The following is a 56,978-nucleotide window of genomic DNA, read 5'->3' on the forward strand; positions in this document are numbered from 1 at the left end:
AGCCTGCGTACGATCGTGTCGATGAGCGACGTCGCGCCGCCCGGCATGGTCCGCTTCGCGGACGTGATCGCGCGCGGCCGCCGCGCGGTCGATTCCGCGCTGCTCGACGCGATCGGTGCGACGCTCGCGTCGACCGATCCGATCAACATCCAGTTCACGAGCGGCACGACCGGCAGCCCGAAGGGCGCGACGCTCACGCACCGCAACGTCGTCAACAACGCGCGCTCGATCGCGCGCGCGATGCGCTTCACCGAGCACGATTCGCTCTGCATTCCGGTGCCGCTCTATCACTGCTTCGGGATGGTGCTGGCCGTGCTCGCATGCGTGTCCACGGGCGCTGCGATGGTGTTTCCCGGCGAGGCGTTCGATCCCGTCGCGACGCTCGCGGCCGTGGCCGAAGAGCGCTGCACCGCGCTGCACGGCGTGCCGACGATGTTCATCGCCGAGCTCGATCATCCGGAGTTCGCGAAATTCGACCTGTCGACGCTGCGCACCGGAATCATGGCCGGTTCGCCGTGCCCGATCGAGACGATGAAGCGCGTCGTCTCGCAGATGCATCTGTCGGAGATCACGATCGCGTACGGGATGACGGAGACGAGCCCCGTGTCGTTCCAGAGCTCGACCGACGATCCGCTCGAAAAGCGCACGACGACGGTCGGCCGCATCCAGCCGCACCTGGAAGTGAAGATCATCGATCCGAGCGGCGACATCGTGCCCGTCGGCGCGACGGGAGAGCTGTGCACGAAAGGTTATTCGGTGATGCTCGGCTACTGGGACGACGACGCGAAGACGCGCGAGGTGCTGATCGACGGCTGGATGCATACGGGCGACCTCGCGACGCTCGATGCGGACGGCTACTGCAACATCGTCGGCCGGCTGAAGGACATGGTGATTCGTGGCGGCGAGAACGTGTACCCGCGCGAGATCGAGGAATTCCTGTTCAGGCATCCGAAGATCCAGAGCGCGCAGGTATTCGGCGTGCCGGACCCGAAATACGGCGAGGAGCTGTGCGCGTGGATCGTGCTGCGCGCGAACGAGCAGATGACCGAGGATGACGTGCGTGCGTTCTGCCAAGGACAAATCGCGCACTACAAGATCCCGCGCTACATCCGCTTCGTCGACGAACTGCCGATGACGGTGACGGGCAAGGTGCAGAAGTTCGTGATGCGCGAGCGGATGATCGACGAGCTGAAGCTCGACGTGCAGAAGACCGCGTGAAGCGGCTCGATGCGGTGAAGAACGCGGCGGCCTGCGGGCCGTTGCGTTTTCGATGGACGAAAAAAAGCGGGCTTATGAGCCCGCTAAAAACCACACGCTACGGGGTTAGCGCGAGGAGACCAAAGTTGAAACCGAATCCGGCGGGGAGCCGGAAACGACTCCAACAGGGATGCCCCTCGGAAGGGCTTCGGTACGTGACCGACTGGCTCGCAGCGCTTCGCGTCCGCTCACACTTGGCACACGAGACCGCATCCGTGTTGAAACCGTTGAAGGCATTGTGGGCGAATTAACGCGCCGACGCGGTAACAAAGTGTTTCAGGTTGTAACGCCCGCCAGATAAGGTTTTCCGGGATTTTTTGCTGTTTTCGATATCCTGAAAAAGGTCGTTTTTACCCGATTTTTCCGCAGAGTTTTCATCGCATGCATATCCCACGTTTTTCATGCGTATACGGCTCAATGAATGGTCGATATGCACGCACGAAAATCGGTCGAACGCCGCGTGTCGCATGTGACGAGCGATTCGTCGGAAAGATTTTGAAACGTGATCGGCGGGCGCGATAGTCGGCCGTCCGGCCAATTTTCGTCGAATCGTCGCGGCGCGCTTGCGGTCGAAGCCGCACCGATCGCATCGGCGTCGATACCGTTGATCGGCCGCCGATGCATGTACTGTCGCTTACTTCAGCCATTTGTCCGAGATCGCCTGATATTCGTCGGTCGACAGCGCAAGGTGCAGCCACTGATCGACGTACTGCTGAAACACGACGTCGCCGCGCGGCACCATGTACGCCTTCTCGCCGAACTGGAACGGCTTGTCCGGATGCACCGAGCACAGCCCGGGATTCAGCTTTTGCTGCAGCAGCGTCTCGGACGCATCGGTCACCATCACGTCCGCCTTGCCCGCGAGAATCTGCTTGAAGATCGTCACGTTGTCCGGATAGACGGTCACGTTCGCATGCGTGAAATGCTGCTTCGCGAAACGCTCGTTCGTGCCGCCCGGGTTCACGATCACGCGCGTGTCCGGCCGGTCGATCTGGGCGACCGTCTGGTACTTGTCGACGTCCGCGCAGCGGACGATCGGCGCCTTGCCGTCGACCACGTACGGCTGCGTGAAGAACGCGCGCTTCTGGCGCTCGAGCGTCGTCGACACACCGCCGACCGCGATGTCGCACTTCGCGACGAAGTCGGCAGTGAGATTCGACCAGCTCGTCTTCACGTAGTCGGTCTTGACGCCGAGCGACTTCGCGAGCGATTCGGCCATGTCGATGTCGATGCCTTCGAAGCGGCCGTCCGGACGGTAGTACGAGTACGGCTTGTAGTCGCCGGTCGTGCACACGCGCAGCGTGCCGCGCGCGAGCACGTCGTCGAGCCGCGAGCCGCTGCCGGCCGACGCGGCGGTGGCGGGCGCAGCAGTCTGCGCGGTCGCGGCCGCGCAGCAGAGCATCGCAGCGGCGATCGTGGCGAATGTCTTCATCGGTCTCCTCCTTCATTCCGTTCGATATGAGCGTCCGATCATAACGGAGCCATCGCGCGCGTCATATGGCCGCCATCGCGCGGGCATGCGCAGTCGCGCGGCGTCGCTCCGGTAAAATGCCGCTTTGCCTTCGCATCGTCGCTCCTACCGTGGCCCATACCCTGCTCAACGACACCTTCCTGCGCGCGCTGCTGCGCGAGCCGACCGACTACACGCCGATCTGGCTGATGCGTCAGGCGGGCCGCTATCTTCCCGAATACAACGCGACGCGTGCGCGTGCCGGCAGCTTCCTCGGCCTCGCGAAGAATCCCGACTACGCGACCGAGGTCACGCTGCAGCCGCTCGAGCGCTTTCCGCTCGACGCCGCGATCCTGTTTTCGGACATCCTGACGATTCCGGACGCGATGGGCCTTGGCCTCGACTTCCAGGCCGGCGAAGGGCCGAAGTTCGCGCACCCGGTGCGCACCGAGGCCGATGTCGCGAAACTCGCGGTGCCCGACATCGACGCGACGCTCGGCTACGTGACCGACGCGGTGCGCGAGATCCGCCGCGCGCTTACCGACGGGCAGGGCCGGCAGCGCGTGCCGCTGATCGGCTTCTCGGGCAGCCCGTGGACGCTCGCGTGCTACATGGTCGAAGGCGGCGGGTCGGACGATTTCCGCACGGTGAAGTCGATGGCGTATGCGCGCCCGGACCTGATGCACCGGATTCTCGACGTGAACGCGCTGGCCGTCGCGGCGTACCTGAACGCGCAGATCGAAGCGGGCGCGCAGGCGGTGATGATCTTCGACACATGGGGCGGCGCGCTCGCCGACGGCGCGTATCAGCGCTTTTCGCTCGACTATATTCAGCGCGTCGTCGCGCAGGTGAAGCGCGAGCACGACGGCGCGCGCGTGCCGGTGATCACGTTCACGAAGGGCGGCGGGCAGTGGCTCGAGCAGATCGCGGCAATCGGCGTCGACGCGGTCGGGCTCGACTGGACCGTCAATCTCGGTGCCGCGCGCGAGCGCGTCGCGGGACGCGTCGCGCTGCAGGGCAACCTCGACCCGACGATCCTGTTCGCGCCGCCGGCCGCCGTACGCGAACAGGCGCGCGCGGTGCTCGACAGCTACGGCAACCATCCGGGCCACGTATTCAACCTCGGACACGGGATTTCGCAGTTCACGCCGCCGGAGCACGTCGCGGAGCTCGTCGACGAAGTGCATCGTCACAGCCGCGCGATCCGTAGCGGGGCGGCGAGCTGAACGCAAGCGCTGTCATGCTGCGTTGCGGGGTGACGATGTTTCGTCGCGCGCGCTAAACAGGGCGCAACCCCGCACCGGTTGCCGATTCGATGCTTGTCAAGACTTGACTTATACACATTTTCCACGTTGCAGCGCGGTAGAGCCCCTTATCGGTGGATTTATCTCGCTATGGTGGCGGAATTTGAATAGCAGCCTTATGGAATAAGGCTTCGCGGGGCGCCGCGCGAAACGGGCGAAAGCAGCGGAAAGCGCGGCCCCGCGCGCATTGCGGCCGTTGAGGGGCAAGTTCTCAACAAAGTTATCCACAGGCTGGGCAGGGTAAACGGCGATTCCTAATGAGAATCCAAAACTTAGCGCCGAATCTGAAGTTTTACTTTAAGTTCGCCGTCGCGGCGCGGATCCGCATGCAACGCGCTCGCGCGCAGCGCTCGATCGCCGGAGCGCCGTGATGGACGGCCCCTACCTGCGGGTCGCGCTCGACCATCCGCTCGCGACGCTGTTCGACTATCGCTGCGACGTCCAGCCTGTCCCGGTGCCCGGCACGCTCGTGCAGGTGCCGTTCGGCAAGCGCCGCGTCGTCGGGCTCGTCTGCGAAGTGACGACTCACACTGACGTGCCGCCGTCCCGGCTGCGCGCGATCGACGCGATCTGCACCGACCTGCCGCCGCTGTCGGCGGACTGGCTCGCGCTCGTGTCGTTCGCTGCCGACTACTATCAGCGCGGGCGCGGCGAGGTCGCGCTGCCGGCGCTGCCGCAGGCACTGCGCGACGCCGGTCGGTGGGGGCGGCTGCTCGCGCCGGAAGTCCGCTATCGCGCGACCGAAGCGGGCCGCGCGGCGCTGCCCGACGCACTGCCGGCGCGCGGCGCGGCACTGAGACGGCTCGCGCAGGCGCTCGTCGACACCGATTCGCTGTCGCTGCCCGACGCGCGCGCGCTGCATCCGAAGGCGGCCGCGACGCTCGACGACTGGGCGGCGCGCGGCTGGGTCCTGATCGACGAAATCGGCTGGGCCGACGCGCCTGTGGCCAAGTCTGTGGATAACCTGTCGACATCCGGTGGACGAGCTGTGCCGCCGGCGCTCACCGACCAGCAGACCGACGCGCTCGATGCGATCCGCGCCGCGCGCGGTTTCGCGCCGTTTCTGCTGCACGGCGTGACGGGCAGCGGGAAGACCGAGGTCTATCTGCATGCGCTCGCGTCGCTGCTCGCCGCGCGACCCGACGCGCAGGCGCTCGTGCTCGTCCCCGAGATCAACCTGACGCCGCAGTTCGAAGCGGCGTTCCGCGCGCGCTTCGCGGGCGCGCTCGCCCACGACGCGATCGTCACGCTGCACAGCGGGCTCGCCGAAGGCGAACGCGCGCGCAACTGGCTTGCCGCGCACACCGGTCGTGCGCGAATCGTGCTCGGCACGCGGCTCGCGGTGCTCGCGTCGCTGCCGACGCTCGCGCTGATCGTCGTCGACGAGGAACACGAGCCTGCGTACAAGCAGCAGGAAGGGCTGCGCTATTCGGCGCGCGATCTGGCGGTGTGGCGCGCGAAGCATCTCGGCATTCCGGTCGTGCTCGGCTCCGCGACGCCGTCGCTCGAAAGCTGGTGGCAGGCCGAGCAGGGCCGCTACACGCGGCTCACGCTGTCGCGCCGCGCGGTGGCCGACGCGACGCTGCCCGCCGTGCGGTTGATCGATCTCGAAGAGGAAAGGCGGCGCGGTCGCGCATCGATCGGCGGGCTGTCGGGGCCGCTCGTCGCGGCGTTGAAGGCGCGGCTCGAACGCGGCGAGCAAAGCCTCGTGTTCCTGAACCGGCGCGGCTACGCGCCGCAGCTCGCCTGCGACGCGTGCGGCTGGGTCGCGGGCTGTCCGCGCTGCAGCGCGTACGTCGTGCTGCACAAGCCCGAGCATGCGCTGCGTTGCCACCACTGCGGCTGGGAAGCGCGCATTCCGAAGTCGTGTCCGGAATGCGGGAACGTCGACATCGCGCCGCTCGGGCGCGGCACGCAGCGTATCGAGGAAACGCTCGCCGAGGCCGTGCCCGGCGCGCGCGTGCTGCGCATCGACGCGGACAGCACGCGCCGCAAGGGCAGCGCGCAGGCGCTGTTTTCCGACGTGCACGCGGGCGAGGTCGACATCCTCGTCGGCACGCAGATGATCGCGAAGGGGCACGACTTTCAGCGCGTATCGCTCGTCGGCGTGCTCAATGCCGACACCGCGCTGTTCTCGCACGACTTCCGCGCGAGCGAGCGACTGTTCGCGCAGCTGATGCAGGTGAGCGGCCGCGCGGGGCGCGCGGGGCTGCCGGGCGAGGTGCTCGTGCAGACGCGCTATCCGCGCCATGCGCTGTACCACGCGCTCGCGCGGCACGATTACGTGGGCTTCGCGAATTCGACGCTCGGCGAGCGCCGCGACGCGCACCTGCCGCCGTTCGTCTACCAGGCGCTGCTGCGCGCCGAAGGGCGCACGCTCGACGCGGCGCTCGCGTTTCTGCAGCAGGCGGCGGCCGCGTTGCCGGGGCTGCCGGGCGCGGATCGCGTGACCGTCTACGACGCGGTACCGATGACGATCGTCAAGGTCGCTAACGTCCATCGCGCGCAATTGCTGCTCGAAAGCGCGTCGCGCGCGGCGCTGCAGCACGCGCTGCGCGCGTGGCAGCCGGCGCTGCGTGCGCTGAGGGGCGTGCTGCGATGGAGCGTCGAGGTCGATCCGCTCGATATCTGACGAACCGAGCGGGTCCGCGTCAACGCCACGCGTCTTTTTGCCGATCGGTTCGGCGGGCCGTTCGACTTCACCGCGCGTGTTCAGCGGCCGAATATCGACGCGCACGCGGAGTGCAACCCGTTTTTCGCCGCGCGCGGTCGCGCTGAAAGGCGCACGCACAGCCGAAACCGGTCCGATCAGGGAAAACACCGATCGCGCGACCACGGGCAACCCCTAAGTTGCGACCGCCTAAGTGACTGATTATATTGACCAATCAATGGGTGCAACCAATGCTGAAATTTGGTTGCACCTTTTTATTGCGTACCGTAGGATTTCGCGCATCCTCTCACACGCTACCGCCGGGCTCGCCCGGCATACGAATCCACCATGGCAAGCACCACCCTCGGCGTCAAAGTCGACGACCTTCTCCGCTCGCGCCTGAAAGACGCGGCCGCGCGTCTCGAGCGCACCCCGCACTGGCTGATCAAGCAGGCGATCTTCGCGTATCTCGAGCGAATCGAGCACGGCCAGCTGCCGCCCGAGCTGTCGGGCCACAGCGGGGTCACGGAGCTCGCCGACGGCCAGGCCGCGGACGGCGACGACGACAACTCGCCGCACCCGTTTCTCGAATTCGCGCAGAACGTGCAGCCGCAGTCGGTGCTGCGCGCGGCGATCACGGCCGCGTATCGTCGTCCGGAGCCGGAATGCGTGCCGTTCCTGATCGGCCAGGCGCGGCTGCCGGCGAACCTGCAGGCGGACGTGCAGGCGCTCGCGACGGAGCTCGTCGAAGCGCTGCGCGAGAAGAGCTCGGGCGGCGGCGTCGAAGGGCTGATCCACGAGTTCTCGCTGTCGAGCCAGGAAGGCGTCGCGCTGATGTGCCTCGCCGAAGCGCTGCTGCGCATTCCCGACCGCGCGACGCGCGACGCGCTGATCCGCGACAAGATCAGCAAGGGCGACTGGCGCTCGCACGTCGGCCACGCGCCGTCGCTGTTCGTGAACGCGGCGACGTGGGGGCTGATGATCACCGGCAAGCTCGTCACGACCAACAGCGAGGCCGGCCTGTCGTCGGCGCTCACGCGGCTGATCGGCCGCGGCGGCGAGCCGTTGATCCGCAAGGGCGTCGACATGGCGATGCGCCTGATGGGCGAACAGTTCGTCACCGGCGAGACGATTTCGGAAGCGCTCGCGAACAGCCGCAAGTACGAAGCGCGCGGCTTCCGCTATTCGTACGACATGCTGGGCGAAGCGGCGACGACCGAAGAAGACGCGCAGCGCTACTACGCGTCGTACGAGCAGGCGATCCATGCGATCGGCAAGGCGGCGGGCGGCCGCGGCATCTATGAAGGGCCGGGCATCTCGATCAAGCTGTCGGCGCTGCATCCGCGCTACTCGCGCTCGCAGCAGGACCGCACGATGAGCGAGCTGCTGCCGCGCGTGCGCGCGCTCGCGCTGCTCGCGCGCCGCTACGACATCGGCCTTAACATCGACGCGGAAGAAGCGGATCGCCTCGAACTGTCGCTCGACCTGCTCGAGGCGCTGTGCTTCGATCCCGACCTGGCCGGCTGGAACGGGATCGGTTTCGTCGTGCAGGGGTATCAGAAGCGCTGCCCGTTCGTGATCGACTATCTGATCGATCTCGCACGCCGCAGCCGTCATCGTCTGATGATCCGCCTCGTGAAGGGCGCGTACTGGGACACCGAAATCAAGCGCGCGCAGGTCGACGGGCTCGAGGGCTACCCGGTCTATACGCGCAAGATCTACACCGACGTGTCGTACCTCGCGTGCGCGAAGAAGCTGCTCGCGGCACCGGACGCCGTCTATCCGCAGTTCGCGACGCACAACGCGTACACGCTCGCCGCGATCTATCACCTCGCCGGCCAGAACTACTACCCGGGCCAGTACGAATTCCAGTGCCTGCACGGGATGGGCGAGCCGCTGTACGAGGAAGTCACCGGCCGCGACAAGCTGAACCGTCCGTGCCGCGTGTACGCGCCGGTCGGCACGCACGAGACGTTGCTCGCATACCTCGTGCGCCGTCTGCTCGAAAACGGCGCGAACACGTCGTTCGTGAACCGCATCGCCGACAAATCGGTGTCCGTGAAGGAGCTGGTTGCCGATCCGGTCGACGAGGCGTCGAAGGTCGTGCCGCTCGGCGCGCCGCATCCGAAGATCCCGCTGCCGCGCAACCTGTACGGCGACGAGCGTCCCAATTCGATGGGCCTCGATCTGTCGAACGAGCATCGGCTTGCGTCGCTGTCGTCCGCGCTGCTCGCGAGCGCGCATCATCCGTGGCGCGCGGCACCGATGCTCGCCGACGACGCGCTCGCCGACGCGCCGGCCCGCGACGTACGCAATCCGGCCGATCAGCGCGACGTGGTCGGCACGGTCAGCGAGGCGACGGCCGAGCACGTGAGCGTGGCGCTCGCGCACGCGGTGACGGCCGCGCCGATCTGGCAGGCGACGCCCGTCGATGCGCGCGCCGACTGCCTCGTGCGCGCAGCCGATCTGCTCGAAGCGCAGATGCACACGCTGATGGGCCTGATCGTGCGCGAAGCCGGCAAGTCGTTGCCGAACGCGATCGCGGAGATCCGCGAGGCGGTCGACTTCCTGCGCTATTACGCGGCGCAGATCCGCGGCGAATTCTCGAACGACACGCATCGGCCGCTCGGTCCGGTGGTCTGCATCAGCCCGTGGAACTTCCCGCTCGCGATCTTCATGGGCCAGGTGGCCGCCGCGCTCGCGGCCGGCAACACGGTGCTCGCGAAGCCGGCCGAGCAGACGCCGCTGATCGCCGCGCAAGCGGTGCGGCTGCTGCGCGAGGCCGGCGTGCCGGCCGGCGCGGTGCAACTGCTGCCGGGCGACGGCGAGACCGTCGGCGCTGCGCTCGTCGCCGATCCGCGCACGCGTGCGGTGATGTTCACCGGGTCGACCGAAGTCGCGCGGCTGATCAACAAGACGTTGTCCGCGCGCCTGGATCCGGACGGCAAGCCGATTCCGCTGATCGCGGAAACGGGCGGCCAGAACGCGATGATCGTCGACTCGTCGGCGCTCGCCGAGCAGGTCGTCGCGGACGTGCTGCAGTCGTCGTTCGATTCGGCCGGCCAACGCTGCTCGGCGCTGCGCGTGCTGTGTCTGCAGGACGACGTCGCGGATCGCACGCTGACGATGCTCAAGGGCGCGATGCACGAGCTGACGCTCGGCAATCCGGACCGCCTGTCGACCGACGTCGGGCCGGTGATCGACGCGGAAGCGAAGCGCACGATCGACGCGCACGTCGCCGCGATGAAGGAAAAGGGCCACGCGGTCACGCAGCTGCCGATGCCCGACGCATGCGCGCACGGCACGTTCGTCCCGCCGACGCTGATCGAGATCGGCAGCATCGACGAACTGAAGCGCGAGGTGTTCGGTCCGGTGCTGCACGTCGTGCGCTACCGCCGCAGCCAGCTCGACAAGCTGCTCGAGCAGATCCGCGCGACCGGCTACGGCCTCACGCTCGGCATCCACACGCGGATCGACGAGACGATCGCGCACGTGATCTCGAACGCACACGTCGGCAACATCTACGTGAACCGCAACGTGATCGGCGCGGTGGTCGGCGTGCAGCCGTTCGGCGGCGAAGGGCTGTCGGGCACGGGCCCGAAGGCCGGCGGCGCGCTGTATCTGCAGCGCCTGCTCGCGACGCGTCCGTCGGGCCTGCCGCGCTCGCTCGCGCAGATGCTGACGGCGGACGGCAGCGTCGAAGGCGGCGAGCGCAGCACCCCGACGACGGCGCTCACCGCGCTGCGCGACTGGCTGATCGAACAGCGCGAGCCGGCGCTCGCCGCGCGCTGCGACGGTTACCTCGCGCAGGTGCCGGCCGGCGCGACCGCCGTGCTGACCGGGCCGACGGGCGAGCGAAACACGTATACACTCGGCCCGCGCGGCACGGTGCTGTGTGTCGCGGCGACGCCGTCCGGCGCGCGTGCGCAGTTCGCGGCGGTGCTCGCGACCGGCAACCGCGCGCTGTTTGCCGGCGCGGCCGGCGAGGCGCTGGTCGCCGCGCTGCCGGCGTCGCTGAAGGCGCACGCGGCCGTACGCAAGCAGGCCGATGCGGCGTTCGACGCGGTGCTGTTCGAAGGCGACAGCGACGAACTGCAGACGCTCGTGAAGGACGTCGCGCAGCGGCCGGGTCCGATCGTGTCGGTGCAGGGTGTGTCGGCCGGCGCGTTCGAGAACGGCGATGCGGAGGACTACGCGCTCGAACGGCTGCTGACCGAGCGCTCGGTGAGCGTGAATACGGCCGCGGCGGGCGGCAATGCGAATTTGATGACGATCGGCTGACCATCCTTGCCGTTCGGATCAAACAAAGGAAGCGGCAAGGCGATCCCGAAGCCGCTCCATTTACCCTGGTACCAAGGAGATGCTATGCAACACACGATGAAAAAGCTGGCAGGCGCGACGTTTGTCGCAGTCATGTCGCTGGCGGGGACGGCTCATGCGGAAGACGTGAAGATCGGTTACGCAGGGCCGATGACGGGCGCGCAGGCGCACTACGGCAAGGATATGCAGAACGGGATCGTGCTCGCGATCGAGGATTTCAACGCGACGAACCCGAAGATCGGCGGCAAGCCGGTGAAGTTCGTACTCGACACGCAGGACGACCAGGCCGACCCGCGCACGGGCACGACGGTCGCCCAGAAGCTCGTCGATGACGGCATCAAGGGCATGCTCGGCCACTTCAACTCGGGCACGACGATTCCGGCATCGCGCATCTATGCGAACGCCGGCATTCCGCAGATCGCGATGGCGACCGCGCCGGAATACACGCAGCAGGGTTACAAGACGACCTTCCGCATGATGACGTCCGACACGCAGCAGGGTTCGGTCGCGGGCACGTACGCGTCGAAGGATCTCGGCATGAAGAAGATCGCGATCGTCGACGACCGCACGGCCTACGGCCAGGGTCTCGCCGACCAGTTCGAGAAGGCCGCGAAGGCCGGCGGCGCGACGATCGTCGACCGCGAGTTCACGAACGACAAGGCCGTCGACTTCAAGGCGATCCTGACCAAGCTGAAGGCCGCGAAGCCGGACCTCGTCTACTACGGCGGCGCGGATTCGCAGGCAGCGCCGATGGTCAAGCAGATGAAGGCGCTCGGCATCACCGCACCGCTGATGAGCGGCGAAATGGTGAAGACGCCGACGTTCCTGAAGATTGCCGGCAGCGCGGCCGAAGGCACGATCGCGTCGCTCGCCGGCCTCCCGCTCGACGAGATGCCGGGCGGCAAGGCGTACGCCGAGAAGTACAAGAAGCGCTTCGGCGAAGACGTGCAGACGTACTCGCCGTACTCGTACGACGGCGCGATGGCGATGTTCAACGCGATGAAGAAGGCCGATTCGACCGATCCGGCGAAGTACCTGCCGGTGCTCGCGAAGACGGACATGGCGGGCGTCACGTCGACGCACGTCGCGTACGACGCGAAGGGCGACCTGAAGAACGGCGGCATCACGATGTACAAGGTCGAGAAGGGCGAGTGGAAGCCGCTGAAGAGCATCGGCGGCAAGTAAGCCGAATGATGTAGCAGGGCGATTGCCGGGCCGCGATTATGCGGTGCCGGCGGGCATGCCGGACCCGCCGCGAGCGCCGAGCGCTTGCGGCGGGTTTTGTTTTTTGCTGGCGGCTTCTCAAATTGTTGCGTGTATGCAGGGTACGCGATATGCCAGCGCGGCTATGTCTTCAGTAATTGACGAAGCGCCTCAAAAAAAGAAGCTGTCGTAAATCCGCGTAATGACGGATCGAAATCATGACCATACCGGTCAATAAATTCATCATCCAGATTGGTCGCGTATTTTTTTTCGAACAAGTCAATTTCTTTCAGCAGTTCGGCTCGCTCTTCCTGCGTCGTTTCGCTTTTGTACAACGCAACGACGCCTTCAAAGCTGTCCCCCCATGAACGCCAGTCCTGGCCCAGATATCCGCTTGCGATAGCCAAGAGATGTGGAAAATCGTGATAGTCCATTATCTTGTCAAGTACGAAGTGAGAATGTAAAAAGGCATGCCGTTGTAGCTGCGTCGCACTAGAACGACCTGAACGTACGAGAGCTTGTCAATATACCCTTTTGTCGAGCTTATCCCCGTATCCGACGCTGCGCCCGACATTTTCATTTAGTACGGCGCGCATTGCAGTATCGGAATTGGCCCACGCCTCGATTCTGAACGCATTTATTTGCATCACTTTGGAAATCGCCCACTCGGCTTCGGCTATGTTCGTAAATGACGAGACCAGCCGGAGATCCGGTTCTGCCCGAAGCCTGGCCATCAGGTCGGTGCCGCTCTTTCCCACATGTTTCGCAATCGTATGTCCGCCCAATCTAGGGTTTGCCGCCGTCGGCGGCGCTTTCGTCGCATCGACCAGTTTGCTCACGCCGAGCTGCAGCAGTGCGCTCGTCTGTCGCCCGGTCCAGATCTAATACAGCCCGGCAGCCGCGGTGTCGGCGCCGTGTGCGCCGAACGCGATACAACCGAGTTTCGTGAGACCGGTCGGCTCCGGCGCGATGCACAACGTCGCGGGCCCCGCCATCCAGGGCGCGCCGCCCGCGACTGCGGGGCGCCCCATAACGCGTTGCTCAACCTCTCGCTTCTACAATGCGACGATTTCTTCGAAGCTATCTTCCGCAAAAACATCAGCCGTAGCCGAGATGCCCACTTGCGATAATCACAAGGCATAGGCGATCGGCCGCAGGCGTCTCGACCGTGCCGGCCGACGCGGCAAGCATTGCGAGCACGGGTTCCCACCGCGCGCTGGATTTGAGCACCGCTATTGCAGATTTTTCCTCAGCGCATCGAAGAAGGATGCAGTGGTGAACCCCCAGAGTGTCGGATTGAAATCGTGTCCATATGATTTCAAAAACTCGTCGTCCAGAGCGGGGCCAAGGCGCTCCTGAAGTAAATTCAGTTCGTGCAGCAACTCGAGCACCTCTTCTTCTGTGCTTTCGTTTTTATAGAGCGTAATGATTTCATCGAAATTATTTCCCCATAGATCCGAGTCCTGTCCGAGGTAAGACCCCAGAAGGTTGAAAAGTCGAGGATATTCCTGTGTGTTGATTTTCATTTGGTCAAGTACGATGTGGCGATATAGAACGGCATTCCATTGTATGGCTGTAGCTTCACGACAACCTGAACACGGCTTAACTCTCTGACGATCTGGTTGTTCCTGCTGAGTCCATAACCGACGTTTCGTCCGACGCCTTCATTGAGAACGAGAGGGGTCTTTGACGCAGATTGCGTCCATGCGACGATCCTGGCGCTATTTTTCTGCATGACGCTTGAAATGGCCGACTCGGCGTTAACCAAGATTGAGCACGCCGCCCACGACCTGCAGGCCGCCCCATAAGCGGTTGCTCAACATCTCGCCCGGACTGATCGTCTGGCGCTTCAGTACCGCAGCCAACTGGGCCGCACTCAGTACGATCGGAACTTCACCGTCGTGGTCCTCGCGCATCGTTTCTCTCAGCTTGAAATAAAAATGAAAGAAACGATGCTAATGCGCTGATTGAACGGATATTTTTTGGGATTTGCGAGGACGGAGCGAATCCACGAGCCGATATGGCTTTCGGGTGGATCGAAACATCACAAACGGTAAATAACGGCGACATGGACGCCGGCGCTGCCGGCGTGCGCGCCACGTCGTTCGATCACTCGCGCTTGCCGCTCGAACGCCGGCGACGCGCCGAATCGGCGCTCCGCTCATCTTCCGGCATCAGTTCGATTTGCCCGTCCGTAATACGCGACACGCGCATCGCGCGGAATGCGCGGGCCACTTTGCGCGGCACGCGAAGCAGCCGATCGACGAGCATCTGTCGTCGGCTGATCGTCCTGCCTTCCAGAATCGCGCGCAGTTGCGCTTCGCTCAGCACGATGCGGACCGCTTCCACGCCTTCCGGCACGTCGGCCTTGTCGTCGTATCGCACCATTCCTGTCCCGCGGCTATGAAATCGAAGCATGATGCTGACCCGCTGGACAAACAGCAATTTTCGAGATTCGGGCCGCGACGGCGTGCTCGGCAACAGCACACGTCGATATGCGTGGATCACGGCCGATGGAATTCACCGCTCGGGCCGACCGTCAACGCGGATAGGCCCGTTCGAGCAACGCGCCGACGTCGATCGTCTGCGGATCGAAGCCGCCCGCAATTCGCCCCCACGACGATTCGGCGAGCCGCGTCGCGATGAACGCATCCGACACCGCCGCCGGCGCATCGCGCCGCAGCAGACACGCCTGCGCAACCAGCGCGAGCCGCTGAGCGAACAGCCGCGCGGCCGCCTCCAGCGTGTCGGCCGGCACGGCAAGCATCGCGCGCAACGCGTCGAGCGCCGCGCGAATCCGTGGCTCGCCGGCGCCGAGCTCGGTCAATTCGTCGAACAGCGCGGCGGCCGAATCGGGCTCGCGCGACACCGCGCGCAGCACGTCGAGACACATCACGTTGCCCGAGCCCTCCCAGATCGAGTTGACCGGCGCTTCGCGGAACAGCCGCGCGATCGGGCCGTCGTCGACGTAGCCGTTGCCGCCGAACACTTCCATCACCTCGCCGGTCAGCTCGACCGCGCGCTTGCACACCCAGAACTTTGCGGCCGGCGTGACGATCCGCTTCCAGGCGCGCTCGCGCGGCGAGTCGTCGCGCTCGAACGCGTCGGCCACGCGCATCGCGAGCGCAAGCGCGGCTTCGCTTTCGAGCGCGAGATCGGCGAGCACCGTGCGCATCAGCGGCTGCTCGGCGAGCGCGCGGCCGAACGCGTGGCGCTGCCGCGTGTACGCGATCGCCTGCACGACGCCCTGACGCAGCATCGCCGCGCTGCCGAGCACGCAGTTGAGCCGCGTGTAGGTCGCCATCTCGATGATGGTCGGGATCCCGCGACCTTCGTCGCCGAGCATGATGCCCCACGCATCGTTCAGCTCGATCTCGCTGCTCGAGTTGCTGCGGTTGCCGACCTTGTTCTTCAGGCGCTGGATCTCGACCGCGTTCTTCGTGCCGTCCGGCCGCCAGCGCGGCACGTAGAAGCATGACGGGCCGCCTGCTTCGGTGCGCGCGACGACGAGGTGCGCGTCGCACATCGGCGCGGAGAAGAACCACTTGTGGCCGCGCAGCCGGTATTCGCCGCCGCGGCCGCCCGCGCCGACCGGCGTCGCGAGCGTCGTGTTCGCGCGCACGTCGGAGCCGCCCTGTTTCTCGGTCATTCCCATCCCGAACCAGGTCGACCGCTTGTCGGCGATCGGCACGTCGCGCGCATCGTAGTCGTCGCTGTACAGCTTGTCGCGCAGCGCTTCCCACAGCGCCGGTTCCTTCTGCAGCACGGGGATCGCGGCCTGCGTCATCGTCGCCGGACACAGCGTGCCGGCCTCGATCTGCCCGTGCAGATAGAAACCGGCCGCGGTCGCGGCCCAGCGGCCGCGACGCGTATCGCGGAACGCGAGCGACACGAGACCTTCGTTGCGGTACAGGCCGAGCAGCGTGTGCCACGCGGGATGGAAGTCGACGCGGTCGATGCGGCGTCCGCGCCGGTCGAATGCGTTCAGTTCGGGTGGATGGCGGTTCGCTTCATCGGCAAGCCGCGCGGTGTCGGCGCTGCCGAGCCGGGCGCCGTACGCGTCGAGCTGCGGCGCTGCCCAGTCGGCGCCCGCGCGCGCGAGCGCTTCGCGCAGCGCGACGTCGGTCGCGAAGAGGTTATAGTCGACCAGTTCGTCGAACTGGTTCGTGACGACGTGGGTCGGTTCGGTCATCGAGCGTCTCCGGTCTCGTGCTTCGGCAGTCGGTCGGCTCGTGCAGCGCGGCGCGCACGTCGCACGTAATCGGGGCTTCTGTCGAATGCGTTTCTGCCGGATTTCAGAGTAGCAAATATGCCGCCGCGACATGTTCAGGTTCCGGCGCCGCCCGGCCAGCCGGCGGCGCAGCCCGCTCCCGCATTGCGCCGCCGGCCGCGCCAGTCGCGCGCGCACGCGAGTTCGGACGCGCTGCAGCAGGCGTTCGTTCAGCTTTTGCTCGAACGCGGCTATGCGAAAGCGACGATTCGCGAGATCGCCGGGCTTGCCGGCGTGAGCATCGGCACGTTCTACGAATACTTCGGCGACAAGCAGAGTCTCGCGGCGCTGTGCATTCATCGGCGCGTGCAGGCGCTGGCCGACCGTCTGCGCGATGCCGCGCACGCGCTGCGCGGCGCGCCGCGCGCCGAACTCGCCGCTGCGCTCGTCGACCTGCAGGTCGATACGGTCGGCGCCGATGCCGCGCTGTGGAGCGCGCTCTTCGCGCTCGAGCGGCAGGTGTCGCCGCTTGCCGCGTACCGCCGGCATTACGACGCGTATGTCGCGCTGTGGCGCGACGCGCTCGCACACGCGGCCGATCCGCCGCCGGCCGCCCGGCTCGATGCGCTCGCGCGGATGGCGCATGCGGTCTGCTACGGCGGCGTGTCGCAGGCGTTGCTGACGCTCGGGCCCGCGCTCGACGTCGGCGCGTTGCGCACCGAGCTGCATGCGGTGCTGCGCGCCTATCTGGCCGCGGGCGACCGGTGACGGGCAGCCGCCGGTGCGTCGGCGATCGATACGTCGTTCGGTGTGGCGCGTCATTTCATACGGAAATGCCTGATTCGCATGGTGGGCCGGCTATCCGGCCTTCCCGCTGAACGCCGTGCGCGGCATGCCATGAGAAAAATGCATGGCCGCCATGACGAACTTTCGGTTGTCCGCGGATATTGGCTCGGGCTAAATCGACCGGCATGCCAAGGGCCGCCGCGCGCGTTGCGCGGCCCGGCCGGCAGGACATCAGGAGGAAGACCCATGCGAAGCGCGACCGCGCCCCGTTCGAAACTGCCCGACGTCGGGACGACGATCTTCACGGTAATCGGCCAGCTCGCCGCGCAGCACGATGCGTTGAACCTGTCGCAGGGCGCGCCGAATTTCGCGCCGGATCCGGCGCTCGTCGAAGGCGTCGCGCGTGCGATGCGCGACGGGCACAACCAGTACGCGCCGATGGCCGGCGTCGCGGCGCTGCGCGAGCGGCTCGCGGAGAAGACCGAAGCGCTGTACGGCGCGCGCTACGACCCGGCGACCGAGATCACGGTGATCGCGAGCGCGAGCGAAGGGCTGTACGCGGCGATCAGCGCGCTCGTGCATCCGGGCGACGACGTGATCTATTTCGAGCCGTCGTTCGACAGCTACGCACCGATCGTGCGGATGCAGGGCGCAACGCCGGTGGCGATCAAGCTGTCGCCCGAACATTTCCGCGTCGACTGGGACGCAGTTGCCGCCGCGATCACGCCGCGCACGCGGATGATCATCGTCAATACGCCGCACAACCCGACCGCGACGGTGTTCTCGCCGGACGATCTCGCGCGGCTCGCGCAGCTCACGCGCGGCACGGACATCGTGGTGCTGTCCGACGAGGTGTACGAGCACGTGGTGTTCGACGGGGCGCAGCATCAGAGCATGGCGCGGCATCGCGAACTCGCCGAGCGCAGCGTGATCGTGTCGTCGTTCGGCAAGTCGTTCCACGTGACCGGCTGGCGGGTCGGCTATTGCATGGCGCCGGCCGACCTGATGGACGAGATCCGCAAGGTGCACCAGTTCATGGTGTTCTCGGCCGACACGCCGATGCAGATCGCGTTCGCGCAGATGCTCGCGCAGCCGGACAGCTATCTCGGGCTGTCGGCGTTCTATCAGGCCAAGCGCGACCTGCTCGTACGCGAGCTGGCCGGTTCGCGGTTCGAGCTGCTGCCGAGCGAAGGGTCGTTCTTCATGCTCGCGCGCTTTCGGCACTTCTCGGACGAGCGCGACAGCGATTTCGTGCTGCGCCTGATCCGCGACGCGCGCGTCGCGACGATTCCGCTGTCGGCGTTCTATACCGACGGCACCGACGCGGGCGTGATCCGGCTCAGCTTCTCGAAAGACGACGACACGCTGATCGAAGGCGCGCGTCGATTGCGTTCGCTGTAATCGCGGGCGCGGCCCGTACCGTACCGAATCGGGCGACGCGGACGTCGCTTCGACCCCACCCAGGAGATCACGATGAACTACACGCCGTCCTTGAAACTTGCGTTCTTACTCGCATGCGTGCTCGGCTCGGGCGCCGCGCTCGCCGACGCGCAGACGCTGCGCTTCGGCCTCGAGGCGCAATATCCGCCGTTCGAATCGAAGGCGCCGAACGGCGAACTGCAGGGCTTCGACATCGACGTCGGCAACGCGGTGTGCCAGACCGCGAAGCTCACGTGCAAATGGCTCGAGACGTCGTTCGACGGGCTGATCCCGGCGCTGCAGGGCCGCAAGTTCGACGCGATCAATTCGGCGATGAACGCGACCGAGCAGCGCCGCCAGGCGATCGACTTCACGACGATCATCTACCGCGTGCCGACGCAGCTGATCGCGCGCACCGGCAGTGGCCTGCTGCCGACGCCGGAGTCGCTGAAGGGCAAGCGCGTCGGCGTGCTGCAGGCGTCGATCCAGGAAACCTACGCGAAGGCGCACTGGGAGCCGGCCGGCGTGTCGGTCGTCGCGTATCAGGACCAGAACCAGGCGTACGCCGATCTGGTGGCCGGCCGCCTCGACGCGACGCTCGTGCTCGCACCGGCCGGCCAGCGCGGCTTCCTGTCGCGTCCGGACGGCAAGGGCTTCTCGTTCGTCGGCCAGCCGGTGCGCGACGACCGGATCCTCGGCAGCGGCATCGCGTTCGGGCTGCGCAAGGGCGACGATGCGCTGAAGGCGAAGCTCGATGCGGCGATCGACAAGCTGAAGGCGGACGGCACCGTGAAGTCGCTCGGCCGGAAGTACTTCGGCGACATCGACATTTCGGCGAAGTAAGCGGCGCGTGCGCACGATGCAGAACGGCGACGGGAACGCCGCACCCGGCGCGCCGCGCGCGGCGGCGCCCGCAGACGATGCGCTCGAAGACGCGCTCGTCGCGGCGCTCGGCGATGCGCTCGTCACACGCTCAGCCGCGATCGAGCCGCGCTACTTCACCGCGTACAACGAGCCGGCCGGCGTGCGGCCGCGCGCGCTCGTGCGGCCGGCGAGCGTCGACGACGTATCGCGCACGCTCGCGCTGTGCACGCGGCTCGGCCAGCCGGTCGTCCCGCAGGGCGGGCTGACCGGGCTCGCGCGCGGGGCGGTCGCGCTGGGCGGCGAGGTCGTGCTGTCGATGGAGCGTTTGGCGGGCATCGAAGCGCTCGATCGCGCCGCGGGGACGATCACCGTGCGCGCGGGCACGCCGCTGCAGGCCGTGCAGGACGCGGCCGATGCAGCGGGTTTCACGTTCGGCGTCGATCTCGGCGCGCGCGGTTCGTGCCAGATCGGCGGGATGCTCGCGACCAACGCGGGCGGCACGCGCGCGATCCGCTACGGGATGATGCGCGAGCAGGTGCTGGGGCTCGAGGCGGTGCTCGCCGACGGTACGATCGTGTCGTCGATGAACCGGATGCTGAAGAACAACGCCGGCTACGACCTGAAGCAGCTGTTCATCGGCAGCGAAGGGACGCTCGGCGTGATCACGCGCGCGGTGCTGCGGCTGCATCCGAAGCTCGCCGCGCCGGCCACCGCGCTGTGCCGTGTGCGCGACTACGACGCGGTCGCCGCGTTGTGGAACCGCATGCGTGCGCTGCCGGAGATCGTCAGCTTCGAAGCGATGTGGCCGTCGTTCTACGAATACGTGGCGCGCCATACGCCGGACGTCGTCGCGCCGTTCGCGGGCGACGGCGGTTTCGCGGTGCTGATCGAGTGCGCGACGAGCGCGCCGGGCGGCGATGCGCGCCACGCGCTCGAAACCGCGCTCGCGGCGGCGTTCGACGCGGGCGTCGTCGACGATGCGGCGCTCGCGACGTCCGAACGCCAGGCGCGCGAGCTGTGGACGTTGCGCGAAGGGCTCGCGATCGACGCGCTGCCGCATCTGATCAACTACGACGTGAGCCTGCCGACCGGCGAACTGGGCGCGTTTGCCGAGCGCTGCGAAGCGGCGCTGCGCGCGAGCTGGCCCGACATCGTGTGCGTGTTCTTCGGGCACGTCGGCGACGGCAACGTGCATATCGGCGTGTCGCTCGCCGGCATGCGCGACGCGGATGCAGACGCGATCGACCGCTGCGTGTACGCAACGGTGCGCGACATGGGCGGGTCGGTGTCGGCCGAGCATGGAATCGGCGCGCTGAAGCGCGCGTATCTCGCGCATACGCGCAGCGAAGCGGAAATCGATTTGATGCGGCGCGTGAAGGCGGCGCTCGACCCGGCCGGCATTCTCAATCCGGGCAAGGTGCTGTGACGTACGCGCGCTTCGGTCCTATGACGCGGGACCGCTAGCACGCGTCGCGCGTCACGCGTCGACCCAGCACAGCGCGCCGATTTTCAGATGTTCGACGACGCTGCGCGTCCAGTCGAGCTCCGCGTCGAGCAGCACGAGCGCATGCTCGTTCTGCAGCAGGAACAGGCGCGGCACCTGGTCGGCCTGCGCGGCTTGCCGCAGCGCTTCGACGCGTTCGCGCTCGGCTTCGAGCGCCGCGATCCGGCGTTCGAGCTGCTGCCGCGCATCTTCCGCGTCGAGCAGCGGCAGAAACGCGAGGCCGGCGCCGAACGCCGGGAACTCGCGCACCGGCTCGGCGAGCAGCGTATGCAGCCACGCCTGTCCGGCCTTGTGTCCGGCGTCGGTCAGCGCGTAGACGGTGCGCTCCGGAAACGCGCCGTCGCGCTCGGTGTCGTGTACCGCGATCAGGCCGTCGCGCAACAGCCGCTCGATCGTCTGGTAGACGCTCGTGCGTTGGCGCACGTTGACGACCTCGTCGTAGCCGCGCGCCTTCAACTGCTGCAGCATCCCGTACGGGTGCAACGGAGCTTCGGTAAGCGTCGCGAGGATCGCGAGCGCGAGCGGAGAAGGGCGGCTCGTCGTTGCCATGAATAGTTCGGAAAAATCTAGTCAGTATATGACTAGTATCGATAAAACCATCATATTCGACAAGGGTTTCAGCCGAGGTGCGAGCGCTTTGCGGCGGGCGCGACGGTTTCCATCGTCGCGAGTCCGTGGACGATACCGCAGTCTTCGACCGAATGTTCGCCGACGCATCGGCGGCGCAATTCCGTGAGCTGGTCGCGCAACTGCGCGAGTTCGGCGAGGCGCGCGTCGACGTGGCCGATGTGCTCGTCGAGCAGCGCATTGATCGAATCGCAACGGTCGCCCGGTGCGTCGGTCAGCTTCAGCAGCGCGCGGATTTCGTCGTGCGCCATGTCGAGCGCACGGCAGTTGCGGATGAAGCGCAGCCGTTCGACGTGCACATCCGTGTAGTTCCGGTAGTTCGAATCGGTGCGCTCCGCGTCCGGCATCAGACCCTCCTTCTCGTAGAAGCGGATCGTTTCCGGCGTGCAGCGGGCGGCCTTGGCCAGTTCGCCGATCTTCATCGCGTGCTCCTGTGTCAGGGTTGACCTTGTAGTGGCTTCAGGGTGTTAACTGTACACCGTCAAGCCATCGAGGAGGTTGTCATGACCGACGCCCAGCGTCCCCACGACCCGCGACACCGCCACGCCGGCGGCGCCGATGCCTGCTGCGCGGATGCGCGCGGCGGGCAAGCGGCAGCCGTGGCCGACACGGCGCCGCAGGCCGGGGAGCACACGCATGGCGGCGCGGCGGCGTGCGGCATCCAGCCGCACGCAGGCGGCCGCGGCGACGATCGCGCACCTGGCTGCTGTGCGTCCTCACATCGCGCCGATGGCCGGCACGACGACGATCGCGATCGCGATCGCACGCACACGCACGACGATCGGCACGCGCACGGTGCCGCATGCGCGCCCGAACGCGTCGCACGCGACGATGCTGGCCACGACCACGACCACGACCACGACCACGACCACGACCACGACCACGACCACGACCACAACCACGCGGCCGGCGCCTGCTGCGCGCCGGCCGCGCCGACGCTCGCGCCGCTGCCCGTCGCGCAGACCACGGCATCGGGCGGCGTACGCTCCGCATTCCGGATCATGCAGATGGACTGTCCGACCGAAGAAACGCTGATCCGCAAGAAGCTCGGCGCGATGCGCGAGGTGTCGGCGCTCGAATTCAACCTGATGCAGCGGATGCTGACCGTCGAGCACGCGCGCGGCGCGCAGCCCGCGATCGAACGCGCGATCCGCTCGCTCGGGATGACGCCCGAGGCCGCATCGGCGGACGCACCGGCGCCGCAGGCCGTCGACACGCCGAAGAAGCCGTGGTGGCCGCTCGCGCTCGCCGGCGTCGCGGCGATCGCGTCCGAAGCCGTCAGCTGGGCGGCGCTGCCGGTCTGGCTGTCTGCGCTGCTCGCGCTCGGTGCGGTGCTCGCGTGCGGGCTCACGACGTACCGGAAGGGCTGGATCGCACTGCGCAACGGCAACCTGAACATCAACGCGCTGATGAGCATCGCGGTCACGGGCGCGATGGCGATCGGCCAGTGGCCGGAAGCCGCAATGGTGATGGTGCTGTTCACGATCGCCGAACTGATCGAGGCGAAGTCGCTCGATCGCGCGCGCAATGCGATCCAGGGGCTGATGCGGCTCGCGCCCGATACGGCGACCGTGAAGCAGGCGGACGGATCGTGGCGCACGGTCGAGGCCGCACAGGTCGCGCTCGGCGCGCTCGTGCGCGTGAAGCCCGGCGAACGGATCGGCCTCGACGGCGAAGTCGTGACCGGCCGCTCGACGGTGAACCAGGCGCCGATCACCGGCGAGAGCCTGCCGGTCGAGAAGACCGCGGGCGATGCCGTCTACGCGGGCACGATCAACGAATCCGGCTCGTTCGAATACCGCGTGACCGCGGTGGCCGCGAACTCGACGCTCGCGCGGATCATCCATGCGGTCGAGGAGGCGCAGGGCGCGAAGGCGCCGACGCAGCGCTTCGTCGACCGCTTCGCGCGCGTGTACACGCCGATCGTGTTCGCGATCGCGCTGCTGGTCGCCGTCGTGCCGCCGCTCGTCGCCGGCGGCACATGGCACGACTGGATCTATCGCGCGCTCGTGCTGCTGGTGATCGCGTGTCCGTGCGCGTTGGTGATCTCGACGCCGGTGACGATCGTGTCGGGGCTCGCCGCGGCTGCGCGCCGCGGGATTCTGGTGAAAGGCGGCGTTTATCTGGAAGAAGGGCGCAAGCTCGCGTGGCTCGCCCTCGACAAGACCGGCACGATCACGCACGGCAAGCCGGTGCAGACCGATTTCGAACTGCATGCGACCGGCGTCGACGCGGCGCGCGTGCGGCAACTGGGCGCAAGCCTGGCCGCGCGTTCCGATCACCCGGTATCGCAGGCGATCGCGGCGGCGGCGCGCGACGCGCAGACGGCGACGCTCGCCGACGTGCGCGATTTCGAGGCGATCGTCGGGCGCGGCGTGCGCGGCACGATCGACGGCGCGCGCTACTGGCTCGGCAATCACCGGCTCGTCGAAGAACTCGAGCGCTGCTCGCCGGCGCTCGAAGCCAGGCTCGATGTGCTCGAGCGGCAGGGTAAGAGCGTCGTGATGCTGGTCGACGACACGCGCGTGCTCGGCATCTTCGCCGTCGCCGACACGATCAAGGACACGAGTCGCGCGGCCATCGCCGACCTGCATGCGCTCGGCATCCGCACCGCGATGCTGACGGGCGACAACCCGCATACCGCGCAGGCGATCGCGGGCCAGGCCGGCATCGACGACGCGCGCGGCAACCAGCTGCCGGAGGACAAGCTCGCGGCGGTCGAGGAACTGTCGGCGGGCGGCAACGGCGCGGTCGGAATGGTCGGCGACGGGATCAACGACGCGCCGGCACTCGCGCGCGCGGACATCGGCTTCGCGATGGGCGCGATGGGCACCGACACGGCAATCGAGACCGCCGACGTCGCGCTGATGGACGACGACCTGCGCAAGATTCCCGCGTTCGTCCGACTGTCGCGCGCGACGCATCGCGTGCTCGTGCAGAACATCGGCTTTGCGCTCGGTGTGAAGATCGTGTTTCTCGGCCTCACCGTCGCGGGGCTCGGCACGATGTGGATGGCCGTGTTCGCGGACGCCGGCGCGAGCCTGATCGTCGTCGGCAACGGCTTGCGGCTGCTGTCGTCGTCGCGCGCATTCGGCGGCGTGCGGGCGGCGCGTTGAGGCGCCGGATATGCGTTTCCTGAAGTGGATCCTGGGCGGCCACGGCGACACGCATCGCGGCGAGCGCGACGGTGCGCATCACGACGGCCACGATGCGCGCGATCGCGATCGTCACGGCGGGCATGCCCGCGTGCCGGGCGGCGATAGCGGCGGCAACGTGCCGTTGCGTCGGCTCGCGTGCGCAGGCTGCGGCGCGCTCAACGCGGCGGGCGCGAGGTTCTGCGCGCAGTGCGGCGCGTCGCAGCGCGCCCGCGCGTGTGCTCGTTGCCATGCGGCGCTGGTTGCGAATGCGCGCTTCTGCCTGACGTGCGGCACGCGCGCCGGCACGTGATGTGGGCCGCTCGCGGCGTCGGCCGGCCCGGATGCACGCGCGACGCCGCTTCGTCGCGAAGCAGCCGGCACCGGCGGCACGATCAGCGCAGCGGTAGATGAATCTCGGTGCGCAGGTCGGCCGGCGCGGTGTCCATCGGCGTGTTCAGATACAGCTCGAACGGCGGCGCGTCGGCGGCTTCGCGGCCCGAATGGCGAAGCCAGTCGCCGTACAGCCACTGATATGCGGCTTTCAGGTCCGCGTAAGGCCCGGTGTGCAGCAGCACCGCGTATTCGCCGCCCGGTATCGTCACGCGCTCGACGGGCGCCTGCGGCGCGACGTCCGGTGCGCCCGCGGCCGGCACGACGCACGCTTTTGCGCGCAGCTGCGCTTCGGGCACCGTGTCCGGATCGTCGTAGTAGATGCCGATCGTCTTCGCGCCGGGGCCGAACAGCCCGTGCCGGCCTGCCCACGCGCCGATCTGCGCGAACGCGTCGCCGACCTTCAGATATGCGCCCGTATGCGCGACCGCGTAGCCGTGCAGTTCCGGCAGCGGCCGGATGTCGACCTGATGCTCGAACATGTGTTGCTCTCCTCTCCGTAACGGATAAATGGGGCGGTGCACGCCCGTGCGCCGATGCTGCACGGGCGACACGCGGTACGCATCCCGAAACGCACGCGCGAACGCGTGCGTCGAGCCGTAGCCGGCACGCCGCGCGACGTCGTCGAGCGGCAGCGCGGTGCACACCAGATCTTCGGACGCGCGCACGAGCCGCATCCGCCTCACCGTCAGCACGATCGACTCGCCGTACAGCGCGCGATAGACGCGTTGCCAGTGATACGGCGACAGGCACGCGATCTCGGCGAGCCGGTTCAGGTCCAGCGTGTCGTCGAGATGCTCGACGATGTAGTCGTGCACGCGCGCAATGCGCTCCGCATAGCGCGCCCACGCAGGCGTTTCGGCTTTCGCTTCGGCGGTCATCGGTGCGTCCCGGTCATGAATCGCCGTCACGGTAGCACGGCGCGAATGGACAAATCTTGCGGAGATGCGTAGCCGGCCAAAGCGCGCCCCGTTTTTAATTCTCGACAAAGTGGGCCTGTGGAATGCGACGATCGCAACCGCTGCGCGCGCCGCCGGCACGGTTCCGTAGCGTTTCCGTCAGCGAAACGTCAGCCGCCACCTTTGCCGAATTTCGATAACACGTCGATTAATGACTCTCTAGCATCGATTCTCAGTCGCGCAGGCCGACAGGCACGGCGCCGTTCAGTTCAGGAGAATCCGATGAAAGCAGAGTCGAATGGCCGGCCCGGCGCCGGCGTGAGCGCGTCCGCGCAGCCCGCGCTGCAGCAGACGCTCGGGACCTGGCAGCTGTGGGGCATCGCGGTCGGTCTCGTGATTTCCGGCGAATACTTCGGATGGAGCTACGGCTGGGCGAGCGCGGGCACGCTCGGCTTCGTGGTGACAGCGCTGTTCGTCGCCGCGATGTACACGACGTTCATCTTCAGCTTCACCGAGCTCACGACGTCGATTCCGCACGCGGGCGGCCCGTTCGCGTATGCGCGCCGCGCGTTCGGTCCGACCGGCGGCTATCTGGCCGGCGCGGCGACGCTCGTCGAGTTCGTGTTCGCGCCGCCCGCGATCGCGCTTGCGATCGGCGCGTACCTGCACGTGCAGTTTCCGGGGCTCGAACCGAAGCACGCGGCGATGGGCGCGTATCTCGTGTTCATGGCGCTGAACATCGTCGGCGTGCAGATCGCGGCGACGTTCGAGCTGGTCGTCACGCTGCTCGCGATCTTCGAGCTGCTCGTGTTCATGGGCGTCGTGTCGCCGGGCTTCACGTGGAGCAACTTCATGAAGGGCGGCTGGTCGGGCGCCGATCATTTCAGCGTCGGCGCGTTCCACGGGATGTTCGCCGCGATCCCGTTCGCGATCTGGTTCTTCCTCGCGATCGAAGGCGTCGCGATGGCGGCCGAGGAAGCGAAGAACCCGAAGCGCTCGATTCCGATCGCGTACGTCGCCGGCATCCTGACGCTCGTCGCGCTCGCGATCGGCGTGATGGTGTTCGCCGGCGGCGCGGGCGACTGGACGAAGCTCGCGAACATCAACGATCCGCTGCCGCAGGCGATGAAGTACATCGTCGGCGCGAACAGCGGCTGGATGCACATGCTCGTGTGGCTCGGCCTGTTCGGGCTCGTCGCGTCGTTCCACGGCATCATCCTCGGCTATTCGCGCCAGATCTTCGCGCTCGCGCGCGAAGGCTATCTGCCCGAATGGCTCGCGAAGGTGCATCCGCGCTTTCGCACGCCTTACCGCGCGATTCTCGCGGGCGGCGTGGTCGGCATCGCGGCGATCTACAGCGACGAGCTGATCCAGTTCGGCGGCCAGACGCTGACCGCGAACATCGTGACGATGTCGGTGTTCGGCGCGATCGTGATGTATATCGTCAGCATGGCCGCGCTGTTCAAGCTGCGCCGCTCGCATCCGCAGATGGCCCGCCCGTTCCGTGCGCCGCTGTATCCGTTGTTCCCGGCGTTCGCGATCGTCGCGGCGCTCGTCTGTCTCGGTACGATGGTGTACTTCAACGGGCTCGTCGCGATGGTGTTCATCGGCTTCCTCGCGCTCGGCTATGCGTATTTCATCGCGACGCGCGCGCAGCGCGCGAGTGCGCCGGGCGACGCGCTGCTGGAGGAATGACGGCGACGCGGTCGAACGGCCGTTCGCGACGGCATCCGGCGCGCCCGCTGCAGCGGCGCGCCGCCGGCTTTTCGGCAACGGCGGGCGACGACCCGCCACGACTGGCAAGGAGACACGCACGATGTCCTACACGGAGACGATCGGCCCGCGCACGTACCGTTTCGCGGACCTGAAGACGCTGCTCGCGAAGGCGAGCCCGCTGCGCTCCGGCGACCAGCTCGCCGGCGTCGCGGCGGCGAGCGAGGAGGAGCGCGTCGCCGCGAAGATCGCGCTCGCGGGCGTGCCGCTGAATGCGTTCCTGAACGAAGCGGTGATCCCGTACGAGGACGACGAGGTCACGCGCCTGATCGTCGACGATCACGATGCGGCCGCGTTCGCGGAAATCTCGCACCTGACGGTCGGCGACTTCCGCAACTGGCTGCTGTCGCCGGCCGCCGACGGCGCGGCGCTCGAGCGGATCGCCGCAGGCCTCACGCCGGAGATGGTCGCGGCGGTGTCGAAGCTGATGCGCAATCAGGACCTGATCGCGGCCGCGAGAAAGCGCCGCGTCGTCACGCGCTTTCGCAACACGGTCGGACTGCCGGGCCGGATGTCGGTGCGGCTGCAGCCGAACCATCCGACCGACGACGTGAAGGGAATCGCCGCATCGATGCTGGACGGACTGATGTACGGCTGCGGCGACGCGATGATCGGCATCAATCCGGCCACCGACAGTCTCGCGGCGATCACGAAGCTGCTCGCGATGATCGACGCGTTCCGCGAACGCTACCGCGTGCCGACGCAGTCGTGCGTGCTCACGCACGTGACGAACACGATCGCGGCGATCGACAAGGGCGCGCCGGTCGATCTCGTGTTCCAGTCGATCGCGGGCACCGAGAAGGCGAACGCGAGCTTCGGCATCTCGCTCGCGCTGCTCGCCGAGGCGCGCGACGCTGCGTTGTCGCTGCAGCGCGGCACGGTCGGCAACAACGTGATGTACTTCGAGACCGGGCAGGGCAGCGCGCTGTCGGCGAACGCGCATCACGGCGTCGACCAGCAGACCTGCGAGGTGCGCGCGTACGCGGTCGCGCGCAAGTTCGACCCGTTCCTCGTGAACACGGTCGTCGGATTCATCGGGCCCGAATACCTGTACGACGGCAAGCAGATCATCCGCGCGGGGCTCGAGGATCACTTCTGCGGAAAGCTGCTCGGCGTGCCGATGGGCTGCGACATCTGCTACACGAATCATGCGGAAGCCGATCAGGACGACATGGACAACCTGCTGACGCTGCTCGGCGCGGCCGGCATCAACTTCATCATGGGCATTCCGGGCGCGGACGACGTGATGCTGAATTACCAGAGCACGTCGTTCCACGATCAGCTGTATGTGCGTGACGTGCTCGGCCTGCGCCGCGCACCCGAGTTCGAGGAGTGGCTCGAGACGATGGAGATCGCCGACGCGCACGGCGCGCTGCGCGCCGCGACGTCGCGCGTGCCGCTGCTGGCCGGCGCGAACGACTGGATGGGGCTGTCCGCATGAGCGATGCCGTCGAAAAGAATCCGTGGGCGCAGCTGAAGGCGTTCACGAACGCGCGCATCGCGCTCGGCCGCGCGGGCAGCAGCGTGCCGACCGCGCCGCTGCTCGCGTTCAACCTGTCGCACGCGCAGGCGCGCGACGCCGTGCACCAGCCGCTCGACGCGGACGCGCTGCGGCGCGAGCTCGACGCGGCCGGCTTCGCGACGCTCGGCGTGCAGAGCGCCGCGCCCGATCGCCAGCATTACCTGCGCCGGCCCGATCTCGGCCGCAAGCTGTCCGACGACGGGCGCGCGCTGCTCGCCGGCTACGGCGCCGCGCTCGACGACGCGCCGGACGTCGTGTTCGTGGTCGGCGACGGGCTGTCCGCGTTCGCGGCCGCGAAGCAGGCGCTGCCGCTGCTGCGGGCGGTGCGGCCGCGGCTCGACGCGGACGGCTGGCGCGTCGGGCCGGTGGTCGTCGCGACGCAGGCGCGCGTCGCGCTCGGCGACGAGATCGGCGAACTGCTGCGCGCGAAGCTCGTCGCGATGCTGATCGGCGAGCGGCCGGGGCTCAGTTCGCCGGACAGTCTCGGCGTCTACCTGACGTGGGCGCCGAAGGTCGGCTGCCACGACGCGCAGCGCAACTGCATCTCGAACGTGCGGCCCGAAGGGCTGCCGCACGACGCGGCCGCGCACAAGCTGCACTACCTGATGACGCACGCGTGCCGGCTCGGCCTGACCGGCGTCGGACTGAAGGACGACAGCGACGCGCTGCTGCCCGGCGCGCCGGCCGAGCGGATCGGCGCGGCGTGACGGTGCCGTAATGGCGGTGCGTAACGGTGGTGCGTAATGGCGGCGTCGTGCGCCGCGGCTACTGGAACAGCCGCTCGCACAGAAAGTCGACGAACACGCGCAGCTTCGGCGACAGCTGCCGGCTCGACGGCCACACGATCGAGAACTGTCCCGGCGCGATCCGGTAGTCGTCGAGCACGGTGACGAGCGCGCCGCGCTCGAGCGCATCGCGCGCGAGGAAGTCCGGCATGTAGCCGATCCCGAGCCCGGCGAGCACCGCGCCGCGCAGCGCTTCCATGTTGTTGCACGTCATTGCGGTGCGCAGCTTCAGCGGCGTGCCGTCGTCGGCGGCGAGCGCCCAGTCCTGCAGCTTGCCGGTGGTCGGAAAGCAGTAGCGCACGCAGTCGTGCGTTTCGAGATCGCGCGGCGCGTGCGGCGTGCCGGCCCGCGCCAGATACGCGGGCGTCGCGCACAGCACGAACGCGAACGGGCCGAGCCGCCGCGACATCAGGCTCGAATCGGACAGCGGGCCGCTGCGGATGGCCGCGTCGAACCCGCCTTCGACGACGTCGACCATCCGGTCGTTGAAATCCAGATCGAGTTCCACATCGGGATAGCGTTGCCGGAATTCGGGCAGCACCGGCAGCAGGAACCGGTAGCCGATCACCGGCAGGCTCACGCGCAACCGGCCGCGCGGCTGCTGCGCGGACGCCGTGACGGTCGCCTCCGCATCGCGGAGATCCTCGAGGATGCGCTGGCAGCGCTCGTAGAAATGCCGACCTTCGTCGGTCAGCGTGACGCGCCGCGTCGTGCGGTTGAACAGGCGCACGCCGAGCGACTGCTCGAGCCGCGCGATCGTCTTGCCGACCGCGGACGCGGAGATGCCGAGCGCGCGGCCGGCCGCGACGAAGCTCAGCGCTTCGGCGGTGCGGACGAACGCGACGATGCCGTTCAGGTTTTCCATCGATCGAGCCGACACGGATGACAGTGCAGATTGCGGAATTTTAGTCCGGTATCTGCGGAGCTTTGCGTTGTTTTTCGTCGATTCAATCGGATTTATCTTTGGTCGCTGTTGCGGCGCATCGGCGCCGGCTTTTTCAGGAGCGATGATGGATCAACCGTTTTCTACCGTTTCGACGCGTCGGCGCGCGCTGGTGTTGTTCGCGGTGTGCGCGGCCGCCGTCGCGCTGCCGCTGTCGTTTTCGGGCGGCGCGGTCGCGACGCCGGCGATCGGGCGCGACCTGCACGGCAGCCCGGTCGCGATGAACTGGATCACCAACGCGTTCATGCTCGCGTTCGGCAGCTTTCTGATGGCGGCCGGTGCGCTCGCCGACCAGTTCGGTCGCAAGCGCGTGTTCGCCGTAGGCGTCGGCGGCTTCACGCTGGCGTCGATCGCGCTCGCGTTCGCGCCGTCGATGTTCGCGGTCGACTGGCTGCGCGCCGCGCAAGGGCTCGCGGCCGCCGCGGCGCTGGCCGGCGGCACGGCGGCGCTCGCGCAGGAGTTCGACGGCGCCGCGCGCGCGCGCGCGTTCAGCCTGCTCGGCACGACATTCGGCGTCGGGCTTGCGTTCGGGCCGGTGATCGCCGGCCTGCTGATCGAGCGTTACGGCTGGCGCGCGATCTTCGCGACGGGCGCGCTGGCCGGCGCGCTGTCGCTCGCGTTCGGGCTGCCGCGCATGCGCGAGTCGCGCGATCCGCACGCGACCGGGCTCGACTGGCCCGGCACGGCCGCGTTCACCGTCGCGTTGACGCTCTTCACGTCCGGCGTGATCGAGGCGCCCGCGCGCGGCTGGACGGACGCGCTCGTCGTCGCGCTGCTCGCCGGCTCGGCGCTCGGCGCGGTCGCGTTCGTCGCGATCGAGACGCGCGTCGCGCGGCCGATGCTCGATCTGTCGCTGTTCCGGATTCCGCGCTTCGTCGGCGTGCAGGTGCTGCCGATCTCGACCTGCTGCTGCTACATCGTGCTGCTCGTCGTGCTGCCGCTGCGCTTCATCGGCATCGACGGCTTCAGCGAGATCGACGCGGGCTGGCTGATGCTCGCGATCTCCGCGCCGATGCTGATCGTGCCGCTCACCGCGGCGACGCTCACGCGGTGGTGGCCGGCCGGTACGATCTCGGGACTCGGTCTGCTGATCGCCGCGGCGGGCCTCGTGTGGCTCGACGTCGCGCTGCGCGGCGGCGCGGGGCCGGTGGCGATCGCGCCGATGCTCGTGATCGGCGTCGGAGCCGGGATGCCGTGGGGACTGATGGACGGTCTGTCGGTCAGCGTCGTGCCGAAGGAGCGCGCGGGGATGGCGACCGGCATCTTCAGCACCACGCGCGTGGCCGGCGAGGGAATCGCGCTCGCGATCGTCGGCGCGCTGCTCGCGGCGCTCGCGCACGCGGGGCTGCAGGAAGCCGCGGCCGGCGCGTCGCCCGATGCCACGCTGCGGGCCGCCGCGCGGCTCGCGACCGGCGATCTCGCGGGCGCGGCGGCCGTGTTGCCGGGTGTCGGCCGCGCGGCGCTGCGCGCGAGCTATATGCACGCGTTCGATCGGTTGCTGATCGCGCTCGCGCTGCTCACCGTGCTGTGCGCGGCGGTCGTGTTCGCGTTTCTCGGCGCGCGGCATGCGACCGGCGAAACGCACGACGACGCACACGCGAACGGGCGTGCGCACGGCGACGCGCCGGCGCGCCGCCGCGCCGAACCGGCTTGCGCGGAGACGAACGCGCGTTGAGCGTCGGTGCCGTCGCGTTGTGCTGCTGCCGGGTGCGGCGGCCGCCAGACGCTGCGCGCCAAGCGGGCGCCGAATTCGAAGCGAAGTTGCGACGCGCATGTCCGACCCGAGCGAACGGGCCGCTCGCATGTTCTTCTGCCGCCATCCACACACCGGCGCGCTGCGCCGTCCCGCATCACGCGAGCACGAGCGGCGGCAGCGCCGTATCCGTGCGCGCGTGCGCACGCTCGACCGCGATCACCACGTAGCGCTGCGCGTCGGGCCACAGATGCGCACGGCTGCCCGCATCGTCGTCGATCGTCGCGCGGCCCTGCACGAGCCACGTGCGCTGACGGACGAAGTCGACGAACAGCAGCGCGATCGCCGGGTTCACCAGCAGATTGCCGATCGTGTTGAACAGGTTGTTGCCCGCGAAGTCCGGCAGCACGAGCGTGCCGCGGTCCGGTACGTCGACGAGCGGCGCGAAAGAGCCGTCCGCACGCGGCTGCCTGCCGCGATACGAGCAGTCGCTGTCGCCTGCCGCGTCGGCGGTCGCGACGATCAGGAACGCCTGTTCGCGGATGAACGCGATCGCGTCGTCGGTCAGCGGGCCGGAGTCGTTCATGGTGTCGAGCGGCGTCGAGCCGTGCGTTCGGATGCGCGACCGTCACGCAAGCCGTGTGCCATGAATCTGCATGCGTCGTTCGATACGCGCGGGTGCGCGCGGCTGTCCACCCGCTCGCGCGCACTGTGGAAAAACCGAACACCGGCCGCGCCGCTGCGCAGCCGCGGTGTTCAGAATCGACACACTCGCGCGCGGCCCGCGAACAGGCCGGCCGCGTCGGCCGTGCATCCGTTCGTCGCCCGTTCCGTTTGGCATGCATGTTGCGTAATCGGTGCAGCGCGATCCAACCGGCGCTGCATTCGCACAAGCACGATGAACAGGAGACATGTATGAACCCGTTTGACCTGAAGCAACTGGGCCTCGACGTCGAATATCCGTATCGCCAGCAGTACGACAACTACATCGGCGGCAAGTGGGTGCCGCCGGTGAAGGGCGAGTACTTCGACAACGTGTCGCCGATCAACGGCCAGCCGTTCTGCCGCGTGCCGCGCTCCGGTGCCGACGACATCGAGGTCGCGCTCGACGCCGCGCACGCCGCGCGCCGCAAATGGGGCAAGACGTCCGTGACCGAGCGCGCGAACCTGCTGCTCGCCGCCGCCGACCGGATGGAGAAGAACCTGAAGCTGCTGGCGGTCGCCGAAACGATCGACAACGGCAAGCCGCTGCGCGAGACGATGGCGGCCGACCTGCCGCTCGCGATCGATCACTTCCGCTACTTCGCGGGCTGCATCCGCGCGCAGGAAGGCGGCATCTCGGAGATCGACGACAACACCGTCGCGTATCACTTCCACGAGCCGCTCGGCGTCGTCGGCCAGATCATTCCGTGGAACTTCCCGCTGCTGATGGCCGCGTGGAAGCTCGCGCCCGCGCTCGCGGCCGGCTGCTGCGTCGTGATGAAACCTGCCGAGCAGACGCCCGCGTCGGTGCTCGTGCTGATGGAGCTGATCGGCGACCTGTTCCCGGCCGGCACGATCAACATCGTGAACGGCTTCGGCAAGGAAGCCGGCGAAGCGCTCGCGACCAGCAAGCGAATCGCGAAGATCGCGTTCACGGGCTCGACGCCGGTCGGCAAGCACATCCTGCGCGCGGCCGCCGACAGCCTGATCCCGTCGACGGTCGAGCTGGGCGGCAAGAGCCCGAACATCTTCTTCGCGGACGTGCTCGACCAGGACGACGCGTTCCTCGACAAGGCGCTCGAAGGGCTCGCGATGTTCGCGCTGAACCAGGGCGAAGTGTGCACGTGCCCGTCGCGGATCCTGATCCAGGAATCGATCTACGAACGCTTCATCGACAAGGCGGTCGCGCGCGTCGAGCGCATCAAGGCCGGCCACCCGCTCGACATGCAGACGATGATCGGCGCGCAGGCGTCGCAGCAGCAGCTCGACAAGATCCTGTCGTACATCGACATCGGCCGCGGCGAAGGCGCGCAGTGCCTGACCGGCGGCGAGCGCACCGCGCCGGCGGCCGAACTGAACGCCGGCTACTACGTGAAGCCGACGATGCTGCTCGGCAACAACAAGATGCGCGTGTTCCAGGAAGAGATCTTCGGGCCGGTCGCGTCGGTGATGACGTTCAAGGACGAGCAGGAAGCGGTCGAACTCGCGAACGACACGTTCTACGGGCTCGGCGCCGGCGTGTGGACACGCAACGGCACGCGCGCGTACCGGATGGGCCGCGAGATCGAGGCCGGCCGCGTGTGGACGAACTGCTACCACCTGTACCCGGCGCATGCGGCGTTCGGCGGCTACAAGCAGTCGGGGATCGGCCGCGAGACGCACAAGGTCGCGCTGTCGAACTACCAGCAGACGAAGTGTCTGCTCGTCAGCTATCAGGCCGAGGCGCTCGGGTTCTTCTGATCGTCGACGTACGCGTCGACACGTGGCGCGCAGGCGGCCGGCCGCGCAGTATCGCGTCCGGCCGCTCGCTCGCGCGTTCGGCGCACGTAGGCCGCTGGCTGCCGGGCCGACGTCGAACGCGCGCGGGCCGGGCGGGCGCCGATTCCGCGTGCGGAAGATCGAGCGTCCGGCAGCCGAGATCGGCTCGCTCGCCCGCCCGCGCGGCATTTATTTTTCTGGCACGAACATGGCGGAACCGCCCCGATCCTTCGCACGACATCCGGTGTTTCACACGGGCGAACTCGACGCGCATCGCCGCTTCGGCGTCGTCGACGAAGCGGAGCGGATGAGCGACGTCGTGACGACGCGGCTCAGCATCGGCGTGCGGCAGTTCGTCGAAGCGCAGCCGTTCATGTTCGTCGGCACCGCGTTCGGCGGGCGCGCGCCGCTCGCAGCCGACATCGTGCTGGGCGCGCGCGACTGCAACGGCGAGCGGCTGCCGGTGGTTCGCGTGATCGACACGAAGACGCTGCGGTTCGCGTTGCCCGTGCGCGACGACGGCAGCCGGATCGACGCGGCCGCGTGCGACGGCTGCGGCGTCGGGCTGCTGTTCGTCGACTTCATGCGCGGAATTCGTTATCGGATCAACGGCCGCGCGACGCTGCGCACCGATCTGGCGGAAGCGGACGCGGCGCCGTGGCCGGCCGGCAGTCCGATCGTCGAACTCGCGGTCGCGCAGGCATACGGCAACTGCGGGACGCGCGTCGTGCGGCTGCGGCCCGCGACGAGTCTATAGGCGGCTGCGGCTGCGGCTGCAGCTGCGGTTGCGGCTGCGCCGCCCGCGCCGCGATGCGCGGCCGTCGCGCGCGCCGCACCGGCCGGGTGCGCGGCACGCCGCGTCCGGGTGCGCCCGCATGGCGCGCGTCGGCCGAACCGCGTGGAATGACGGGCCGGCCGCGGGTCGAGCGGTTCGGCACGGGACTTGCGTGACGAACGCGATGCCGCGCAAGTGACGGAGAAACACGATGGACGCACGACTGGAGCGCAACGACGAACCGACGGCCGAAGACACGCGGCGCAACGCGCTCGGCGACGACGCGCTCGCCGGGCAGGCGGTCGTCAGCGTCGCGCACGACGCCGACGAGCAGGCGCGCAACCTGATCGGCTGGCGGCAGACCTACGATCAGCTCGCGGCCGGCCGCTTCGTCGGCACGCTGACCGAGCTGCCGCTCGACACGATGAAGCTGTTTCGCGAATCGACGAGCCACGTGCTGCGTCAGGCGTGCGAGGTGCGCGGTGACGCGTACTGGTTCGGCATTCCGCTCGCCGGCGACGGCACGGCGCGCGTCGACGCGTGCCGCATCGGGCCCGGCGCGCTCGCGTTCCGGCCCGGCAACGTCGAATTCGAACTGCTGACCCCCGCGCAGTTCTCGATCTACGGCGTCGTCGTGCGCGGCGACGTGCTGCGCCGTTATGCGGAGGAAGTCGAGCGCCGCGCGCTGGACGAGCGCGTGTTCGCGCAGCGCGTGATGCAGATCGGCGACGCGCGGCTCGCGCGCCTGTGCGCGCTGCTCGGCCGGCGGCTCGACGGCGCGATGGCCGCGGCCGCGCCGTTGCCGGACGCGCAGCGCGACGAACTGCAGGCCGAGGTGCTGGCCGCGCTGTTCGACGCGTGCGCGCAGCCGGCCGACGATGGTGCGGGCAGTGCGCCGTCGACGCGGCGCTGGATCGTCGAGCAGGCGCGCGACTACGTGCTCGCGCATCGCACGCGGCCGGTCGGCGTGCCCGAGCTGTGCGAGCAGCTTCACGTGAGCCGGCGCACGCTGCAGTACTGCTTCCAGGACGTGCTCGGAATGGCGCCCGCCGCGTATTTGCGCGCGCTGCGGCTGAACGGCGCGCGGCGCGACCTGTGCGGACGCGCGGCAGGCTCGGTGCAGGACGTCGCGGAAGCGTGGGGCTTCTGGCATCTGAGCCAGTTCGCGACCGACTATCGGCGGCTGTTCGGCAAACGGCCGTCGGAGACGCTGCGCGAGCGGCCGGCCGCGGTCGCGCTTGGCTGAAGGGCTGGACGGCTGAACCGCTGAACCGCTGAACGGCCGAGCAGCCCGTATGCGCAGCGACGAACGCATGCCGCCGCGCGCACGGCTCGTCGATCGTTACCGCGTGCCCGTTCGCGACGCGTTCGACGCCGACGTCGCCGCCGCTTCGCGCGGCGCCGGCCATGCGACCGCATCCCAGTCGATCGCGCGATAGGCGGCTTCGACGGCGGCGAGGTCGGCCGGCCGTTCGCTGCGATGCAGCCCGTGCAAGTCGGCCGGCACGTCGAGCATGATCGACACGCAATGCGGATAGTCGCGCACGCGCAGCGCCGGCGCGATCGTCGTGAAGCACGCGAGCGTCGGCACGTCGAATCCGTCCGCGACATGCAGCGCGGCGGTGTCGGGCGCGAACAGCATGCTCGCTCCGTTGATCCATGCGATGAACCGGGCCGTGTCGGCGGCGTCGCCGCTCACGTCCGTGTAACCCGGATGCGCGACCGGACCGAAGCCGACCACCGGCAGTCCGTAGCGCTGCACGAGCCGATCGACGAACGTCGAGCGTAGCGCGGGCGGCACGCTGCGCACCGCGGTGCTCGCGCTCGGGCAGAACAGCACGTACGGGCGCTGCCACGCGGCCGGCAACGCCGGCAGCGGCAAGCGCGCGAGCCAGCGGTTGCGTTTCGCGGCGGCCGGCACCGCGGCCGCGTCCGCGCCGAGCGCATCGAGAAAGAAATCGATCATCGGCAGCCGCGCGAATGCAGGCCAGTACAGGTGATTGCCGATATCGATGCGCGGCTCGTGCGCGGGCAGCGCATCGGCCCGATACGGCAGCGCGTGCGACGGCGCGACGACGTCCGCTGCGAGCGCATACAGCGCCTCCACGTAGCGCGGCGCGCGAGCCGGCCGGTACAGCGTGAAGCGCAGCCGCGGATGCGCATCGCGCAGCGCGGCGAGCGCGCTCAGCCCGATCACCGAATCGCCGAGCGCGACACCCATCCCGTTGATCACGTGCACGTGCGACGCATCGCGATAGTCGAGCCGGAACGGCCGGTGCGCGGCATTCAGCAGCCCGAGCGCGGGTGCGGCGGCGATGTAGCCGTCGGCGCGCGTGTCGCCGTGTTCCAGATCGTACGGGGCGACGAGCGTGCCGTCCGGCGCGAGCAGCGTGCCCGGATAGGCGAGTGCATCGTCGTGCGACAGCAGTCGGCCGGCCGGCGCGGCGTGCATGGCGATCGTCATGCGCTGCGCCCGCGGCGGCCCTGCTCGCGGATCTGCTCGAGCGTCGCGGCCGGTGTGCTCGCGTCCTGCGGGATGCGGATCTCGATCAGCGCGGGCAGCCCGCAGGTCAACGCGCGCTCGAGCGCGGGCGCGAAGTCGGCCGTGCGCTCGACCGTTTCGCCGTGCGCGCCGAACGCGCGCGCATAGGCGGCGAAATCCGGGTTGGTCAGCGCGGTGCCGTGTACGCGGCCCGGATAGTGACGTTCCTGATGCATGCGGATCGTGCCGAATTGTCCGTTGTTGACGACGATCGCGACGATGTTCAGCCCGTACTGCATCGCGGTCGCGAGTTCGTTGCCGGCCATCATGAAGCAGCCGTCGCCGGCGAGCGCGACGACCGCGCGCGACGGATACAGCGACTTCGCGGCGAGCGCGGCCGGAATCCCGTAGCCCATCGCGCCGCTCGTCGGCGCGAGCTGCGAGCGGAAGTGCCGATACGCGAAGTGCCGATGCAGCCAGATCGCGTAATTGCCGGCGCCGTTGGTCAGGATCGCATCGCGCGGCAGCCGCTCGCGCAACTGCACCATCACTTCGCCGAGCTGCACGTCGCCCGGCATCGGCAGCGGCGCGTGCCATTCGCGGTACGCGCGATGCGCGTCGGCCGCTGCGCCGGCCCACGCCGGGTGCGCGGGCGGTTCGAGCGCGGCGAGCGGTGCGGCGATCTCCGGCATGCCGGACACGATCGGCAGATCGGCCGCATACACGCGGCCGAGCTCGTCCGCGCCCTGATGCACGTGGATCAGCGTCTGGCGAGTCTTCGGGATGTCGAGCAGCGTGTAGCCGCCGGTCGTCGCTTCGCCGAGGCGCGGCCCGAGCACGAGCAGCAAATCGGCATCGCGGATGCGCTTCGCGAGCGCTGGATTGATGCCGAGCCCGACGTCGCCCGCGTAATTCGGATGCGCATTGTCGAACGTGTCCTGATAGCGGAACGCGCATGCGACCGGCAACTGCCAGCGCTCGACGAACGTACGCAGGTTCGCGCACGCGTCGGGCGTCCAGCCGCTGCCGCCGACGATCGCGAACGGCCGTTGCGCGCGCGCGAGCCGCTCGCGCAGCTCGGCGAGCTGTGCGGCCGACGGCGCGGCGGCCACGCGTTTCGCGGCCGGCACGACGGGCTGCGGCGCGCACGCGTCGGACAGCACGTCCTCCGGCAGCGCGAGCACGACCGGCCCTGGCCGTCCGGACATCGCGACGTGGAACGCGTGGCTCAGGTATTCGGGGATGCGGCGCGGATCGTCGATCTGCGCGACCCATTTCGTCATCTGGCCGAACATCCGGCGGTAGTCGATTTCCTGGAACGCTTCGCGATCGAGGTGCTCGCGCGCGCACTGGCCGACGAACAGGATCATCGGCGTCGAATCCTGGAAGGCCGTGTGCACGCCGATCGACGCATGCGTCGCGCCGGGCCCGCGCGTGACGAACGCGATGCCGGGGCGGCCGGTCAGCTTGCCGACCGCTTCGGCCATGTTCGCGGCGGCCGCCTCGTGGCGGCACACGACGGTCTGGATGCGCGCGGTGTCGTCCGCGAGCGCATCGAGTACCGCGAGAAAGCTCTCGCCGGGCACGCAGAACACGCGTTCGACGTGATTGGCGAGCAACGCATCGACAAGCAGTCGCGCGCCGGTGGTCGCGCGCGGCTCGAGATCCTTGGAATGCGACATGGGCTGCCGTCTCCCTGGGTAGCGGGACGTACAGCTTACGCTGGTTGGCGGGGCGGTGAAAGCTGGCCGAACGGCCGATTACGGTGCAGCGGACCGGGATTGCGCGACGAGCGGCCGATACGTCGCGGGGGCGCAAGCGTTCGCTGGAACGTAGTGGCAAGTCGAAATTTTCGTCGGTGTCCGATAGCTTGACGTATCTCGGATGACTAGGCTCGTGTGTTCACGTTCTCATCCATTGATTTTCGATGACGACTGGGGACCGCGCGCCACTCGCATGAGAGCGGCACGTTTCGATGAATGATTTTTACGGGGGCGGCGGAGATGCATATTTGTACGTTCGAACTGAATGACAAACCGATCAGCAGGTTCGAGATCGCGGGGCGGGTGTTTCCGGCGTTTTCCGGAGCGGGTCCCCATGCCAACAAGCGGACATTCATGTGCGTGCCCGACCTCGGGCCGTTGCCGGTCGGAACGTATTACATCGTGGATCGAAAATCGGGAGGATGGCTGGGCGCGCTGCGCGACAGCATTGCCGGCAACTCGGAATGGTTTGCGCTCTACGCCGACGACGGCCGAGTCGACGACGAGACATTTTGCGACGGTGTGAAGCGAGGCCGGTTCAGACTTCATGCAGGTAGCATCAGCAAAGGCTGTATCACGATCGCAACACAGGCGGACTTCAACGTGATCAAAGGAATGCTGCGCGGCAAGAGCGAGCATTTCATCCCGGGTCGAAAAACTCGCTATTACGGCAAGGTGATCGTCAAATGAAGCGTTTGCTCAAGGCGACTGCCTGGGTTTTTTCTGTCTTCGCTCTTGCGCTCTCGTACATGTTTGCCTGGGCGCACACTGTCGACCTTTTTCCGGAGTACCCCGGACTGGCTCCGCTGCTGATGGCGCTGACAAAATCTCTGCCTTGGGACGACGGTTCGCCGGAATGGCTGAACTTCCATTACAGGCTGTGTGTCGCGCTGCTCACGGTTACACCGCTTGTCGCCGGCATTCGGTTGCTAGGTTGGTTGTTCAGCCGAAGGCGCGCTCGCGGGCGAGAGCCAATCGCATAACGACGCATAAGCGTTGCTCGTCCGCTCGTCACGCGTATGCCTGTCGCGGTCGCATGCCGACTGCTATGGCGATTCCGATACCGTCGGCCGCCGTTGTTTCGCCGGCCCGATCGCACGTAGCCATGTACGAAACACGCAAGCAGCGCGTTTCGTACACCCGCAAGATTTCAACGTGGTCCGAAGCCTGCTGACCGGTACACATGTTCATATTCTGGGTAGCAATATCAAATGCTACGGAAAGGTGACGGTGGAATGAAAGGCGCTTTTTGCGGGCTCGTATGGGCGGCTCGGGGCATCGGATGGACGCTGTTCGTGTCCGGGCTGATGCTGATCTATATCTTTATCGGATCCCGTATCGACGGGATGTTTCCGGCGTTTCCCGCGTTGATTCGCTTCTCCGATGCCATTGCGGATCGGCTGCCGTCGCTGGACGGAACGCATGAGACGCGGGATGACCTTTACATGGTGCTCGTCGCCTTCGTCGCAGTCGTCCCGCTCGTCATCGCAGGCCGGCTGTCATGGCTGTTTCGGCGCCGTTGGCTGGCGCTGTTGAGCGAAGGGTTGCGCACGCGAATCGTGCAACTTTATCGGACGTTATGGAAACGTAACCGCGGCGTGCGATATCTGGTTCGCGGTGTCGTCGCGGGGATTCAGATTGTTTCACTGACGATCGCGTACTTCGTCGCCTGGGCGCTTACGGCCGACCTGTTCCCGGACTACCGCGTATTGCGCCCCGCGGCAGACAAGGTCATGGATTGGCTCGCGTGGTCGGACAGAACGCCCGAAGATCGGGACGCCGTGTACGCGCTGCTCGTCTCGTTCGTCACGGTCGCGCTGGTCGCCGGCATGGTGAAGCTGCTAGGACGGTGTCGGCGTCGCGCAGCTGCGTGCCCGCGCCGCGACGACCGTCCGTAACGCCGTTCAGCGCGCGGTTCGTTCAGTCCATCCGCCGAGCGTTCCGCAGCGGCGGGTCGGTCGTCCGCCGCTTTGCGTTGCCACATCAGCACTCGACGATATTCACGGCCAACCCGCCGCGCGACGTTTCCTTGTACTTCGTCTTCATGTCGGCGCCCGTCTCGCGCATCGTCTTGATCACCGAATCGAGCGACACGTAATGCGAGCCGTCGCCGCGCAGCGCCATGCGCGCGGCGTTCACGGCCTTCACCGATGCCATCGCGTTGCGCTCGATGCACGGAATCTGCACCATCCCGCCGACCGGGTCGCAGGTCAGCCCGAGGTTGTGCTCCATGCCGATCTCGGCCGCGTTCTCGACCTGACGCGGCGTGCCGCCGAGCACGGCCGCGAGCGCGCCGGCCGCCATCGAGCACGCGACGCCCACTTCGCCCTGGCAGCCGACTTCCGCGCCCGAAATCGACGCGTTCAGCTTGTACAGAATGCCGATCGCGGCGGCCGTCAGCAGGAAGTCGATCACGCCCTGTTCGTTCGCGCCCGGCGTGAAGCGCGTGTAGTAGTGCAGCACGGCCGGAATGATGCCGGCCGCGCCGTTGGTCGGCGCGGTGACGACGCGGCCGCCGGCCGCGTTTTCCTCGTTGACGGCGATCGCGTACAGGTTGATCCAGTCGACCATCGACAGCGGATCCTGCAGCGCGCGCTCCGGATTGCCGGTCAGCGCGCGGTACAGCTGCGGCGCGCGCCGCTTCACCTGGAACGGGCCGGGCAGATTGCCGTCGGCATCGGGATTGCCGATTCCGCAGCCGCGCGACACGCACGACTGCATGACCGACCAGATCTTCAGCAGCCCGTCGCGCGTTTCCTGCTCGGTGTGCCATGCGCGCTCGTTCTCCCACATCAGCTGCGCGATCGACTTGCCGGTCGACTCGGTCAGCGCGAGCAGCTCCGCGCCGGTGCGGAACGGGTGCGTCATCTGTTCGGCCGCGCTGAGCACCTTCGTGTTCGGCGCGCCGGCCGTCACGACGAAGCCGCCGCCGACCGACAGGTACGTGCGCTCGACGAGCATCGCGCCGTTCGCATCGGTCGCGCGCAGCTTCATTCCGTTCGGATGCTCGGGCAGCGCCTGCCGGTAGAACGCGATGTTGTCCTTCAGCACGAACGGCACCGGATGCTTGCCGAGCAGCGCGAGCTGCTTCGACGTGCGCACTTCGTCGAGCCGTGCGTCGATCGTGTCGGGGTCGACGGTGTCGGGCGCGTCGCCGAGCAGCCCGAGCATCACGCCGCGGTCGGTGCCGTGGCCCTTGCCGGTCGCGCCGAGCGAACCGTACAGCTCGACCTTCACGTGCGCGGTCGCGTCGAGCAGCCCGTCGCGCTCGAGGCCCTGGACGAACATCAGCGCCGCGCGCATCGGCCCGACCGTATGCGAGCTGGACGGACCGATGCCGATCTTGAAGAGGTCAAACACGCTGACTGCCATTTCGATTCCTGCCTTGCGTAAAAGTACTAGCGCGCCTGCAACGGCAGGCACGCGGCGAGCCATGCGGGCGGCATTGGAGAAAGTTGCTGCGCGACGCGGGCATAGCGCCCGTCGAGCCGCGCGGCCAGATGAAAGAGTTCGGTGGCGTTTTTCGGGTCCCACTGCCCCGTGTAGCCGGGCAACCCGGCCTCGCGGCGCTTCGCGTCGAACGGCACCGCCGAATGCACGAATTCGTCGTGCGTCTTCTCGCCGCGCGCGTACGGCACGAGCCAGTCGAGCGCCGCCGCGAGCGTCGCGCCGTTCGCGCCGCGCTCGCGCAGCCAGTTGCGGTTGAAGCGGCGCGCGGCGAGCGCGGCCGTCACCAGCGGCTGCAGATCGTAGACCGTGTAGTGCAGCGCGTCGCGTTCCTCGAAGTCCCACGTCTTGCCGTCCGGACCGATGTTGTCGGCCAGATGCTCGACGAACAGCCGCTGCGCGGCGTTCATCATCTTGCGGTCGCCGAGCGTGAACGCGGACAGCGCGATCAGCTTGATCCGGTGACTCTGCCAGTTGTTGCGCCACGTACCGGTGAGCGGACGCTTCTGCGCGTCGATCTGCGCGACGTAGCCGGCGCCGAGCTTCGCGATGAATGCGGCGGCCGCGTTGCGCGTCTTCACGGGCAGCGCGCTCGCCGTCATGTCGTACGCGATGATCAGGCTGTCGAAGCGCGTCTCGTCGATCGGGTTGAAGCTCGGCTGATACGTCGCGACCCACGCGGACAGGAAGCGGTCGACGAGCTGCAGATAGCGCGGCGCGTTCGTCACGCGCCACGCGAGCGCCGCGTCGCGCATCAGGTCCATGTCGCGCAGCGCGTCGACGCTCTGGTCGTAGATGCCTTCATGCGGGAGCGTGCCTTCGGTGTGCACGCGCACCATTGCCTTCGGCTGCTCGCCGATGCGCGCGTCGACACTGCGGATCAGTGCCTGCACGCCCGGCTCCGCATGCGTGGTCTCGCTGGCCTGCAACGCAGGCGCCGCGCAGAAATTCATCGCGGCGCGCGCGTGGCCGGCCGTGCCGAGGCCGGCAGCGACGAGCGACAGCGACGCGACGAGCATCGGCATCGAGCGGCGCGCGCGCGGATGCTGCCGCGTCGCCGCCTGGCCCGGAAACATCGGACGCACCATGCGGAACTCCTTCATTGGCTGGATCGCGTGTGATGTTAGCCGGATTGACGGGCGAACGTGAGCGGGATCGCGCGCGGCGCGAACGCAGCACGCGATACGAGGCTGCGTACCGCGCACTCGCCGCCGGGCGATGTCGCGCGACGCGTGCGTCAGGTCACGCGTACTCGGACATCGGCACGCACGAGCAGAACAGGTTGCGGTCGCCGTACGCGTTGTCCGCGCGGCCGACCGGCGGCCAGTACTTGTTCGTGCCGAGCGACGCGACCGGGTACGCAGCCTGCTCGCGCGAGTACGCATGCGGCCACTCGTTCGCGGTGACGACGGCCGCCGTGTGCGGCGCGTGCCGCAGCGGGTTGTCGTCGCGATCAGCGCGGCCTTCCTCGACCGCGCGGATTTCTTCGCGGATCGCGATCATCGCGTCGATGAAGCGGTCGAGCTCCTCCTTCGACTCCGATTCGGTCGGCTCGACCATCAGCGTGCCCGGCACCGGGAAGCTCATCGTCGGCGCGTGGAAGCCGTAGTCCATCAGGCGCTTCGCGACGTCGTCGACGGTGATGCCGCTCGTTTCCTTGATCGGGCGCAGATCGAGGATGCACTCGTGCGCGACCAGCCCGCCCGGGCCCGAATACAGCACCGGATAGTGCGGCGCGAGACGCTTCGCGATGTAGTTCGCGTTGAGGATCGCGGTTTCGGTCGCGGCCGTCAGGTTCTTCGCGCCCATCATCGCGATGTACATCCACGAGATCGGCAGGATCGACGCGGAGCCGTACGGCGCGGCCGACACCGCGCCGATGCCGTCCTCGCTGCGTGCATAGCCGGTCGAACGCTGGTTCGGCAGGAACTTCGCGAGGTGCGCGCCGACCGCGACCGGGCCGACGCCCGGGCCGCCGCCGCCGTGCGGGATGCAGAAGGTCTTGTGCAGGTTCAGGTGCGACACGTCGCCGCCGAACTGGCCCGGCGCGGTCAGGCCGACCATCGCGTTCATGTTCGCGCCGTCGACGTACACCTGGCCGCCGTGCGCATGGACGATCTCGCAGATCTCGCGCACGTTCTGCTCGAACACGCCGTGCGTCGACGGATACGTGATCATGATCGCCGCGAGATTCGCCGAATGCTGTTCGGCCTTCGCCTTCAGGTCGGCGATGTCGACGTTGCCCTGCGCGTCGCACGCGACGACGACGACCTTCATGCCCGCCATGTGCGCGGACGCCGGGTTCGTGCCGTGCGCGGATGCGGGGATCAGGCACACGTCGCGATGGTCTTCGCCGCGCGACGCGTGATACGCGTGGATGATCAACAGGCCCGCGTACTCGCCCTGCGAGCCCGCGTTCGGCTGCAGCGACACGGCCGCGTAGCCGGTTGCCGCGACCAGCATCTGCTCGAGCTGGTCGATCATCTCGCGGTAACCGACGGTCTGGTCGGCCGGCGCGAACGGGTGCATGCGGCCGAATTCGGGCCACGTGACGGGCAGCATCTCGGACGTCGCGTTCAGCTTCATCGTGCACGAGCCGAGCGGAATCATCGAACGGTCGAGCGCGAGATCCTTGTCGGACAGGCTGCGCAGGTAGCGCAGCATCTCGGTTTCCGAGTGATGACGGTTGAATACGTGGTGCGTCAGGTACGCGCTCGTGCGCTCGAGGCCGGCCGGCAGTGCGGCGACGCCGTGCAGGCCCGCGTCGAGCGCATCGACGGCCGGCGCGGTGCCGCCCGCCGCCTGCGCGAACACCGCAAGCAGGTCGGCGAGGTCGTCGCGGGTCGTCGTCTCGTCGATCGACACGCCGACACGCGTGTCGCTGACGCGGCGCAGGTTGATGCGCTTCGCGTTCGCGAATTCGTGGACCTGCGCGGTGCGCGCGCCGGTGTCGATCGTCAGCGTATCGAAGAACGTGTCGTTGACGATCGTGAAGCCGAGCTGCTTCACGCCGGCGGCGAGCAGCGCCGCGATCCGGTTCACGCGCAGCGCGATCGTCTTCAGTCCGTGCGGGCCGTGATAGACCGCATACATGCTCGCCATGATCGCGAGCAGCGCCTGCGCGGTGCACACGTTCGACGTCGCCTTCTCACGGCGGATGTGCTGTTCGCGCGTCTGCAGCGCGAGGCGCAGCGCGGGCTTGCCCTGCGCGTCGACCGTCACGCCGACGAGACGGCCGGGCATCTGGCGCTTGAATTCGTCGCGCACCGCGAGATACGCGGCGTGCGGGCCGCCGAAGCCCATCGGCACGCCGAAGCGCTGCGTGTTGCCGACCGCGACGTCCGCGCCCCATTCGCCGGGCGGCGTCAGCACGGTGAGCGCGAGCAGGTCGGCCGCGACGACGACGTGGCCGCCGGCCGCATGGATCGCTTCGGTGAGCGCGCGGTAGTCGCGCACGTCGCCGTTTACGCCCGGATATTGAAGCAGCACGCCGAACGCGTCGGACTGCGCGGCGTCGGCGGCGGGGCCCGTCTTCACTTCGATGCCGACCGGCAGCGCGCGCGTGCGGATCACTTCGAGCGTCTGCGGCAGCACGTCGTCGGCCACGTAGAACACGTTCGATTTCGGCTTGCCGGTGCGCTGCAGCAGCGTCATCGCCTCGGCCGCGGCGGTCGCCTCGTCGAGCAGCGACGCATTCGAGATCGCGAGGCCGGTCAGATCGGTCACCATCTGCTGGAAGTTCAGCAGCGCCTCGAGGCGGCCCTGCGAAATCTCCGGCTGGTACGGCGTGTAGGCCGTGTACCACGCCGGGTTCTCGAGCACGTTGCGCAGGATCACGGCCGGCGTATGCGTGTCGTAGTAGCCCTGGCCGATATACGAGCGGAACACCTGGTTCTTGTCCGCGAGCGCACGCAGCGCGGCGAGCGCTTCGGCCTCGCTCTTCGGCTGCGCGAACGGGCCGAGCGGCAGCGGTTCGGTGCGGCGGATCGACGCCGGGATCACGGCGTCGATCAGTTCGGCGCGCGATGCGAAGCCGAGCGTGTCGAGCATGGCCTGCTGGCTGGCGGCATCGGGGCCGATGTGGCGTTCGGCGAACGCGTCGTGCGTTTCGAGCGCGGCGAGCGAGAGGGGCGTGCGGTTCATCAGGCGGTCCGGGTGTTCGAGCTTCATGGCGTGACTCTGGCTCCGCGCGGGGCAGGGCGGCTCGCCGGCCCCGCGCGGTGGGTGAAGGGGTTAGTCGATCAGCTTGCCGTAGGCGGCGGCGTCGATCAGCTTGTCGGCCGATGCGCCGTCCGCGAGCTTGATCTTGAACAGCCAGCTCGCGTACGCGTCGCTGTTGACCGCGTCGGGCGTGTCGACGATCGCGTCGTTGACCGCGACGATCTCGCCCGATACCGGCGAGTAGATGTCGGATGCCGCCTTCACCGACTCGACGACGCCGACCGCGTCGCCTGCCGTCACCTGCTTGCCGACTTCCGGCAGCTCGAGGAAGACGATGTCGCCGAGCGTGCTCTGCGCGTGATCGGTGATGCCGACCGTCAGCGTGCCGTCTGCTTCGGTACGGATCCACTCGTGTTCGTCGGTGTACTTCAGATCGGCCGGGACGTTGCTCATCGGATGCTCCTGGATAAAAGGGTGTGATTCGTTGTGCTGGCGCGCCGCTCGGGCGCGCCGGATGCGGTGTTCGCCGGGCGCCATTTCCCGGCTTCCCGGGAGGCGGCCCCCCGGCCGTTACGCAGCGAGGACCTTGCCGTTGCGCACGAACGGCAGTTTTACCACGCGCGCGGGAAGTTGCTTGTCGCGAATCTGCACGTGCACCGTGTCGCCGATCTGCACGGCCGTCGGCACGCGCGCGAACGCGATCGATTCCTGCATCGTCGGCGAGAACGTGCCGCTCGTGATCTCGCCTTCGCCGTGCGGCGTGACGACCTTCTGGTGCGCGCGCAGCACGCCGCCCGCCTTGCCGTTTTCCTTCTGCAGGATCAGGCCGACGAACGCGGCGCGCGTACCGTCGCGCTCGAGCGCGGCGCGGCCGACGAATTCGCGCGGCGTCGACAGATCGACCGTCCATGCGAGGCCCGCATCGAGCGGCGACACGTTGTCGTCCATGTCCTGGCCATACAGGTTCATGCCGGCTTCGAGGCGCAGCGTGTCGCGCGCGCCGAGCCCGCACGGGCGCACGCCGTTCTGCTGCAGCGCGTTCCACAGCGCGACAACGTGCACGGCAGGAACGATCACTTCGAAGCCGTCCTCGCCGGTGTAGCCGGTGCGCGCGACGGTGAGGTCGCCGAACGGCGTGCCGGCGACCTGCGCGGCGTTGAACGGCTTCAGCTCGCTCGTCGCGGCGCGCGCGGCGGGCACCGTCGTCCACGCTTTTTCGCGCGCGTTCGGGCCCTGCACCGCGACGATGGCCAGATCGCGGCGCGGCGCGATCGTCACGCCGTAGCCGCCTTGCTCGTTGAGCTGGTTGAACCACGCGACGTCCTTGTCGGCGGTGCCGGCGTTGACGACGACGCGGAAGAATTCCTCGGTGAAGTAGTAGACGATCAGATCGTCGATGACGCCGCCCTGCGGATTGAGCAGGCACGAGTAGAGCGCCTTGCCGGGCGTGCGCAGCTTGCCGACGTTGTTCGCGATCGCGCGCTCGAAGAACGCGCGCACGCGGCTGCCGGTGAAGTCGACTACGCACATGTGCGACACGTCGAACATGCCGGCGTCGGTGCGCACGGCTTCGTGCTCTTCGATCTGCGAGCCGTAGTTGACGGGCATGTCCCAGCCGCCGAAATCGACCATGCGGGCATTGAGCGCGCGGTGCGCGGCGTTGAGCGGGGTATGTTTCAGTGCAGTCATCGAGGCCTCAGGCAAGGCGCTTGCGCGCGGGTCAGAACGGCCATGTGCCGACCGTCGCGGCTGCGGGCCGGCGAGCGATCCTGTACATGCCCCTCTGTCCTCGATACCTGAGAGATTGCGCTGCGGGCCAGGCCCGGCGAACGCGCGCCCCTTCGGTGGGCAGCCTGCCGCGCTGCGTATGCAGCGGACTACTGCCGCTCTCCAGAGTGCGGGGAGTGCGGCCCGCGCGATGCGCGGACGGGGTTCCCCGACGCGGTCGGTCCTTTTGCCTGAGAGTTTGCGGGTGTGCCCCTTCGGCGGCGCGACCGGCGTTGCAGCAACGCGGTCACACGCTCTCCCGACGCGTGCGGGCGACTGTACGCGAGCGGTCGAGCCTTGTCAATTTGAGCAAAAGAATGTCGCTTCGCGACAAGCGGCGGCCGCGAAGCCGTCGCTTTCCGTCGGACCGGCGGGGCCGGCGCCCGTCACTCGCCGATCGCGCGCGCGGCCGTGTCGAGTTCCTGGTTCAGCACGCGCTGCTCGTCGGCGGACAGGCCGCCGTTGTGCTGCGCCGACATGTCGTTCGACTCCTGGCGGATCACGTCGAGGCGGTGATGCAGCTGCGCGCCGTACGGCGGCGGATAGTAGCCGGCGTTCACGCGCGCGTCGATCCGGCGATGCAGATTGTCGATGCGGCCCTGGACTTCCTGCATGCGCTCGTTCGCGACGACCTGCGCGCTCGGTCGCGGCGGCGGCGCCTGCCGCGCCGGCCGCTGCGGCTGCACGATACATGCCGCGAGCGAGGAAACCAGGACGCAGCATGCCGCTGCGCGAATCAACCGTTGCATCGCATTCTCCTGACGGAAAGGTGTCGGATCGACTTTTTCGAGAAACGCGTCAGACCGGCGGATCGCTGACTTTCGTTCCCGCGGCATTTGTAACCGAATGTTCCGGTTCGTCGTGCGCCGCGTCTTTCCGCACCGGTTGTTCGTGCGTGCCGGCCGCGCGAGACGGCCGGCACGCGCGCGTCAGACCGTGCGTCGCACGAACGGCAGCCGGCGGCCTTCGTGTTCGCTCTGCGCGGCGAGCTCGATGATCGTCATCACGTCGACCGCGTCCTGCGGCGCGATCGGGAACGGTGCGCCGTCGCGCACCGATGCGGCCAGCGCGCGATAGAACTCCGCGTACTGGCCGTCGAGCGTCGGCACCGGCCGTTCGACTTCCAGTTCGCCGTCGAGCACGCGCAGCACGCCCGGCGGATTGCCGCCGCCGAACTCGACGTCGTCCGGCGTGAGGCCGGCCTTCAACTGGTCTTCCTGCGTGTCGAGCCCGAACTTCTGATAGCTGCCGCGCGTGCCGTGCAGCGTGAAGCGCGCGGGCTCGATCGCCGACAGCGCGCTCGCGTGCAGCGCGACGTCCTTGTCCGGGTAGCCGAGCAGCAGATGCACGAAATCGGGCGCCGTGCCGTTGTCGCGGCGCGTCTTGACGGTCGCGCTGACGGTGTCGGGCAGCCCGAACAGCACGAGCGCCTGGTCGATCAGGTGCGGGCCGAGGTCGAGCAGCAGGCCGCCGCCGCGTGCCGGCTCTTCGCGCCAGCGTGTGCGCGGCGCCGGCCGGAAGCGGTCGAAGTGCGACGCGAAATAAGTGAGCCGGCCGAGCTCGCCCGCTTCGACGATGCGGCGCACGGTCAGGAAATCGCCGTCCCAGCGACGGTTGTGGAACGGCGCGAACAGGCGGCTGCGCGCGTTCGCGAGCCGTGCGAGCGCCAGCGCTTCGTCGGCGGTCAGCGTGACCGGCTTGTCGACGACGACGTGACGTCCGGCTTCGAGCACGCGCCGCGCGAGCGGAAAGTGCGTGTCGTTCGGCGTCGCGATCACCACGCATTCGATGTCGTCGAGGGCGAGCAGCGCGTCGAGATCGGCGACGATGCGCGCGCCCGGATACGCAGCCTGCGCGCGATCGGGCTGTCCCGTCGCGATGGCGGCGACCTCGGTGCGGCCGCTCGTCGCGATCACGGGCGCATGGAACGTCGCGCCGGCGAAACCGAAACCCATCAAACCAATCCTGAGCAATGACGACATGGCAATCCCTGGCTACGAACGAAACGAAAGGAGGCCGCGCCGCGACGGCGCGACGACGGCCGGCTATTTTGGCACGGTGCGGCGCGGCGGCGCGTATGGGCGTGTCCGGCAACGCGAGCGATGCCGGGCGGCGCGTACGCGGCGAACGCCGGCGCATTGCGGTCTCGCGTACCGCTTCTGCGCGATCTGACGGCCGCCTGTGCCGCGCACGCGCCGGGGCGCGGCCGCGACCGCTCGACACGCGCGGCAAATGCTCGACACATGAGCCCCGACCCAAACGGCACCGACTCGGCCCCGACAGTGGCGAGCCGACATCGTGCCGTGTCGACGCCGCCGGATTCATGCCGCCCAGCGGCCTTCACCGACGAGCGCCGATTGTCGCCGATCGGCATGCGTAGCGGGCCGGATTGGCCGAACAGCCGGGTGCGGCCCGGCCGGTGCGCACACGGACGACGCGCACCGCGCCCGCCCCGAAACGGACGCCGCCGACGTGTTAACATGCGCGTCCTGCCCGCGTGTCCGCCTGCTCCGCAGACGCTTGCGCGCGCGGCATCCTCCCGGCGTTCCGCCGTCAACCGCAACATCATCCGCCATCATGTCCGCAGGCCTGAACCCCGCCCAGAACGAAGCGGTGCGCTATCTCGACGGTCCCTGCCTCGTGCTCGCCGGCGCGGGCAGCGGCAAGACCCGCGTGATCACGCAGAAGATCGCGCACCTGATCGAAGCGAAAGGCTTCGAGCCGCGCCATATCGCCGCCGTCACGTTCACGAACAAGGCGGCCGCCGAAATGCGCGAGCGCGTGTCGAAGCTGCTCGAAGGCAAGACGCTCACCACGCCCGGCAAGGAAGGGCGCAAGGTGCCCGTCAACCAGCTCACCGTGTGCACGTTCCACTCGCTCGGCGTGCAGATCCTGCGCCAGGAGGCCGAGCACGTCGGCCTGAAGCCGCAGTTCTCGATCATGGATTCGGACGATTGCTTCGGAATGATCCAGGAGCAGCTCGGCACGACCGACAAGGGGCTGATCCGCAAGGTCCAGACCATCATCTCGCTGTGGAAGAACGGCCTCGTCACGCCCGAGGAGGCGATGACGATCGCCGCGAACGAGGACGAGCACCAGGCCGCGCTCGTGTACCGCAACTACGTCGCGACGCTGCATGCGTATCAGGCCGTCGACTTCGACGACCTGATCCGGCTGCCGACCGAGCTGTTCGCGAAGAACGAGCAGGTGCGCGATCGCTGGCAGAACAAGCTGCGCTATCTGCTGATCGACGAGTACCAGGACACCAACGCGTGCCAGTACGAGCTGCTGAAGCTGCTCGCCGGCCCGCGCGCCGCGTTCACCGCGGTCGGCGACGACGACCAGGCGATCTACGGCTGGCGCGGCGCGACGCTCGAGAACCTCGCGCAGCTCGGCAAGGATTTCCCGAAGCTGCACGTGATCAAGCTCGAACAGAACTACCGGTCGACCGTGCGGATCCTGACCGCGGCGAACAACGTGATTGCGAACAACCCGAAGCTGTTCGAGAAGAAGCTGTGGTCCGAGCACGGGATGGGCGATCCGGTCACCGTGACCGCGTGCAACGACGAGGAGCACGAGGCCGAATCGGTCGTGTTCCGGCTGTCCGCGCATAAGTTCGAGCGGCGCGCGCAGTTTCGCGACTACGCGATCCTGTATCGCGGCAATTTCCAGGCGCGGATCTTCGAGCAGGTGCTGCGGCGCGAGCGGATTCCGTACGTGCTGTCGGGCGGCCAGTCGTTCTTCGACAAGGCCGAGATCAAGGATCTGTGCGCTTACCTGCGGCTGATCGCGAACGCCGACGACGATCCCGCGTTCATCCGCGCGGTCACGACGCCGCGGCGCGGCATCGGCAACACGACGCTCGAGGCGCTCGGCGCGTTCGCCGGGCAGGCGAAGGTGTCGCTGTTCGAGGCCGTGTACATGGGCGGGATCGAGGCGCGGCTGTCCGCGCGGCAGATCGAGCCGCTCCGGATGTTCTGCGACTTCATCCAGCGGCTCACCGAACGCGCGGACAAGGAGCCCGCGTCGGTCGTGCTCGACGACATGATGGAGGCGATCCATTACGAGGCGTACCTGTACGACGCGTTCGACGAGCGACAGGCGCAGTCGAAGTGGCAGAACGTGCTCGAATTCCTCGAATGGCTGAAGCGCAAGGGCACGAAGCCCGAGACCGAGGCCGTCGACGGCGAGGCCGACGGTTTCCACAACGCGGACGGGCTTGCCGATACCGGCAAGAACCTGCTCGGGCTGATCCAGACCGTCGCGCTGATGTCGATGCTCGAGGGCAAGGACGAGGATCCCGACGCCGTGCGGCTGTCGACCGTCCATGCGTCGAAGGGGCTCGAATATCCGCACGTGTTCCTTGTCGGCGTCGAGGAGGGCATCATGCCGCACCGCGGCGGCAGCGACGACGACGGCCCGATCGACGACGAGCGGATCGAGGAAGAGCGCCGGCTGATGTACGTCGCGATCACGCGCGCGCAGCGCAGTCTCCATCTGAACTGGTGCAAGAAGCGCAAGCGCGCGCGGGAGACGGTCGTGTGCGAGCCGTCGCGGTTCATTCCCGAGATGGGACTCGACGATGCGCCGCCGCCCGCGCCTGAGGACGCGCCGATGACGCCGAAGGACCGGCTCGCGAGCCTGAAGGCGCTGCTGCAGAAGTGACGGCGCCGCGCGGCGCTCGTGCGGACGTGCGAAATGTGCCGGACGTGGAAAACGAAACCCCCGCGATGCGCGTGCATCGCGGGGGTTTTCTTCGCGTCGGGCGACCGCGTTACTTCACCGCATTGACCATGTAGTCGACGGCTGCTTTCACGTCGGCATCCGATGCGTTCGACCCGCCCTTCGGCGGCATCGCGCCCTTGCCGTGCAGCGCGTAGTTGTAGACGGTGTCCATCGAATCCTTCAGGCGCGGCGCCCAGTCCTCCTTGCTGCCGAACTTCGGTGCGCCGAGCACGCCGGCTGCGTGGCACGCCTGGCACACCGACGTGTAGAGTGCCTTGCCGGCCGATGCGGCGTCGGCGCTGGTCGGCGCGGCGGCGGGCTTTTCGCCGGCCTTCGGAATCGCGGCGATCGCTGCCATCGCGGCGGCTGCCTGCGCGTTCGCCGCATCGCCGCCCGACGCGGCGGCTGCGCCGCTGGCGGCCGGCGCTGCGTTCGCGGCCGGTGCGGCCGGTTCCGGGAAGTTCGCGCCATCGTTGTTGGCCATATAGACGATTGCGCGGGCGATTTCATAGTCGCTGACGTCGTCGGGGCTCGTGCCGCCGCGCGGCGGCATCGCGCCCTTGCCGGCGAGGGCTGTCTTCAGCAGCGTATCGAAGCCTTGCGAGATGCGCGGCGCCCAGTCGTCCTTGCTGCCGAATTTCGGCGCGCCGGCTGCGCCCGTGCCGTGACAGGTCACGCAGACGGCCTTGTAGACTTCCTCGCCCGTCTTGTACGTGCGCGGCGCGTTGGCGTCCTTCACTTCGACCTGTGCGATCGGCGCGATGCGGCGCTCGACCTGCGCGTCGGAAAGCGCGTCGGTGCCGGCGCCGGAGCGAAACGCGTGGTTCGCATAGCTGGCGAACAGGACGATGAGGGCAATCGGAATCGCGAACGACGCGATGATGAGGGCGATCAGCTGCCCGGGGGTTTTGACGGGAGATTCGTGGGGTGCTTCGCTCATGCTTGCCTCGTCTCCGTGAATAGGAATTGTGAGCGCGGTGCAACGGCAAAATGGCAGTCCAATGAAGCACGGACGATTATAGACGGAACGTTTACATCACGGCGAGCGGCGCGATGGCGCGTGTTTACCCGCACGGACGCCGTGCCGACGGGGATTCGGCAGGTACGGTGGACGCGTCATGGGAAACCGGGTATCCTTGCCGTCTTGCCAATTGTGGGCGGCCTGATTTTCGGGGTCGCTTCACTGTCCCAGGCGCCCGTAGCTCAATGGATAGAGTACTGCCCTCCGAAGGCAGGGGTTGCTGGTTCGATCCCAGCCGGGCGCGCCAAGCCTGACAAGGCTTTCAGCGGTTTCGCTACTTCTCCGTTTTTCCCCTGTTGCAGTGAAATTACAGCTAGCCGGCTGCGGCTCGGCGCGGGGCTGTCGTCGCTGGCGTCATTTGTGTCGCGGCTCAGGTCAGGCTCGAGATCAGGTGACAGCCGCAGGTGGCGCGGTGCCCGTGTCGAGCGATCGGGATGCCGTTGTCCGTCATCGACGGGTCGCCTTCCTCAATGACGTTGTGCGATACGTCGGGATGCTGCGGGCAGGATACGCGATCGCCCTTGCGCGCAACGAAGCGGCCGTCGAAGCGCATCGTCGGTGAGCCGGTTTCGACTTTGCCGCCGTGGTCGGTTTCGTCGCCGACGCGGATCAGCTCTATCAAGCTGACTTGCTATTTCTCAATAAGCGTTTTCAAATAATCGATGCGCTGCCTGGTGAGTGCAAGTGAGCACTCTTTCGTGATTAATCCGGGACCAACGCCTTGGGATTGAGAGGCCTCGGCTGCAATATAGCCGTTACATTGCTTTTCTCTGTAATTAAGCCAGGCTTTCTGTGATTGCTCAAACTCCTGTTTATATTGTGTACTTGAATATATTCTCCTGTGCAGTGAGTTGAGGTCTTTCTTGGATTTTTCTAGTGATTGATCGACGCAGGATAAGTCATTGTAGGCGTTTCCGCCGTTTATGCATTCGTCGGCAAATGTGGTCAGAGGTAAAAATAAGAATATGAGATAAACGATATTCTTCATAAGAGTATAAGCGAGTTGGCGATTTTGTGGTTATGGTGGTTCTATGGAACAGGGCTCTTATCTAAAGCGCATTAGTCCATGAGTTGTCCCGTGCACATGAACCGCACGCCCTTTTCCATATCGATATCCAGCAATACAACAGCGCCGGTTTGCTCTCATAAGTCGCCATCGCCCAAGCTCAAATGCAACCTCAGTCGCTGCAACTTTGATTAGGTTGTCGACGTCCTGCTCGGATATCCGGATGGCTCTTGGCTTGTTCCAGCGTTCGTTCAGGTCAGGCTCGAAATTAGATGACAGCCGCAGGTGGCGCGGTGTCCGTGTCGAGCGATCGGGACGCCGTTGTCCGTCATCGACGGATCACCTTCCTCAATGATGTTCGGCGATACGTTGGGATGCTGCGGGCAGGATACGCGATCGCCCTTGCGCGCAACGAAGCGACCGTCGAAGCGCATCGTCGGTGAGCCGGTTTCGACTTTGCCGCCGTGGTCGGTGTCGTCGCCGACGCGGATCAGGTTCATCATAAAAGGAACATGGGATACGTTATCCGATGAAGTCAAAAATTCAGATTTTTGACCACTCAATTTGCCGATGTCACATATCCTTAGTGGCCGTAATATCTTGAAAACCCATAAAAAAGATCATCGTCCTGTGTT

Annotated in this window: 47 protein-coding genes, 1 tRNA gene, 1 pseudogene and 2 riboswitches (1 of these 51 cut by a window edge); of the genes and pseudogenes, 23 read left to right on the forward strand and 26 right to left on the reverse strand. The window is 67.6% G+C overall.

The genetic code is table 11. The annotated features are described in order from the left end of the window. On the forward strand, positions 1-1,218 hold the 3' portion of the coding sequence (locus tag BUB20358_RS06520; RefSeq protein WP_006762964.1) for an AMP-binding protein. The gene continues 510 nt to the left of window position 1, outside the view; the window shows 1,218 of its 1,728 coding nt (coding positions 511-1,728); its start codon lies off the left edge, out of view; its stop codon occupies positions 1,216-1,218. A 673-nt stretch (positions 1,219-1,891) separates the two neighbouring features. On the opposite strand, the gene BUB20358_RS06525 is transcribed toward BUB20358_RS06520, so the two are convergent. Next, positions 1,892-2,689, reverse strand: a complete 798-nt coding sequence (locus BUB20358_RS06525) for a transporter substrate-binding domain-containing protein (protein ID WP_006762963.1) — start codon at positions 2,687-2,689, stop codon at positions 1,892-1,894. Between the two features lie 149 nt (positions 2,690-2,838). On the opposite strand from BUB20358_RS06525, the gene hemE reads away from it, so the two are divergent. From hemE to BUB20358_RS06545, 4 genes are all read left to right on the forward strand, one after another. After that, the gene (gene hemE, locus BUB20358_RS06530; protein ID WP_035971445.1) at positions 2,839-3,933 is read left to right on the forward strand and encodes a uroporphyrinogen decarboxylase; all 1,095 of its coding nucleotides are present in this window, start codon (positions 2,839-2,841) and stop codon (positions 3,931-3,933) included. Positions 3,934-4,381: 448 nt separating this feature from the next. Next, positions 4,382-6,643: a primosomal protein N' gene (locus tag BUB20358_RS06535; RefSeq protein ID WP_035971444.1), complete on the forward strand. Its 2,262-nt coding sequence runs from the start codon at positions 4,382-4,384 to the stop codon at positions 6,641-6,643. A 366-nt stretch (positions 6,644-7,009) separates the two neighbouring features. Beyond that, the gene (putA, locus tag BUB20358_RS06540) at positions 7,010-10,942 is read left to right on the forward strand and encodes a trifunctional transcriptional regulator/proline dehydrogenase/L-glutamate gamma-semialdehyde dehydrogenase (RefSeq protein ID WP_035971443.1); all 3,933 of its coding nucleotides are present in this window, start codon (positions 7,010-7,012) and stop codon (positions 10,940-10,942) included. Positions 10,943-11,026: 84 nt separating this feature from the next. Beyond that, a complete protein-coding gene (locus BUB20358_RS06545) occupies positions 11,027-12,166 on the forward strand; it encodes a branched-chain amino acid ABC transporter substrate-binding protein (protein ID WP_006762958.1) in 1,140 nt (379 codons plus the stop codon). A gap of 161 nt (positions 12,167-12,327) precedes the next feature. Here BUB20358_RS06545 and BUB20358_RS06550 read toward each other — a convergent pair whose 3' ends face one another. From BUB20358_RS06550 to BUB20358_RS06575, 7 genes and pseudogenes are all read right to left on the reverse strand, one after another. Further along, complete coding sequence (locus BUB20358_RS06550) at positions 12,328-12,618, reverse strand: contact-dependent growth inhibition system immunity protein (protein WP_094190503.1); 291 nt, start codon at positions 12,616-12,618, stop codon at positions 12,328-12,330. 87 nt (positions 12,619-12,705) lie between these two features. Further along, a complete protein-coding gene (locus BUB20358_RS28265; protein ID WP_223296920.1) occupies positions 12,706-13,023 on the reverse strand; it encodes an RNase A-like domain-containing protein in 318 nt (105 codons plus the stop codon). 393 nt (positions 13,024-13,416) lie between these two features. Next, the gene (locus tag BUB20358_RS06560) at positions 13,417-13,710 is read right to left on the reverse strand and encodes a contact-dependent growth inhibition system immunity protein (RefSeq protein WP_035971440.1); all 294 of its coding nucleotides are present in this window, start codon (positions 13,708-13,710) and stop codon (positions 13,417-13,419) included. Further along, positions 13,707-13,919, reverse strand: coding sequence for an RNase A-like domain-containing protein (locus BUB20358_RS28270; RefSeq protein WP_236694450.1), 213 nt, complete (start codon positions 13,917-13,919; stop codon positions 13,707-13,709). Before BUB20358_RS28270 ends, BUB20358_RS06560 begins: the two co-directional genes overlap by 4 nt. A gap of 31 nt (positions 13,920-13,950) precedes the next feature. Further along, positions 13,951-14,100, reverse strand: a pseudogene (locus BUB20358_RS28275) (RNase A-like domain-containing protein); the annotation flags it as partial. A gap of 193 nt (positions 14,101-14,293) precedes the next feature. Then, positions 14,294-14,671: a hypothetical protein gene (locus BUB20358_RS06570; RefSeq protein WP_123806804.1), complete on the reverse strand. Its 378-nt coding sequence runs from the start codon at positions 14,669-14,671 to the stop codon at positions 14,294-14,296. Positions 14,672-14,723: 52 nt separating this feature from the next. Then, positions 14,724-16,376, reverse strand: a complete 1,653-nt coding sequence (locus BUB20358_RS06575) for an acyl-CoA dehydrogenase family protein (RefSeq protein WP_006762957.1) — start codon at positions 16,374-16,376, stop codon at positions 14,724-14,726. 117 nt (positions 16,377-16,493) lie between these two features. Here BUB20358_RS06575 and BUB20358_RS06580 point away from each other — a divergent pair, with 117 nt between their 5' ends. From BUB20358_RS06580 to BUB20358_RS06595, 4 genes are all read left to right on the forward strand, one after another. Then, positions 16,494-17,162 (forward strand): TetR/AcrR family transcriptional regulator, encoded by a 669-nt coding sequence (locus BUB20358_RS06580; RefSeq protein WP_006762956.1) that lies wholly within the window; start codon positions 16,494-16,496, stop codon positions 17,160-17,162. A 264-nt stretch (positions 17,163-17,426) separates the two neighbouring features. After that, entirely contained in the window at positions 17,427-18,581 is a 1,155-nt protein-coding gene (locus BUB20358_RS06585; RefSeq protein ID WP_006762955.1) for a pyridoxal phosphate-dependent aminotransferase, read from the forward strand. 72 nt (positions 18,582-18,653) lie between these two features. Continuing rightward, the gene (locus BUB20358_RS06590; protein ID WP_006762954.1) at positions 18,654-19,442 is read left to right on the forward strand and encodes an ABC transporter substrate-binding protein; all 789 of its coding nucleotides are present in this window, start codon (positions 18,654-18,656) and stop codon (positions 19,440-19,442) included. Between the two features lie 16 nt (positions 19,443-19,458). Further along, a complete protein-coding gene (locus BUB20358_RS06595; RefSeq protein ID WP_006762953.1) occupies positions 19,459-20,889 on the forward strand; it encodes an FAD-binding oxidoreductase in 1,431 nt (476 codons plus the stop codon). Between the two features lie 51 nt (positions 20,890-20,940). On the opposite strand, the gene BUB20358_RS06600 is transcribed toward BUB20358_RS06595, so the two are convergent. Together BUB20358_RS06600 and cadR are read right to left on the reverse strand one after the other, a co-directional pair. Continuing rightward, positions 20,941-21,516 (reverse strand): PadR family transcriptional regulator, encoded by a 576-nt coding sequence (locus BUB20358_RS06600; protein WP_006762952.1) that lies wholly within the window; start codon positions 21,514-21,516, stop codon positions 20,941-20,943. Between the two features lie 68 nt (positions 21,517-21,584). After that, complete coding sequence (gene cadR / locus BUB20358_RS06605) at positions 21,585-22,016, reverse strand: Cd(II)/Pb(II)-responsive transcriptional regulator (RefSeq protein WP_006762951.1); 432 nt, start codon at positions 22,014-22,016, stop codon at positions 21,585-21,587. An 81-nt stretch (positions 22,017-22,097) separates the two neighbouring features. On the opposite strand from cadR, the gene BUB20358_RS06610 reads away from it, so the two are divergent. After that, positions 22,098-24,710 carry a heavy metal translocating P-type ATPase gene (locus BUB20358_RS06610; RefSeq protein ID WP_035971436.1) on the forward strand — a complete coding sequence of 871 codons (2,613 nt, stop codon included), beginning with the start codon at positions 22,098-22,100 and terminating at the stop codon, positions 24,708-24,710. Positions 24,711-24,720: 10 nt separating this feature from the next. Beyond that, positions 24,721-25,041 carry a zinc ribbon domain-containing protein gene (locus tag BUB20358_RS06615; protein ID WP_035971435.1) on the forward strand — a complete coding sequence of 107 codons (321 nt, stop codon included), beginning with the start codon at positions 24,721-24,723 and terminating at the stop codon, positions 25,039-25,041. An 82-nt stretch (positions 25,042-25,123) separates the two neighbouring features. Here BUB20358_RS06615 and BUB20358_RS06620 read toward each other — a convergent pair whose 3' ends face one another. Continuing rightward, positions 25,124-26,002, reverse strand: a complete 879-nt coding sequence (locus tag BUB20358_RS06620; protein WP_035971434.1) for an AraC family transcriptional regulator — start codon at positions 26,000-26,002, stop codon at positions 25,124-25,126. A gap of 300 nt (positions 26,003-26,302) precedes the next feature. On the opposite strand from BUB20358_RS06620, the gene eat reads away from it, so the two are divergent. From eat to eutC, 3 genes are all read left to right on the forward strand, one after another. Then, positions 26,303-27,715, forward strand: coding sequence for an ethanolamine permease (gene eat, locus BUB20358_RS06625; RefSeq protein WP_006762948.1), 1,413 nt, complete (start codon positions 26,303-26,305; stop codon positions 27,713-27,715). 121 nt (positions 27,716-27,836) lie between these two features. Beyond that, a complete protein-coding gene (locus BUB20358_RS06630; RefSeq protein WP_006762947.1) occupies positions 27,837-29,234 on the forward strand; it encodes an ethanolamine ammonia-lyase subunit EutB in 1,398 nt (465 codons plus the stop codon). After that, entirely contained in the window at positions 29,231-30,022 is a 792-nt protein-coding gene (gene eutC / locus BUB20358_RS06635; RefSeq protein ID WP_035971430.1) for an ethanolamine ammonia-lyase subunit EutC, read from the forward strand. The genes BUB20358_RS06630 and eutC overlap by 4 nt, the downstream gene beginning before the upstream one ends. A gap of 58 nt (positions 30,023-30,080) precedes the next feature. Here the strand turns inward: eutC and BUB20358_RS06640 are convergent, their stop codons facing one another. Then, positions 30,081-30,965: a LysR family transcriptional regulator gene (locus BUB20358_RS06640; RefSeq protein WP_006762945.1), complete on the reverse strand. Its 885-nt coding sequence runs from the start codon at positions 30,963-30,965 to the stop codon at positions 30,081-30,083. Positions 30,966-31,110: 145 nt separating this feature from the next. On the opposite strand from BUB20358_RS06640, the gene BUB20358_RS06645 reads away from it, so the two are divergent. Continuing rightward, entirely contained in the window at positions 31,111-32,718 is a 1,608-nt protein-coding gene (locus tag BUB20358_RS06645; RefSeq protein WP_035971428.1) for an MFS transporter, read from the forward strand. Positions 32,719-32,893: 175 nt separating this feature from the next. Here BUB20358_RS06645 and BUB20358_RS06650 read toward each other — a convergent pair whose 3' ends face one another. Then, a complete protein-coding gene (locus tag BUB20358_RS06650; RefSeq protein ID WP_035971427.1) occupies positions 32,894-33,322 on the reverse strand; it encodes a pyridoxamine 5'-phosphate oxidase family protein in 429 nt (142 codons plus the stop codon). Positions 33,323-33,651: 329 nt separating this feature from the next. Between BUB20358_RS06650 and exaC the strand changes: the two genes are divergently transcribed. The 3 genes from exaC to BUB20358_RS06665 all read left to right on the forward strand — a co-directional run bounded on the left by exaC (position 33,652) and on the right by BUB20358_RS06665 (position 37,217). Continuing rightward, positions 33,652-35,178 (forward strand): acetaldehyde dehydrogenase ExaC, encoded by a 1,527-nt coding sequence (gene exaC, locus BUB20358_RS06655; protein ID WP_035971426.1) that lies wholly within the window; start codon positions 33,652-33,654, stop codon positions 35,176-35,178. A 226-nt stretch (positions 35,179-35,404) separates the two neighbouring features. Continuing rightward, positions 35,405-35,953, forward strand: a complete 549-nt coding sequence (locus tag BUB20358_RS06660; RefSeq protein ID WP_035973218.1) for a hypothetical protein — start codon at positions 35,405-35,407, stop codon at positions 35,951-35,953. 229 nt (positions 35,954-36,182) lie between these two features. After that, a complete protein-coding gene (locus BUB20358_RS06665) occupies positions 36,183-37,217 on the forward strand; it encodes a helix-turn-helix domain-containing protein (RefSeq protein WP_006762942.1) in 1,035 nt (344 codons plus the stop codon). 96 nt (positions 37,218-37,313) lie between these two features. Here the strand turns inward: BUB20358_RS06665 and BUB20358_RS06670 are convergent, their stop codons facing one another. After that, on the reverse strand, positions 37,314-38,435 hold the full coding sequence (locus BUB20358_RS06670) for a glycosyltransferase family protein (RefSeq protein ID WP_035971425.1): 1,122 nt from the start codon (positions 38,433-38,435) through the stop codon (positions 37,314-37,316). Further along, the gene (locus BUB20358_RS06675; RefSeq protein WP_035971424.1) at positions 38,432-40,135 is read right to left on the reverse strand and encodes a thiamine pyrophosphate-binding protein; all 1,704 of its coding nucleotides are present in this window, start codon (positions 40,133-40,135) and stop codon (positions 38,432-38,434) included. The genes BUB20358_RS06670 and BUB20358_RS06675 overlap by 4 nt, the downstream gene beginning before the upstream one ends. A 297-nt stretch (positions 40,136-40,432) precedes the next feature. Here BUB20358_RS06675 and BUB20358_RS06680 point away from each other — a divergent pair, with 297 nt between their 5' ends. From BUB20358_RS06680 to BUB20358_RS06690, 3 genes are all read left to right on the forward strand, one after another. After that, entirely contained in the window at positions 40,433-40,906 is a 474-nt protein-coding gene (locus tag BUB20358_RS06680) for a DUF2778 domain-containing protein (protein ID WP_006762940.1), read from the forward strand. Beyond that, positions 40,903-41,199, forward strand: coding sequence for a hypothetical protein (locus BUB20358_RS06685; RefSeq protein WP_035971420.1), 297 nt, complete (start codon positions 40,903-40,905; stop codon positions 41,197-41,199). Before BUB20358_RS06680 ends, BUB20358_RS06685 begins: the two co-directional genes overlap by 4 nt. 252 nt (positions 41,200-41,451) lie before the next feature. Next, positions 41,452-42,114, forward strand: coding sequence for a hypothetical protein (locus BUB20358_RS06690; protein WP_035971419.1), 663 nt, complete (start codon positions 41,452-41,454; stop codon positions 42,112-42,114). An 85-nt stretch (positions 42,115-42,199) separates the two neighbouring features. On the opposite strand, the gene BUB20358_RS06695 is transcribed toward BUB20358_RS06690, so the two are convergent. From BUB20358_RS06695 to BUB20358_RS06725, 7 genes are all read right to left on the reverse strand, one after another. Continuing rightward, complete coding sequence (locus tag BUB20358_RS06695; protein WP_006762938.1) at positions 42,200-43,588, reverse strand: L-serine ammonia-lyase; 1,389 nt, start codon at positions 43,586-43,588, stop codon at positions 42,200-42,202. 26 nt (positions 43,589-43,614) lie between these two features. Then, a complete protein-coding gene (locus tag BUB20358_RS06700) occupies positions 43,615-44,751 on the reverse strand; it encodes an alginate lyase family protein (RefSeq protein WP_035973216.1) in 1,137 nt (378 codons plus the stop codon). Between the two features lie 154 nt (positions 44,752-44,905). Continuing rightward, entirely contained in the window at positions 44,906-47,833 is a 2,928-nt protein-coding gene (gene gcvP / locus BUB20358_RS06705; RefSeq protein WP_006762936.1) for an aminomethyl-transferring glycine dehydrogenase, read from the reverse strand. Between the two features lie 63 nt (positions 47,834-47,896). Next, positions 47,897-48,277 carry a glycine cleavage system protein GcvH gene (gene gcvH / locus BUB20358_RS06710; RefSeq protein ID WP_035971418.1) on the reverse strand — a complete coding sequence of 127 codons (381 nt, stop codon included), beginning with the start codon at positions 48,275-48,277 and terminating at the stop codon, positions 47,897-47,899. 117 nt (positions 48,278-48,394) lie between these two features. Beyond that, positions 48,395-49,513, reverse strand: a complete 1,119-nt coding sequence (gcvT, locus tag BUB20358_RS06715) for a glycine cleavage system aminomethyltransferase GcvT (protein ID WP_035971416.1) — start codon at positions 49,511-49,513, stop codon at positions 48,395-48,397. An 84-nt stretch (positions 49,514-49,597) separates the two neighbouring features. Then, positions 49,598-49,728: riboswitch (glycine riboswitch) on the reverse strand. A 32-nt stretch (positions 49,729-49,760) separates the two neighbouring features. Continuing rightward, a riboswitch (glycine riboswitch) is annotated at positions 49,761-49,863 on the reverse strand. 114 nt (positions 49,864-49,977) lie between these two features. After that, positions 49,978-50,340, reverse strand: coding sequence for a hypothetical protein (locus BUB20358_RS06720; RefSeq protein WP_035971415.1), 363 nt, complete (start codon positions 50,338-50,340; stop codon positions 49,978-49,980). 180 nt (positions 50,341-50,520) lie between these two features. Continuing rightward, the gene (locus tag BUB20358_RS06725; RefSeq protein WP_006762932.1) at positions 50,521-51,573 is read right to left on the reverse strand and encodes an oxidoreductase; all 1,053 of its coding nucleotides are present in this window, start codon (positions 51,571-51,573) and stop codon (positions 50,521-50,523) included. A 595-nt stretch (positions 51,574-52,168) separates the two neighbouring features. On the opposite strand from BUB20358_RS06725, the gene BUB20358_RS06730 reads away from it, so the two are divergent. After that, positions 52,169-54,256, forward strand: coding sequence for a UvrD-helicase domain-containing protein (locus BUB20358_RS06730; protein WP_035971414.1), 2,088 nt, complete (start codon positions 52,169-52,171; stop codon positions 54,254-54,256). 109 nt (positions 54,257-54,365) lie between these two features. Here BUB20358_RS06730 and BUB20358_RS06735 read toward each other — a convergent pair whose 3' ends face one another. Then, positions 54,366-55,256, reverse strand: coding sequence for a c-type cytochrome (locus BUB20358_RS06735; RefSeq protein WP_006762930.1), 891 nt, complete (start codon positions 55,254-55,256; stop codon positions 54,366-54,368). 252 nt (positions 55,257-55,508) lie between these two features. Between BUB20358_RS06735 and BUB20358_RS06740 the strand changes: the two genes are divergently transcribed. Further along, a tRNA-Arg gene (locus BUB20358_RS06740) sits at positions 55,509-55,584 on the forward strand. A gap of 123 nt (positions 55,585-55,707) precedes the next feature. On the opposite strand, the gene BUB20358_RS06745 is transcribed toward BUB20358_RS06740, so the two are convergent. The 3 genes from BUB20358_RS06745 to BUB20358_RS06755 all read right to left on the reverse strand — a co-directional run bounded on the left by BUB20358_RS06745 (position 55,708) and on the right by BUB20358_RS06755 (position 56,846). Then, complete coding sequence (locus tag BUB20358_RS06745; RefSeq protein ID WP_035971413.1) at positions 55,708-55,959, reverse strand: PAAR domain-containing protein; 252 nt, start codon at positions 55,957-55,959, stop codon at positions 55,708-55,710. Between the two features lie 9 nt (positions 55,960-55,968). Next, complete coding sequence (locus tag BUB20358_RS06750) at positions 55,969-56,325, reverse strand: lysozyme inhibitor LprI family protein (RefSeq protein ID WP_081293548.1); 357 nt, start codon at positions 56,323-56,325, stop codon at positions 55,969-55,971. A gap of 269 nt (positions 56,326-56,594) precedes the next feature. Further along, positions 56,595-56,846 (reverse strand): PAAR domain-containing protein, encoded by a 252-nt coding sequence (locus BUB20358_RS06755; RefSeq protein WP_035971412.1) that lies wholly within the window; start codon positions 56,844-56,846, stop codon positions 56,595-56,597. Between the last annotated feature and the right edge of the window lie 132 nt (positions 56,847-56,978).

Source organism: Burkholderia dolosa, assembly GCF_902499135.1.
Lineage (GTDB): Bacteria > Pseudomonadota > Gammaproteobacteria > Burkholderiales > Burkholderiaceae > Burkholderia > Burkholderia dolosa.

Bases quoted from the DNA above. Each gene is read 5' to 3' on its own strand.
- BUB20358_RS06725 (WP_006762932.1), bottom strand. From the start codon at position 51,573: ATGTCGTCATTGCTCAGGATTGGTTTGATGGGTTTCGGTTTCGCCGGC.
- gcvH (WP_035971418.1), bottom strand. From the start codon at position 48,277: ATGAGCAACGTCCCGGCCGATCTGAAGTACACCGACGAACACGAGTGG.
- BUB20358_RS06595 (WP_006762953.1), top strand. From the start codon at position 19,459: ATGCAGAACGGCGACGGGAACGCCGCACCCGGCGCGCCGCGCGCGGCG.
- gcvT (WP_035971416.1), bottom strand. From the start codon at position 49,513: ATGACTGCACTGAAACATACCCCGCTCAACGCCGCGCACCGCGCGCTC.
- BUB20358_RS06550 (WP_094190503.1), bottom strand. From the start codon at position 12,618: ATGGACTATCACGATTTTCCACATCTCTTGGCTATCGCAAGCGGATAT.
- BUB20358_RS06660 (WP_035973218.1), top strand. From the start codon at position 35,405: ATGGCGGAACCGCCCCGATCCTTCGCACGACATCCGGTGTTTCACACG.
- BUB20358_RS06695 (WP_006762938.1), bottom strand. From the start codon at position 43,588: ATGGCAGTCAGCGTGTTTGACCTCTTCAAGATCGGCATCGGTCCGTCC.
- BUB20358_RS06575 (WP_006762957.1), bottom strand. From the start codon at position 16,376: ATGACCGAACCGACCCACGTCGTCACGAACCAGTTCGACGAACTGGTC.
- putA (WP_035971443.1), top strand. From the start codon at position 7,010: ATGGCAAGCACCACCCTCGGCGTCAAAGTCGACGACCTTCTCCGCTCG.
- BUB20358_RS06750 (WP_081293548.1), bottom strand. From the start codon at position 56,325: ATGAAGAATATCGTTTATCTCATATTCTTATTTTTACCTCTGACCACA.
- BUB20358_RS06620 (WP_035971434.1), bottom strand. From the start codon at position 26,002: ATGACCGCCGAAGCGAAAGCCGAAACGCCTGCGTGGGCGCGCTATGCG.
- BUB20358_RS06580 (WP_006762956.1), top strand. From the start codon at position 16,494: ATGCCGCCGCGACATGTTCAGGTTCCGGCGCCGCCCGGCCAGCCGGCG.
- BUB20358_RS06675 (WP_035971424.1), bottom strand. From the start codon at position 40,135: ATGTCGCATTCCAAGGATCTCGAGCCGCGCGCGACCACCGGCGCGCGA.
- BUB20358_RS06650 (WP_035971427.1), bottom strand. From the start codon at position 33,322: ATGAACGACTCCGGCCCGCTGACCGACGACGCGATCGCGTTCATCCGC.
- BUB20358_RS06665 (WP_006762942.1), top strand. From the start codon at position 36,183: ATGGACGCACGACTGGAGCGCAACGACGAACCGACGGCCGAAGACACG.
- exaC (WP_035971426.1), top strand. From the start codon at position 33,652: ATGAACCCGTTTGACCTGAAGCAACTGGGCCTCGACGTCGAATATCCG.
- BUB20358_RS06630 (WP_006762947.1), top strand. From the start codon at position 27,837: ATGTCCTACACGGAGACGATCGGCCCGCGCACGTACCGTTTCGCGGAC.
- BUB20358_RS06525 (WP_006762963.1), bottom strand. From the start codon at position 2,689: ATGAAGACATTCGCCACGATCGCCGCTGCGATGCTCTGCTGCGCGGCC.
- BUB20358_RS06645 (WP_035971428.1), top strand. From the start codon at position 31,111: ATGGATCAACCGTTTTCTACCGTTTCGACGCGTCGGCGCGCGCTGGTG.
- BUB20358_RS06685 (WP_035971420.1), top strand. From the start codon at position 40,903: ATGAAGCGTTTGCTCAAGGCGACTGCCTGGGTTTTTTCTGTCTTCGCT.
- cadR (WP_006762951.1), bottom strand. From the start codon at position 22,016: ATGAAGATCGGCGAACTGGCCAAGGCCGCCCGCTGCACGCCGGAAACG.
- gcvP (WP_006762936.1), bottom strand. From the start codon at position 47,833: ATGAAGCTCGAACACCCGGACCGCCTGATGAACCGCACGCCCCTCTCG.
- BUB20358_RS06680 (WP_006762940.1), top strand. From the start codon at position 40,433: ATGATTTTTACGGGGGCGGCGGAGATGCATATTTGTACGTTCGAACTG.
- BUB20358_RS06640 (WP_006762945.1), bottom strand. From the start codon at position 30,965: ATGGAAAACCTGAACGGCATCGTCGCGTTCGTCCGCACCGCCGAAGCG.
- BUB20358_RS06535 (WP_035971444.1), top strand. From the start codon at position 4,382: ATGGACGGCCCCTACCTGCGGGTCGCGCTCGACCATCCGCTCGCGACG.
- BUB20358_RS06585 (WP_006762955.1), top strand. From the start codon at position 17,427: ATGCGAAGCGCGACCGCGCCCCGTTCGAAACTGCCCGACGTCGGGACG.
- BUB20358_RS06720 (WP_035971415.1), bottom strand. From the start codon at position 50,340: ATGCAACGGTTGATTCGCGCAGCGGCATGCTGCGTCCTGGTTTCCTCG.
- BUB20358_RS06560 (WP_035971440.1), bottom strand. From the start codon at position 13,710: ATGAAAATCAACACACAGGAATATCCTCGACTTTTCAACCTTCTGGGG.
- eutC (WP_035971430.1), top strand. From the start codon at position 29,231: ATGAGCGATGCCGTCGAAAAGAATCCGTGGGCGCAGCTGAAGGCGTTC.
- eat (WP_006762948.1), top strand. From the start codon at position 26,303: ATGAAAGCAGAGTCGAATGGCCGGCCCGGCGCCGGCGTGAGCGCGTCC.
- BUB20358_RS06615 (WP_035971435.1), top strand. From the start codon at position 24,721: ATGCGTTTCCTGAAGTGGATCCTGGGCGGCCACGGCGACACGCATCGC.
- BUB20358_RS28270 (WP_236694450.1), bottom strand. From the start codon at position 13,919: ATGCAGAAAAATAGCGCCAGGATCGTCGCATGGACGCAATCTGCGTCA.
- BUB20358_RS06670 (WP_035971425.1), bottom strand. From the start codon at position 38,435: ATGACGATCGCCATGCACGCCGCGCCGGCCGGCCGACTGCTGTCGCAC.
- BUB20358_RS06545 (WP_006762958.1), top strand. From the start codon at position 11,027: ATGCAACACACGATGAAAAAGCTGGCAGGCGCGACGTTTGTCGCAGTC.
- BUB20358_RS06755 (WP_035971412.1), bottom strand. From the start codon at position 56,846: ATGATGAACCTGATCCGCGTCGGCGACGACACCGACCACGGCGGCAAA.
- BUB20358_RS06735 (WP_006762930.1), bottom strand. From the start codon at position 55,256: ATGAGCGAAGCACCCCACGAATCTCCCGTCAAAACCCCCGGGCAGCTG.
- BUB20358_RS06600 (WP_006762952.1), bottom strand. From the start codon at position 21,516: ATGGCAACGACGAGCCGCCCTTCTCCGCTCGCGCTCGCGATCCTCGCG.
- BUB20358_RS06690 (WP_035971419.1), top strand. From the start codon at position 41,452: ATGAAAGGCGCTTTTTGCGGGCTCGTATGGGCGGCTCGGGGCATCGGA.
- BUB20358_RS06590 (WP_006762954.1), top strand. From the start codon at position 18,654: ATGAACTACACGCCGTCCTTGAAACTTGCGTTCTTACTCGCATGCGTG.
- BUB20358_RS06730 (WP_035971414.1), top strand. From the start codon at position 52,169: ATGTCCGCAGGCCTGAACCCCGCCCAGAACGAAGCGGTGCGCTATCTC.
- BUB20358_RS06700 (WP_035973216.1), bottom strand. From the start codon at position 44,751: ATGGTGCGTCCGATGTTTCCGGGCCAGGCGGCGACGCGGCAGCATCCG.
- BUB20358_RS06610 (WP_035971436.1), top strand. From the start codon at position 22,098: ATGACCGACGCCCAGCGTCCCCACGACCCGCGACACCGCCACGCCGGC.